Raw genomic sequence first — 45714 nt, 5'->3', positions numbered from 1 at the left:
AAGCGGTTCGCCGCACCGTCGACCGCGGCCTTCTCGACATCTGCGTCGTTGAATACGAGGACGGGCCCGTGGCCGCCCAGCTCCAGCGTGATGGGTTTGACGCCTTCGGCGGCACGCGCCGACAGCAGGCGGCCGATCGGTACCGAGCCCGTGAACGTCACTTTCCGGATGACCGGGGAAGCGATCAGATGCTTCGACACCTGGTCGGGCACGCCGAATACGACTTGAAGCACGCCCTTCGGCAAACCGGCGTCATCCAGTGCGCGTGCCAGCGCGAGCGCCGTTGCGGGGCTTTCCTCGCCGGGTTTGATGATGACGCTGCATCCGGCGGCGAGTGCGGCGGAGAGCTTGCGCGCCGGGGTGATCGCGGGGAAATTCCACGGCGTGAATGCGGCGACCGGCCCGATCGCCTGTTTCTTCACGAGCTGTTGCACGCCCGGGCGATTGGATGGCACCACGCGGCCGTCGATACGGCGAGCCTCTTCGGCGAACCATTCGAAATAGTCGGCGGCACGCAGGACTTCGTCTCGGCTTTCCGCCAGGGGTTTGCCTTCCTCGAGCGTCATGACGGTAGCGATGTGCTCGGCGCGCTCGCGCATCAGTTCCGCCGCACGCTTCAGAATGCGCGCGCGTTCGGCTGGCACGGTGTTGCGCCAGACGTCAAAGGCCGGTGCGGTGGCCTGCAGCGCGCGATCCAGATCGGCTGCCGTCGCCAGCGGGACGTGCCCGATCTCGATTTGCGTGGCCGGGTTGATCACCGACGCCGTTTCGCGTTCGCTCGCACCGATCCATTCGCCGTCGATGAAAAGATGAAGTGCGTCGTAACTGATGTCCATGGTAGTACCTTTTGTGGTTAGGATTGCGATTCAATGTGCGTTCGCCACGAGCCGGGCAGGGGAACCTGCGCCACGCCGCGTCTGGATGATTCGCCGTGGCGGGCCGGGCTCGGGTTTGATGCTTCCGTGTTCTGATTGCCTGACTTCGGGACCCAGTCTAGGCGTGAAGCGGGCGGCAACTTAGAGGCGCCGGAAAGAATGAATCTTGTCTCGGGAAGGAAAATCCCCTGCCAATATGAAAGCGTGTTGAAAGGATGTGCAAAAACGACAGGGATTGCGCGCTGACTGCGGGAAACAGGCGCGCGCCCTATGATCGACAGGCTCGCGCGGGCCGAAACGCAGCGATTCGGCGATCCATTCAAAACAGGGTGCGTTATGGACAAGGTTCACACCATGTCGGTGTTTGCGAAGGTGGTCGAGATGGGCAGCTTCACGGCTGTCGCAAACCACCTCGATACGACAGTCGGCAACATTTCCCGAGCGGTCTCGGTACTCGAGGACAATCTCAACACGCGGTTGCTGCAGCGCTCGACGCGACGGCTCGTCGTTACCGATGCGGGGCGACGTTTTTACGAGCGCAGCGTTGCGATCCTCTCGGACATCGAACGGGCAGAAGCGGAAGCGCGCGATGCGCTGCTGGAGCCGCGTGGTGTATTGCGCGTGCATGCGGTGCCGGGATTAGGCCGTCAACTCGTTTCGCAAGCCGTGCTTGCCTATCGGAACGCATACCCGGAAGTATCGGTCGATCTCATGCTGTCGCAGCGGATGCCGAACCTGCTCGAAGAGCAACTCGACGTGGCGATCGTGATTGCGCGCACGCTGCCGGACTCGGCGTATGTGAGCCAGAAGATCGGCGTCAGCCATTGCATTCTGGCGGCGTCGCCCGATTATCTGGCACGTCGTCCGGCGCCCGCGTGCGTGGATGACCTCGTCGATCACACCTGTGTGCTCCTCAGCACGGTCGACTACGCGCCCGACGAATGGCGTCTGCAAGGCACGGCCGGCGAGGCGGTGTATCGTCCGGCGGGATCGCACTTCAGCGTCAACGACATGGATGCGATGTCCACGGTACTGCGCGAGGGCGCGGGGATCGGGCTGATCGCCGCCTTTTCGGCAATCGACGATTTGCGTAAAGGCGCGCTCGTTCGCGTTCTGCCCGAATTCCACACCGCTCAGCGCAACGTCTATGCGGTGTATTCGTCCCGTCAGTTCGTCGACGCGAAGATCAAGCGGTTCATCGATGTCCTGAAGTTGCGGGTGGGCGACCAGTTGGACGCGTATGCGGAGGAGCTCGCCATCACGGTCGTATGACCCGCGTCACGGTCGGGAAGTCGAGGGAGGGGCCGGGCGCGTTCCTGGCGTCGAACGTGCTGCCGCGTGAGCGGACCTTCGTGCAGGGCCGTGCGGAGGCGGCGGGGCGGGGGTGAGGTGATCGCAACTAACGGTCAAGTCATCTTGCGCTGGCGGACGGTGCGGCGATTTCGTCGCCGCACCGCTCAACGCTTGCTGTTTTCAGCCGGCAGCGCCCGCACGAGTTCCCCCGCCGCCTTGCCGAGCCCCGTATGTTGCGGCCGCCGCACATACACCGGCAACGGCAGCCCGTTTCGAATGTTCGCGAACACGAGCGGCGCGAGTGCGCCGGCGGCCACATACCGGCCGACGACCGACTCCGGCAAATTCGCCCAGCCATGACCGGCCTTCACGAGCGCGATCGCGGTCGCCGTGTCGGTCACCTTCCACGTGCGGTTGCCGATCAGCGGACGCACGTCGGTGAGCGGACGCTCCGGATCGGCGATCGCGATCTGCCGAAACTCCGACAGTCGCTCGATCGCCGCCGGATGCGCGGCGCAACGAGCGGGCTGCTCGGCGTGATGATCTCGACGACGGGCGTCGCCGTCAATTTTCTGTACAACCTCGGGTTCGAGGCGTGGGAGCGGCGGCGCACCGAAACGACGCACACCGTCGGGCGACGTGTCGGGCATGCGAGCGGGTTTCAGGTCGCGCTCGTGACGTTCCTGATTCCGCTGATCGCGTGGTGGCTCGACGTGTCGTTATGGCAGGCGTTCCTGTACGACGCGGTGCTGATCGTGTTCCTCCCGATCTTCACGCTTACATACAACTGGGCGTTCGACAGCGTGTTCGGGTTGCCGGATGCGGTGACGCGCAAGGCGGCGCCGGTGGCGTGATGCAGATGGATGCAGCGGGGCGCGAAACGATGCGGACTGCCCGCGCCGTTTCGCTTCTGCAAGAGAAAGGAAGACGGGCGGCGCGCATGCCGCCCGCCCACGTTACGCGGCGACGAACTCGTGCACGTAACGGTTGAACACCGTGGGGCTCGCCGCATTCATCCCGTGCGACGCACCGGCGACGGTCTGCCGTTGCGCGTTGCCGATCCACTGCGACAGCGTGTCGACGTTGTGGCGGAACATCTTCGGGCTGCGCTGGCCGTCGATCAGCAGCGTGCGGCATGCGATATCGCCGGCCGTGTGCAGCGAATACGCGGGCAGCGGGTCGCGCAGTTGCTTCGGCAGCGTGCTCGCATTGTCGATCGCCATCGTGCGAAAGCGCGACGTGCTCTTCTTCCACGCGCCGGGCAGGCTCACGGAATCGACGAACATTTCGAGGCCGGCTTCGACGTCACCTTGATCGATCAGGTTCACGGCCTTCGTGCGCAGCGCGATCGCGGTGGCCGGCATGGCGGCTTCGCGCACGCCCGGCTGCTGGAGCGGGCCGCCCGGATCGGCGAGCGTCAGCGATTCGACGAGGTGCGGATGCTGGCGCGCGACGTTGAATGCGACGCTGCCGCCGCGCGAATGGCCGACCAGATGCACGGGGCCGAGATCGAGCGCGTCGATGAATTCGGCGAGCTCGTCGACGTGGTTCTGCCAGCTGAACTCGTCCTGGATGCCCGCTTCGACGGCCGGCCAGTAGTGGCTCAGGCTCGGCGCGATGCAGCGGTAGTGCGCCGACAGCGCCGCGAGTTGCGGATCCCAGTAGCGGTAGTCGCACAGCGAGCCGTGCACGAACACCATCGGCGCACCGCTGCCCCGCTCGACATACGGCAGGCTGATGCCTGACGAAAGCGTCGCAAATTGCAGGTCGGGGTTCGCGAGCACGGACGGCTCGATTCGCATGTTCATGACTGAAAGACTCAAAGGTGCGTCAACACGACGCAACTATGCATCACGGCGACCTGCAAGGAAAACGCATAATTTTCATCGTGGCGATCAATTTTATTGATGGCTCCCCGGGAAACCCTTGTCGCAGCGTGGTCATGCGTCCAAGTCTTCAATCGTCTGACGATTGATTGAGGTGCCGAAAGGGTGTGCGGGGGCATGCGCGCACGCGTCTTTGCGTCGGGAAAGGGAAGGTTTGCCGGTCAGCGCACCGTCAACGCCGGCGCGGTCCGAAGCTCGACCGGCAGATCGTTGTCGGCCGCGAACTGCATCGCGAACTCGAACGCATCCGCGCACACGGCGCGTAATTCGTCGGACACGAACAGGCATTTGACGCCGCCGTCGACGACCGGCATCGCGAGCCGCGACAGCGCGCACGGATAGCCGGGCCGCCGTTCGCCGACGAACAGCGTGATGACGCCCGCGAGCCGCTCGGGCCAGTCGCTCGGGCGGAAGGTTTTCTGCGCGCGCGTGACGCCGCGAATCAGGTGGCCGGCGAGTCGGCCGCGTTCGGTGATGTCGATGCGATCCATGCTGGTGTGCGTGCCCTCGTGCGCGTCATTCGCCGCCGTCGGCTGCCGCGTCGCCGCGCGCGGGAATCCGCAGGTGGCGCAGCTTGTGATAGAGCGTTTTCTTCGGCATGCCGAGCGCCTCGCTCGCGTCCGCGACGTTGCCGTTGTGACGCCGCAGCATGTCCTCGATCAGCATCCGCTCGAAATACGCGAGCTGTTCCGCGAGCGTGCTGCCCACGGCCGGCGCTTCGCCAGACGACAGCAGGCTGTCGCCGGTCAGCCCGAGCACGAAGCGGTCGGCCACGTTCTGCAGCTCGCGCACGTTGCCGGGCCACGCGTGCGTCATCAGTTCGGACACCTGCGCGGCGGTGACGACCGGCGCCGGCTGGCCGAAGCGTCGCGCGGCCGCGAGCACGAAATGCTCGAACAGCAGCGGCACGTCCTCGCGCCGCTCGCGCAGCGGCGGCAGTTCGATCTGCGCGACGTTCAGGCGATACAGCAAGTCCGCACGAAAGCGCCCGTCGGCCGCGAGTTCGGCGAGATCGGCCTTCGACGCGGCCACCACGCGGCAGTCGACCGGAATCAGGTCGTTCGCGCCGAGCCGTTCGACCACGCGCTCCTGGAGCACGCGCAGCATCTTGATCTGCAGCGCGATCGGCATCGTCTCGATCTCGTCGAGGAACAGCGTGCCGCCGTCCGCCCATTCGATCTTGCCGATGCGCTTCTTGATCGCGCCGGTGAACGCGCCGGCTTCATGGCCGAACAACTCGCTCTCGAACACCTGCTCGGGCAGGCCGCCGCAGTTCAGCGCGACGAAATGCGCGTCGCGACGGCCGCCGAAGTCGTGCAGGCTGCGCGCGATGAGCTCCTTGCCGGTGCCCGTCTCGCCGGTGATCAGCACCGACACCGACGTATCGGCGAGGCGCAGGATCTTCTTGCGCACGTCGGCCATCGCGGGCGACTTGCCGAGCACGAACGCCTCGATGCCCTGCCAGTTGTTCAGCGCGGCGCGCAAGCCCTGCACCTCGAGCGTCAGCCGGCGCTTCTCGATTGCACGCGCGACACGGCCGGCGATCACGTCCGACGAAAACGGCTTCTCGATGAAGTCGTACGCGCCGACCTGCATCGCGCCGACGGCCGTCGAGATGTCCGCATGGCCGCTGATCAGCACGACCGGAATCTGCGCGTCGATGGCCATCACGCGGTCGAGCAGCTGCAGCCCGTCGATGCCCGGCATCCGCACGTCCGACACGATCACCACCGGCGCGCCGGGCGCGACGTGCGCGAGCGCGTCGGCGGCCGACGCGAACGCGTCGACCGGGAACCCGGCGAGCGCGACGGCCTGCTCGACGCCGATCCGGACGTTTTCATCGTCCTCGACGACCAGCACGCGAATCTCATCTTCCATGCTCTGTCCTTTGTTGCGGCGTCGCCGCCGCGAATTCGATGGTGAACTGCGCGCCGCCTTCGTCGCGGTTCGTCGCGGTAATCCTCGCGCCGAACGCCTCGACGATGCGCGACGTGATCGCGAGGCCGAGCCCGAGGCCCTGGCCGCGCGGCTTGGTCGTGACGAACGGCTCGAACAGGTGCGGCAGCACGTCGGGCGCGATGCCGGCGCCGCTGTCGGCCACCGTGAAGCGCACGCGGCCGTCGTCGTCCGGCCCGGCCGCGTCGATGACGATGCGGCGCACCGGCGCGTCGTGCACCGCGTCGAGCGCGTTGCCGAGCAGGTTCACGATCACCTGCTGCAACTGGCTCGATTCGGCCGAGACCGTCGTGCCGGGCGCGATGTTCACGTCGAGCCGCACGCCTTCGTCGCGAATCCGCGCATCGTAGATGAGCCGCGCATGCGCGACGGCCTCGTTCAGCGACACCGCGACGCGCTCGACGTCGGGCTTGCGCGCGAAGGCCTTCAACTCGCCGGTGAGCACGGCCATGCCGTCGACCAGCTTGCCGACCCGTTCGAGGTTCGCGAGCGCCGGCGCCGGCTGCCCGCGCTCGAAGAACGTGCGTGCGTTGTCGCACAGCGTGCGGATCGCGACGAGCGGCTGGTTCAGCTCGTGCGTGAGGCCGGCGGCCATCTGTCCGAGCACCGCGAGCTTGCCCGCGTGCACGACTTCCTGCTGCGAATCGCGCAGCCGCTGCTCGGTGCGCTCGCGCTCGACGATCTCGCGCTGCATCCGCTCGTTCGCGGCCGTCAGCGCGGCGGTGCGTTGCGCGACGGTCAGTTCGAGCCGATCGTTCGCGCGGCGCAGCGCGTCCTGCGCGCTCAGCCGCGCGAGGATCGCCCGGCGGCGCTGGATCGCATAGCCGACCAGCAGCGCGACGATCAGGAACGCGCCGGTGACGAACACGAACGCCGTCTGCTGCTGGCGCCGCGCGCCCGCGATGTCGAGCAGCACCATCAGCGAATCGCCGGCCTGCGGCGCGGGGCGCGACATCACGAGATAGCGCGTGGTGCGGCCCGCGTGGCGCGGATCGGGGAAGGTGCCGAACCACGCGGCCGAGCTGCGGTCGCCGATGCGGCGATAGGGCAGCGCGTCGACGGTGCGGCCCGCGTACTGGCGCGACGCCTGGATGTCGCGCTGCTGCTGCGCGGTGATCGGGCGCAGCGCGGTGAATTTCCATGCGGGCTCGGTCGAGATCACGATCACGCCGTTACCGTCGACGACCATCGCGGCGACGCCCGGCGCGCGCCATGCCGATTCGAGCGGATCGACGCTGATCTTCACGGCGGCCACGCCGATCGGCACGCCGTCGCTGCGCACCGCGCTCGCGAAGTAGACGCCCGGCACGCCGGTGTTGGTGCCGATGCCGAAGAAGCGGCCGCTGCCGCGCGCGAGCGCGTCCTTGAAGTACGGCCGGTACGACACGTTGGTGCCGACGAAGCTGATCGTCTCGTTCCAGTTGCTCGCGGCGATCACGTCGCCTTGCAGATCGATCACGTCGACCGCGCCGCTGCCGGCGTCGCGGTTCACGGCTTCGAGGTAGGTGTTCACCGCATGCACGAGCTCGGGCGCCTCGTTCGGCGCGGCTTTCAGCATCGCGCGTACGCCGTCCTGCCGCGCGACCAGGCCGGGCAGGATCTCGAAGCGGCCGAGCTCGCTTTTGAGGCTCGACGCATACAGGTCGAGCCGGTGCGCGCCGGCTTCCTCGAGCGCGTCGATCGCGCGTTCCCACGCGAAATCGACGGCCGCGCCGGCCACGCCGACATACAGCACCGCGGCCGATGCCCACCCCCACCACGGGATTCCCTTGAAGCTCTTCTGCACGTTCGCCCTCATCGAAGCCCGCGATCGGTTGTCCGCGACCGGCCGCCCGCAACCGGCCGTCCGCAACCGGCCGTCCGGAACGACGCGCGCCGCACGCCGGCCAAGGCCGGCGGCGGCGCGTGCGAGGCAGTCGGCGCGACGGTGCGCGCGGCCGCGCGTTACCCGAAGTGCGCGACCAGGATCAGCGTCACCGTGACGACGATCGCGCCGCCGATGCGGGTGGCGATCTGCGCGAACGGCATCAGCTGCATCCGGTTCGCGGCGGTCAGGATCGCGACGTCGCCGGTGCCGCCTTGCCCGCTGTGGCAGGCGTTCACGATCGCGGTGTCGATAGGGTACATCTTCAGCAGGCGGCCGACCACGAAACCGGTGCCCATCAGCGTCGCGACGGTCGCCACGATCGTGATCACGTTGACGATCGTGAACGCGGCGGTCAGCTTGTCCCACGGCGTCATCGCGACGCCGATCGCGAACAGCAGCGGATACGTGACGGCGGTCGAGAAGAACTTGTAGACGACGAACGCGCCTTCCTGCAGCGGCGGCGACACCGCGCGCGCGAGCTTCACCAGCACCGCGAGGAACAGCATCGCGACCGGCGCGGGCAGGCCGAACAGCTTGTGCGCCATCAGGCCGACGAGGTACAGCGTGATCGCGGTGATGCCGGCGCCCGCGATGTGCGTGACGTCGACGTGGCCGCGGATTTCCTCGCTTTCCGGCGTCATGTCGCCGCTTTCGCCGACTTGCAGGCGGCCGTTGCCGGTCAGGTGCGGCAGGCGCTTGCCGAGCATGTCGAGCGCGCCCGACAGGATGATCGCGGTCAGGCTGCCGAGCATCACCGACGGCAGCACCATCGCGAACATCTCGCCCTGCGGCAGATGCATCAGTTCCGAATAGCCGATCGACAGCGGAATCGCGCCTTCGCCGACGCCGCCCGCCATGATCGGCACGACGATGTACAGCAGCGTGTGGCGCGCGCCGAGGCCGAGCGCGGTGCCGACCGCCGTGCCGACGATCGCCGCGGCGACCGAGCCGGCCGCGAGCGGAATGAAGATCTTCACGAAGCCCTGGATCAGCACGCGGCGATCCATGCTCAGGATGCTGCCGACGATGATCGATGCGATGAACAGGTACAGGAAGTTGGTCGACTTCGTGAATTCGACCGTCAGGTTCAGCACCGGCTTCGGCAGCACGTGGTAGTACGTGAGTGCCGACGGCACGAAGGTCGCGAAGATCGCGGCCGCGCCGATGTTGCGCAGGAGCGGCAGGCGCTTGCCGAGTTCCGCGCAGGTGAAGCCGAAGAACGCGAGCACGGCGATCGCCATCGAGATCTCGCCGGGCACCTTGCCCGTCACCGCGAAGCCGACGATCAGCCCGAACAGGATCACGTAGACGGGCAGCGGGATGATGCCGATGCGGATTTCCATCAGCTTCCACCAGCCTTCCGGCCAGAAGCGTTCGCGCGTGGCGGGGCCGGCTTCGGCAATCGGCTCGGGATGGGACGGGGTATGGATAGAGGTCTGCAAGACGTGTCTCCTGATGTTTGGAATGCCTGCATCGCTTCGCGGCATCGTGTGCCGTCTATTACGCAACCCCCATGCCAGAATTCCGGCCTGCCGGAATATTTTTAATCCATTGATTCGTAAGGGATTTATTTCGTCTGCGGAAAGGATTTTCCACGCGGGGTGGCCGAGATTTCGGAATTCCCGCGGCAGCGAGGCCGAGATTTCGGCCTGACCGCGGCCCGGGCGCCCGGCCATGCCAGCCGCCTGCCATGTCGCCCGCCATATCGCCCGCCATATCGCCCGCCATATCGCCGCGCGCGATTTTCTTCGCACAATCGCTTCGTAGACCGCCTTCCCGCCGCTCTCTATCATCGGCTGATCTTTTTTCCGACGTGACGACGACTGTCCGGAGAACGCCCGCGCGTTCGCCGCGGCGTCGCTCATCCGTCGACACCGTCTTTGGACAGGAGAGTGGTTCCCATGCTGCATCCCGTGTTTTCCGCCCGCTTTTCCGCCGGCCGCGTGGCCGGCCTGGCCCGCGTGCTGACGGCCGCGCTGCTCGGCGTCGCGCTGCTGAACGGTGCGCGCGCCGACACCGCGCCGCTGAAGGTCGGCATCTCGACCAGCCCGCAGATCGAGGCGCTGAAGATCGCCGCGAAGGAGGCGAAGGAGCAGGGCCTCGACGTGAAGATCGTCGAATTCACCGACTGGAATACGCCGAACGCGGCGCTCGCGAACAAGGACATCGACGTCAACTACTTCCAGCACATCCCGTTTCTCGAGAACGCGAAGAAGCAGGGCGGCTACAACTTCATCTCGATCGCGCCCGGCACGATCATGAAGATCGGCCTCTATTCGAAGAAGGTAAAAAGCTTCGCCGAACTGAAGGACGGCGCGCGCGTCGCGATCGCGAACGATCCGGTCAACGGCGGGCGCGGGCTGTTGCTGCTGCAGCGCGCGGGGCTCATCACGCTGAAGCCGGGCGCCGACTACCGCGCGACGACGCGCGACATCGTCGCCAACCCGAAGCACCTGAAGATCATCCCGCTCGAAGCGTCGCAGCTCGCGCGCTCGCTCGACGACGTCGATCTCGCGCAGGGTTATCCGAGCTTCATCAAGCTCGCCGGCACGACCGACCCGAACAGCGCGCTGCTGTTCGACGGCACCGAGAACAAGAACTTCGCGATCCAGTGGGTCGTGCGGCCCGAACGCGCGAACGATCCGCGCATCCGCAAGTTCATCTCGATCTACCAGCACTCGCCGGCGGTGCGCCGTGCGCTCGACAACGCGTTCGGCTCGCTGTACGCGATCGCGTGGTGACGGAGGCGGCATGACGACGGCGAACCGCAAGAAAATCCTGCTCAACGCGTTCAACATGAACTGCGTCGGGCACATCAACCACGGACTGTGGACGCATCCGCGCGACCGCTCCGCGCACTACACCGATCTCGACTACTGGGCCGATCTCGCGAAGACGCTCGAACGCGGCAAGTTCGACGGGATCTTTCTCGCGGACATCGTCGGCGTGTACGACGTGTTCGGCGGCGGCCCCGACGCCGCGCTGCGCGAATCGGTGCAAGTGCCCGTCAACGATCCGCTGCTGCTCGTGCCGGCGATGGCGCAGGTCACGCGGCATCTCGGCTTCGGCGTGACCGCGAACCTGACCTACGAGCCGCCTTATCTGTTCGCGCGCCGCATGTCGACGCTCGATCATCTGACGAAAGGGCGCGTGGGCTGGAACATCGTGACCGGCTACCTCGACAGCGCCGCGCGCGGGATGGGCCTCGCGCGGCAGATCGGCCATGACGACCGCTACGAGCGCGCGGACGACTACATGGACGTCGTCTACAAGCTGTGGGAACAGAGCTGGGACGACGACGCGGTGATCCGCGACGCGAAGGCGCGCGTGTTCGCGCAGCCGGGCAAGGTGCGGCGCGTGAAGCACGACGGGCCGTTCTATTCGATCGATGCGATTCATCTGAGCGAACCGTCGCTGCAACGCACGCCGGTGCTGTACCAGGCCGGCTCGTCCGCGCGCGGCGTCGAGTTCGCGGGGCGTCACGCGGAATGCGTGTTCGTGAACGGCCAGAGCAAGGCCGCGGCGCGCGCGGCGGCGCTCGATATCCGCGCGGCCGCCGCGCGGCACGGGCGCGACCCGGCGTCGATCAGGATCTTTGCAGGCGTGAGCGTCGTGACGGCCGAGACCGAATTGCTCGCCCGCGAGAAGTTCGACGAGTACCGGCGCTACGCAAGCCCCGAAGCCGGCCTCGCGCATTTCGCGAGCTCGACCGGCATCGATTTCGCGAAATACGGCCTCGACGAGCCGATCTCGTATGTGAAGACCGATTCGATCCAGTCGGCCGTCGACGCGATCTCGAAGAAGAGCACGACCGGCACGTGGACCGTGCGCCGCATGCTCGAACAGATGTCGCTCGGCGGCCGCTATGCGCCGATCGTCGGTTCGCCGTCGCAGGTCGCGGACGAACTGCAGGCGTGGATCGACGAGACCGGTATCGACGGTTTCAACCTGACGCGCACGGTGATGCCCGAGTCGTTCGAGGATTTCGTCGACTGGGTCGTGCCCGAGCTGCAGAACCGCGGCGTCTACAAGGAAGACTACGATCCCGCGCCGACGCTGCGCGACAAGCTGTTCGGCGCAGGTCCGCGCCTGCCCGCCTGGCATACCGGCGCGCAGCACCGGCCGGCGGCCGCAGCCGAACCCGCGCATCCCGCGCATGCGTGAACCTGACGGAGCGAAGCGATGACGCAATTGTTCGATACGCTGGGTTTCATCGAGACATCGGCCGTTCGCGCGGGCGCCGGCGTCGGTGCAACGGCGCATGAGGAACCGGCCGTGCTGGCCGGCGGCGCGGCCGTGTCGCTGGAGCAGGTCGGCAAGGTGTTCGCGACGCCGCGCGGCCAGGCCGCCGCGCTGCGCGACGTGACGCTCGACGTGCGGCGCAGCGAGGTGTTCGGCATCATCGGCCGCAGCGGCGCCGGCAAGTCGACGCTGCTGCGCCTCCTGAACGGCCTCGAACGGCCGAGTTCGGGCCGCGTGCGTGTGCAGGGCGTCGACGTCGGCGCGCTCGACGAGGATGGCCTCGTCGCGTTGCGGCGCCGCACCGGCATGGTGTTCCAGCATTTCAACCTGCTGTCCGCGAAGACGGTGTTCGAGAACGTCGCGCTGCCGCTGAAGATCGCCGGCGTGCCGAAGGCCGAGCGCGTGCGCAAGGTCGACGCGCTGCTCGAGCTCGTCGGGCTCGCCGCGAAGCGCGACGCGTATCCGGCGAGCCTGTCCGGCGGGCAGAAGCAGCGCGTCGGCATCGCGCGGGCGCTCGTGCACGATCCCGAGGTGCTGCTGTGCGACGAAGCGACGTCGGCGCTCGATCCGGAAACCACGCAATCGATCCTCGCGCTGCTCGCGGACATCAACCGCCGTCTCGGGCTCACGATCGTGCTGATCACGCACGAGATGGAGGTGATCCGCGCGGTGTGCGACACGGTCGCGGTGATCGAACAGGGCGAAGTCGTCGAAACCGGCCCCGTGTGGCGCGTGTTCGGCGATCCGCGCCACGGCGCGACGCGCGCGCTGCTGAGCACGCTGCAGCACGACCTGCCGGCCGAGCTGGCCGCGCGCGTGCGGCCGCTGCCGGAGCAGGCCGCGCTGCCCGACGGCGCGCAGATCGTGCTCGACGTGCGCTATACGGGCGAGAGCGGCGGCGCACCCGATGTTGGCGCGCTCGCGGCGGCGCTCGGCGGCGCCGTGCGGTTCCTGCACGGCGGCATCGAAAGCATCCAGGGGCATGCGCAGGGGCGGCTCGTGATCGCCGCGACGCCGCGTGCGGATGACGCCGGCCCGTCGGCGGCGCGCGGCGATGCGGTCGCCGCGCTGCTCGAACGTGCGCGCCGCCATGCGAACCATGCGGAGGTGCTCGGCTATGTTTGAGCTCTGGTGGCCCGAACTGCTCGACGCAATCCGCGACACGTTGTCGATGGTCGCCGCGTCGGCCGCGATCGCCGCGCTGATCGGCATCCCGCTCGCGGTGATCCTCGTGACCACCGCGCCCGGCGGCATTTACGCGCGGCGCGGCGCGAACACGGTGCTCGGTGCGCTCGTCAACGTGTTCCGCTCGACGCCGTTCATCATCCTGCTGGTCGCACTGCTGCCGTTTACGCGCATCCTGATCGGCACGACGATCGGCGTGTGGGCGGCCGTCGTGCCGCTGTCGATCGCCGCGATCCCGTTCTTCGCACGGATCGCCGAAGTGAGCCTGCGCGAAGTCGATCGCGGGCTGATCGAGGCCGCGCTCGCGATGGGCGCGAAGCGCCGCCACATCGTATGGCACGTGCTGCTGCCCGAAGCGCTGCCCGGCATGCTCGGCGGCTTCACGATCACCGTCGTCGCGCTGATCGGCTCGACCGCGATGGCGGGCGCCGTCGGCGCGGGCGGCCTCGGCGATCTCGCGATCCGCTACGGCTATCAACGTTTCGACACGACCGTCATGGCGACCGTGATCGTGATCCTGATCGCGCTCGTCTCGGCCGTGCAAATCACGGGCGACCGCCTGGTCCGACGCGTGACCCGGCGAACCTGAGCGACGCCACAAGCGTCCGCTCGCTTCATTCCTGATCCTGAGAGAAAACCATGACCTTGCCTATCGGCGCGCCGCGCGAATGGAACGGACAATTCGAGGAAACGCTGTTTCTGGAGGTGGCGCGACGCCATCGTCCGGGCTTCCTCGACAAGGTGGCCACGCCGCCGCGCGAGCCGCGCAACGGCGACGAACTGGCCGCCGTCGCCGACTACTACACGAAGATGGCGTCGCACGACCTGTTCATCGTGCAGGTCGTCGCGAAGGCGATCGACACGCTGTTTCGCGACGATCCGCATTTCCAGCTGATTCTGTCGCGCCAGCTCGGCGACGACGGCGCGCACGCGGTGATCGGCCGTGAGCGCGTGACCGAACTCACGGGGCGCGATCCGCTGCCGGAAGTCGACCGGCTCGTCGCCGCGCACTGGGCGCGCATCGGCGACATCGCGGTGCGCGACGTCGCGGGCTTTCTCGCGTTCGAATGGCATTATGAGCTGCACATCCTCGCGAAGCTGTGGATCCAGCGCAAGACCGGCCGCATCGGGGACAGCGCGATGCGCGAGCACGGCGAGAACCGGATTCGCCCGGACGAGGAATGGCATCGCGTGCAGATCGTCCAGTGGTGGTTCGACACGCTCCAGGCGCTGCCGGCGGCCGAGCGCGACGCGCTGATCGATCGCGTGATCGCGGCCGACGAGGAAACCCAGGCGCGGCTCGACGGCTATCTGCACGACGAATACGCGCATACCGCACTGGTATTCGGCGCGGATATCGCCGAATATCGTGCGATCTACGACGACTGGCGGCGCGAGATCCTGTCGCGGCTGACCGGCCGTCAGCTGGGTGCGCTCGCTCCACTGTCGGGCGAAACCGTTGAACAGGAAGCTGTCGCATGAACGATCCAAGCGGCCCGGCGACGCTCGCGCCGGCTACCGATACACCGGCCGTCGACCGCGCCGCGCTGGCGCGCGCGATCGATGCGCTGCATGTGAGCGCCGCCGAGCGCGACCGCGCCGGCGGTCATGCGGCACAGGAGAAGCAGTGGCTTGCCGATGCGGGCCTGCTGACGCTCGCGGTGCCGCGTGCGTTCGGCGGGCAGGAAGCGGCGTGGCCCGCGATCTACGACGTCATCCGGCAGGTCGCGCGAGTCGACAGCGCGCTCGCGCATCTGGTCGGCTTCCAGTGCCTGCAGGTGGTGAGCGTCGACGTGTGGGGCAGCGCCGCGCAGCGCGAGCGCTATTTGCGCGGCACGGTCGACGGGCGCTGGTGGTGGGGCAACGCGGTCAATCCGCTCGACACGCGGCTCGTCGCCACGGCGACGTCCGACGGCGGCTACCGGCTCGACGGCGTGAAGGGCTTCTGTTCCGGCACGCGCGGCTCGCAGCGGATGACGGTGTCCGCGCACGATCCGGCGATCGGCCGCACCGTGTTCGGCGTGGTGCCGACCGATCGGGCCGGCATCACGGTCAACGACGACTGGGATCCGGTCGGCCAGCGTCAGACCGACAGCGGCAGCGTGCGCTTCGACGGCGTGACGCTCGCGCCGGACGAGGTGCTGCACCGCTCCGAGGCCGCGCCGACGCCGCGCGCGACGCTGCGCACGCTCGTGTCGCAGCTCGTGCTGACGAACCTGTTCGTCGGCCTGGCGGAAGGCGCACTGGCCGAGGCGCGCGACTACGTGCGGCAGCATGGCCGCCCGTGGATCCATGCGGGCGTCGAGCGGGCCGAGGACGATCCGTACACGCTGCAGCGCTTCGGCGACATGCGCGTGCGCGCGATCGCCGCGGCGGCGCTGGCCGATCGCGCGGCCGGCGCGTTGCAGCACGCGTGGGCGCGGCAGGATGCGCTGACGGCCGACGAACGCGCCGAAGCCGCACTCGCGGTATCGGAAGCGAAGATCGTCGCGCAGCGCGCGGCGCTGGATAACGGCGAGGCGCTGTTCGACGCGTGCGGCGCGCGCGCGACGGCCGCGTCGCTGGGCCTCGACCGCTTCTGGCGGAACGCGCGCACGCATACGCTGCACGATCCGCTCGACTACCGGCTGCGCGACGTGGGCCGGTTCGCGCTGACGGGCGAGCTGCCGCCGGCGTCGCTCTATACGTAATCAGCAGCGGGACGGTGCCGGCACGCTTGCCGGCGTTACGCCGCCGGCAACGCCTCCGCCAACGCTCGCATCGCCTCCACCGTTTCCGGGTTCGCCGGGAAAAACGCCTCGATCGCGAGTTCCGCCAGCGTCACGTCGACCGGCGTGCCGAACACCGTCGTCGTACTGAAGAACGTCAGCTCGCCGCGCGTCGTGCGCAGCCGCACGGCGATATCCGCGAAATCGGTGCGCGCGTGCGAATCGTCGGGCTGCCTGGCCGGCGCCGGATACGCGGCGAGCTCGTCGCGCAGCGCATGCAGCGTGCTGTCGCCGCTCGCATCGATCTGCCGTTGCAGCCGATGCAGGATATGCGCGCGCCATTCGTGCCGGTTGACGATCTGGGACGCGAGACCGTCCGGATGCAGGCTCAGCCGCAGCACGTTGACGGGCGGCTGCAGCAGCGCGGGGTCCGCCTGCGCGACCAGCGCGCCGAGCATCCGGTTCGCCGCGAGCAGCGTCCAGTGGCGGTCCACCGCGAGCGCCGGATAAGGCTCGTGCCCGCGCAGCACGGCTTCGACCGCATGACGTGCGGCATCCAGTTGCGGGTCCGAAAACGGCCGTTCGCGAAACAGCGGCGCGAAGCCGGCCGCGACGAGCAGCGCATTGCGTTCGCGCAGCGGCACGTCGAGGCGTTCGGCGAGATGCAGCACCATCTCGCGGCTCGGCTGCGCGCGGCCCGATTCGACGAAGCTCAGGTGGCGGGCGGACACGTCCGCCTCGAGCGCGAGCGCCATCTGGCTCAGGCGCCGGCGTTGCCGCCACGTGCGCAGCAGCGGCCCGACGCCGGACGCACGGCCGGCGGACGGGGAAGGCGAATGGAAGGCGGCGGTCGAGTTCATGGAGGAGATGATAGGCAATCCCGCGCCGCTTCGGCATTACCTGCGAGGTAAGCATCGCGCCGCGCCCGGTCGCGTGCAGCCGCTGCGTTACCATAGCCCCCGTGCCACCTGAGAGGCGGCGCCGGACCCGCGACCACAACGCCTGGGCCGGCCGCCGCGCACATCGACAACAAGGCATTCCAGGGGAATCCAACAATGAAAAAACTTGCCGTCCGGCTCGCCTGCGTGGCGACGCTCGCACTCGCCGCGACCCGCGGCCACGCGCAGACCGAAGCTGCACAGGTAGAAATGAGGGCCGCCGCCGCGGCCGCCAACGAAGCGGTCGTGAAGGGGCCGACCGACATCGACGTCAAACACGAAGCCGTGCTGAAGCTGAAGGCCGGCGAATCGTTCGTGCCGGCCGCCGAAGCCGGCCGCTACCTGCGCTCGATGGGCAATTCGGTCGACGAATCGAAGCTGGTCGGCCTCGTGCTGCCCGACGATCCGGACGCCGACTGGCTCTCGGTCGTGTCGTTCGAGCCGAGCGGCTACATTCGCGACGACGACGCGAAGGACTGGAAGCCTGACGAACTGCTGAAAAGCCTGCAGGCCGGCACCGAGGAAAGCAATCCGGCGCGCAAGGAGCGCGGCTTGCCCGAAACCGAGGTGGTCGGCTGGGCGAAGGCGCCTGCGTACGACGCGGCCACGCACCGGCTCGTGTGGTCGGCGATCATCCGCGACAAGGGCGCGGCGCCGAATGCCGCGAACGACGGCGTGAACTACCGGACGCTCGTGCTCGGCCGCGACGGCTACCTGTCGCTGACGATGGCGTCGACGCTCGCCGATCTGCCGAAGTACAAGGCCTCGGCCGACGAACTGCTGTCGAACATCCGCTTCAACGACGGCAAGCGCTATGCCGACTTCAACCAGTCGACCGACCACGTCGCCGAGTACGGGCTCGCGGCGCTGATCGTCGGCGTCGGCGCGAAAAAGCTCGGGCTGCTCGCGCTGATCGGCGCGTTCGCGGTGAAGTTCTTCAAGGTCGGCGCGCTCGCGCTGCTGGCCGGGGGCGCGGCGCTCAAGCGCTTCTTCGGGCGCAAGCCGAAGGCGGCCGCGGTGCCGGCCGTCGCCGACGCATCCGACGGGGCCGCCACGGAGCGCAAGGAATGACGAAGCTGCTGCTGCTGATCTTCGGCGGCCTCAAGCTCGGCAAGGTGCTCGTATCGGCCGGCACGATGCTCGCGTCGATCGCGGTCTATGCGCTGTTTTACGGCTGGCGTTTCGCGGCCGGCTTCGTCGCGTTGCTGCTGGTGCACGAAGCCGGCCACTACGTCGCCGCGCAGCGGCGCGGGCTCGACGTCGGGCTGCCGACCTTCATCCCGTTCGTCGGCGCGTGGATCCAGTTGAAGGAGATGCCGCACGACGCGGAAACGGAAGCGTACGTCGGGCTCGCGGGGCCGTTCGTCGGCACGCTCGGCGCGCTGGCCTGCTACGCGGCCGCGCGGCACACCGACAGCAACCTGCTGCTCGCGTTGTCGTACACGGGCTTCTTCCTCAATCTGTTCAACATGATTCCGTTGTCGCCGTTCGACGGCGGGCGGATCACCGCGGTGCTGTCGCCGCGCATCTGGTTCGCGGGCGTGCCGGTGCTGATCGCGCTGTTCGCGTATCGGCCGAGCCCGCTGCTGATCGTGATGGCGATCCTCGCGCTGCCGCAACTGAAGCGCGCGTGGCGCTACGATCCCGACGCGCCGGAGAACCGCGTGTACTACGCGACGTCGATCGAGACGAAGACGACCTACGCGCTCTGTTACGTGGGCCTGCTCGCGTTTCTTGCGCTGATGACGTCCGGCGTGCACGACATGCTGCGCGTCGTGCACGCGTCGGTCTGACGTCGATCCGATGCAAAAAAACGGCGGCTGCGTAAAAAGCGGCCGCCGTTTTTCAAAGGTCGAACCTCACGCGGCGCGATGTCGCAGTTCGACGCGCTTGATGTCCTTCACGATCACGAGATAGCTGAACACGGTGACGAGCGCGTTCAGCCCGACGAACACCAGCGCGCCGTTGAACGAGCCGCTCGCGCCGACGAGGTAGCCGATCGTGCTCTGCAGCAGCGTGAACGCCGACTACAGGAAGATGCTCGCCGCATACACGCGCCGCGCGCGAAGCGGTCGAGCAGCCAGCCGCTCGGCAGTTGCGCGAGCACGTACGCCCAGTTGAACGCCGAGAGGACATAGCCCATCGTCACCGGGTCGATGCCGAATGCCTTGCGGATCGGCGTGCCGGTGATCGACAGCGTCGCGCGGTCCGCATAGTTGAGCGTCGTGACGACGAACAGCATCGCGAGGATCCAGTAGCGCACGGCGGTTCGGCGCGCGGTGTGCGCGAGGTCGAGCGGAATCGCGAGGGGAGGGCTAATCGGGCATTTTAAATGTACGTCGTCGTATGACATGGCCGAAAGTTTATGGACAATGCCGGAATTCAGAAACCGCGGGTTTTCCCTCTGAAGATCCTCGCCACAATATGGGAATGTCGTCATTTGCTGGCCGGACAACGCTTGGCGGTGTATCGTCCGCGCCCTCACAGGCGGCGAGCATGACGCAATGCCGTCGGCAGACATCGTATCTGTTGCGTTACAATGAGCTATTCATTCCCGAACCACGGAGCACACCCATGCAACTGACAGGAGAGATGCTGATCGGCGCCGAAGCGGTGGCCGGCTCGGCAGGCACCTTGCACGCGTTCGACCCGACGAAGGGCGCGCCGATCGAGGCCCCGGCGTTCGGCGTCGCGACGCAGGCCGACGTCGACCGCGCGTGCGAACTCGCACGCGATGCGTTCGATGCATACCGCACGCAGCCGCTCGCGGCCCGTGCGGCGTTTCTCGAAGCGATCGCCGATGAAATCGTCGCGCTCGGCGATGCGCTGATCGAGCGCGCGCATGCCGAAACGGGCTTGCCCGTCGCGCGGCTGCAGGGCGAGCGCGGCCGCACCGTCGGCCAGTTGCGGTTGTTCGCGCGCGTCGTGCGCGACGGGCGCTTCCTCGCCGCGTCGATCGATCCCGCGCAGCCGGCACGCACGCCGCTGCCGCGCTCGGACCTGCGGCTGCAGAAAATCGCGCTCGGGCCCGTCGCCGTGTTCGGCGCGAGCAATTTCCCGCTCGCGTTCTCGGTGGCCGGCGGCGATACCGCGTCGGCGCTCGCGGCCGGCTGCCCGGTGATCGTGAAGGCGCACGAGGCGCACCTCGGCACGTCCGAACTGGTCGGCCGCGCGATTCGCGCCGCGGTCGAGAAAACCGGCATGCCGGCCGGTGTGTTCTCGCTGCTGGTCGGCCCCGGCCGCGTGATCGGCGCGGCGCTGGTCGGCCATCCGGCGATCCAGGCCGTCGGTTTCACCGGGTCGCGGCAGGGCGGGATGGCGCTCGTGCAGATCGCGAACGCGCGCCCGCAGCCGATTCCCGTCTATGCGGAAATGAGCAGCATCAATCCGGTCGTGCTGTTCCCGGCCGCACTCGCCGCGCGCGGCGACGCGATCGCGACGGGCTTCGTCGATTCGCTGACGCTCGGTGTCGGCCAGTTCTGTACCAATCCGGGCCTCGTGCTCGCGATCGACGGCCCCGATCTCGACCGTTTCGAGGCGGTCGCCGCGCAGGCGCTCGCGAAGAAGGCGGCCGGCGTGATGCTCACGCGCGGCATCGCCGACGCATACCGCAATGGCCGCGGCAAGCTGGCCGAACTGCCGGGCGTGCGCGAAATCGGCGTGGGCGAGGCCGCGCAGACCGACTGCCAGGCAGGCGGCGCGCTGTATGAAGTCGGTGCGCAGGCATTCCTGGGCGAGCCGGCGTTCAGCCACGAGGTGTTCGGGCCGGCGTCGCTGATCGTGCGCTGCCGCGATCTCGACGAAGTCGCGCGCGTGCTCGACGCGCTCGAAGGCCAGTTGACGGCCACGCTGCAAATCGACGCCGACGACAAGCCGCTCGCGCGCCGGCTGCTGCCGATCCTCGAGCGCAAGGCCGGGCGCCTGCTGGTCAACGGCTATCCGACCGGCGTCGAGGTGTGCGATGCGATGGTGCACGGCGGCCCGTTCCCCGCGACGTCGAACCCGGCCGTCACGTCGGTCGGCGCGACCGCGATCGAGCGCTTCCTGCGGCCGGTGTGCTACCAGGACTTCCCGGACGATCTGCTGCCCGAAGGGCTGCGGGAAGGCAATCCGCTCGCGATTCCGCGGCTGCGGGACGGGAAGGCGGAGTGATGTGGCGGCGGCCCGGCGGCGAACGCCGGGCTGCTTGCCGGATGGATGAAAGCGGAGGCGGCCGATGGCCGTCTCCGCTTTTTTTCAGGGTGTCTTTCCTGTTGCCCGCGTTTCTCCTACAGTAGCGAAGCCTCGGGCCGTCCGGCCCGCAGGCGAGCCTGAGAGATCACAAGACCAACAAGGAACCATCCGATGAATATCAGCAAGCGTGGCGACCACCTGTTCGCGGCCGGGTTGTGGAAAACGATCGGCGACGTCGCGAAATCGGTCCGTACCCAGATCGGCGAAACCAGCGAAGGGCGCGTGCTGGCCGACGCGCTGTTCGCGCTGCAGCGTGAGCTGGGCGGCAGCGAATTCGACGTGACGATCAACCAGGGGCGGCCCGTCGCGGGCTCCGATCCGCATTCGTTGATCTTCGGCAGGGCCGTCGAGCGTTTCAAGTACGACATGGAGGCGGTGGTGTTCGCGCTCAAGCATCGCCGCAGCATCGACGAGCCGAACGGCGCAGAGCGCGCCGACGCGCTCACGCAGGCCAACACGCATCTCGCGACCGCGAAGCAGTACGCGATGTTCACGGTCGGGCGCTTCTTCGATGCGGTGGTCGACCGCGACGTGCTGGAACAGATCGTGGGCGCCGAGTCGCCCGCGCGCGGCCGGCCGCTCGCGGCGCGCAAGGGGATCGACGAGACGCAGCGCACGCTCGCGACCGTGCGCCAGCGGATCATCGGCGCGATCGCGCAGATGTAATGCAATGGCCGCGCCGGCTCGTCGAGCCGCGCGGCCATCGCGTGATACGGCTACGGAGGACTGCGGGCGCCGGCGCGCCGTGCCGATGAAGGCGCCGCGCCGCCTGCGAACCCGGCTTACTGCGGGCCCATCTTCTTGATCAGCACGTCGAGCTCGGCGGCTTCTTCGTCGGTCAGGTCGACGAGCGGCGCGCGCACGGGGCCCGCGTCGTGGCCGACGAGCTTCGCGCCCGCCTTCACGATGCTGACCGCGTAGCCGGCGCGGCGATTGCGGATCTTCAGGTACGGCAGGAAGAACTCGTCGATCAGGCGGCCGACCGTCGCGTGGTCGTCCTTCGCGATCGCTTCGTAGAACGCCATCGCCGTCTTCGGGATGAAGTTGAACACGGCCGACGAGTACACCGGCACGCCGAGCGCCTTGTACGCGGCCGCATAGACTTCGGCCGTCGGCAGGCCGCCGAGGTACGCGAAACGATCGCCGAGGCGGCGGCGGATCGTGACCATGCTTTCGATTTCGCCGACACCGTCCTTGAAGCCGATCAGGTTCGGGCAACGGTCGGCGAGGCGTTCCAGCATGTCCGCATTCAGCTTCGAATTCGCGCGGTTGTACACCACGACGCCGATCTTCAGCGCGCGGCACACTTGCTCGACGTGATCGGCGATTCCTTCCTGGCTCGCTTCGGTCAGGTAGTGCGGCATCAGCAGCACGCCGCTCGCGCCGAGGCGTTCGGCTTCCTGCGCGTATTCGATCGCGACGCGCGTCGCGCCGCCCGCGCCGGCGAGGATCGGCACCTTGCCCTTGCAGGTTTCCGTCGCGACGCGGATCACGTCCGAATACTCGCGCTGCGTGAGCGAGAAGAATTCGCCGGTGCCGCCGGCCGCGAACAATGCGCTCGCGCCATACGGCGCCAGCCATTCGAGGCGCTCGGCATAGGTGGTCGGACGGAAGCTGCCGTCGGCGTCGAAATCCGTCAGCGGAAACGACAGCAGGCCGTGGGAGATGATCTGTTTGAGTTCTTGCGGTGAAGTCATGGTGAGTGTCGTCCGTCTAGCGCGAGTGCTGGTTCGTCGGAAACGGCATACGAGCCGAATTGGCGATGTCGTTGTATGTCATCGTACAACGCAAGAAAGAGCGGCGCAAGCGGTTTGCTGGCGGGTCGAGGTTAGGGTCTTTCCGGATAAGGGTTTACGCAGCATCATCAATTGACGTTGAATGTCGTATGATGACTAACGATATCGCAGATAGGCTCCAGGAATTCCGATGACTGTTTCCCCTCTCTACATCCGCGTGCATCCGGACGACAACGTCGCGATCGTCGTCAACGACGGCGGTTTGCCCGCAGGCGCGACGTTCGCCGACGGGCTGACGCTGGGCGAAGGCGTGCCGCAAGGGCACAAGGTCGCGCTCGTCGACCTCGCGGCCGGCGAGCCGGTCATTCGCTACAACGTGGTGATCGGCTATGCGCTGACCGATCTGCGGCGCGGCAGCTGGGTCAACGAGCGCACGATGCGCATGCCCGAGCCGCCTGGGCTCGACGACCTGCCGCTCGCCACGCGCGCCGCGCCGCCGCTCGAGCCGCTCGAAGGCTATACGTTCGAGGGCTTCCGCAATGCGGACGGCTCGGTCGGCACGCGCAACATCCTCGCGATCACGACGACCGTGCAGTGCGTGTCGGGCGTCGTCGAGCACGCGGTGAAGCGGATCAAGGACGAACTGCTGCCGCGCTATCCGAACGTCGACGACGTGGTCGGGCTCGAACATACGTACGGTTGCGGCGTCGCGATCGATGCGCCCGACGCCGACATCCCGATCCGCACGCTGCGCAACATCAGCCTGAATCCGAATTTCGGCGGCGAGGTGATGACCGTGAGCCTCGGCTGCGAGAAGCTGCAGCCCGAGCGCCTGTTGCCGCCGGGCGCGATTCCGGTGGCGGCCGACGGCGCGACCGGCAACGGCGGCGTCGTGTGCCTGCAGGACGCCGCGCACGTCGGCTTCAACTCGATGATCGACTCGATCATGAAGATGGCCGAATCGCATCTGGAGCGGCTGAACCGCCGCCGCCGCGAGACGTGCCCCGCGTCGGATCTCGTCGTCGGCGTGCAGTGCGGCGGCAGCGACGCGTTCTCGGGGCTCACCGCGAACCCGGCCGTCGGTTTCGCGGCCGACCTGCTCGTGCGCGCGGGCGCGACGATCATGTTCTCCGAGGTGACGGAAGTGCGCGACGGCGTCGCACAGCTCACGTCGCGTGCGGCGAACGAAGACGTGGCCCGCGAGATCATCCGCGAGATGGACTGGTACGACCGCTATCTGGAGCGCGGCCGCGTCGACCGCAGCGCGAACACGACGCCCGGCAACAAGAAGGGCGGCCTGTCGAACATCGTCGAGAAGGCGATGGGCTCGATCGTGAAGTCGGGCAGCGCGCCGATCGCCGGCGTCGTGCGCCCCGGCGATCGGGCGAAGCAGAAGGGGCTGCTGTACGCGGCGACGCCCGCGAGCGACTTCATCTGCGGCACGCTGCAGCTCGCGGCCGGGATGAACCTGCACATCTTCACGACCGGTCGCGGCACGCCGTACGGGCTCGCGCAGGTGCCGGTGATCAAGGTCGCGACGCGCAGCGATCTCGCGCGCCGCTGGCACGACCTGATGGATCTCGACGCGGGGCAGATCGCGACCGGCGCGGCGACGATCGAGGACACGGGCTGGGCACTGTTCCGGCTGATGCTCGACGTCGCGAGCGGCAAGCGCCGCACGTGGGCCGAGCAATGGAAGCTCGCGAATGCGCTGACGCTGTTCAATCCGGCGCCGGTGACCTGACGCCTGACGCGTGCGCTGGTTGCGGCAAGACGATGCGGGCGCCTTCGGGCGCCCGTTTTCATTGCGGCGGCGCATTCCCGATTCGGCGGCGCAGGCGTGCCGCGCGTGGTCGGTGCGATTTCCTTACCTCGTACGTAATCGACCACCGTCACGCGCCCGGCGACGATAGCGGCACGCGGACCCGAAACGTCCGCGACATCGTCCACCCATACAAGGAGCCTCGCCATGAACACCGCTCAATCCGCTTCGTCCGTCCACGCCGACCTGATCGACCGCTACTTCGACGCGTGGAACGAACCCGACGCCGCGCGCCGCCGCGACCTGATCGACGCGACCTACGCGAGCGATGCGGCCTATCGCGATCCGCTGATGGCCGGCGACGGCCACGCGGGCATCGACACGATGATCGTCGCCGTGCAGCAACGCTTCCCTGCCTGCCGCTTTCGGCGCACGACCGACGTCGACGCGTTCGGCCAGCATCTGCGGTTCTCGTGGGCGCTCGTGTCGTCCGACGGTGCGGCGATCGTGAAAGGCTCGGACTTCGGCATCGTCGACGCGTCGGGCCGCCTCGCGTCGGTCACGGGTTTCATCGACGAAATGCCGGCCGCCGCGTCGTAACGCGAACGATGCCTGCACCACGGCCGCCGGGATCGGGTAACGTTATGCGATTCGTTACCCACCCCGGAGACCAACCCACATGCTGAAGAATCTCGACCCGCTGCTGCACGCCGACATCCTGCACACGCTGCGCGCGATGGGCCACGGTGACGAAATCGCGATCTGCGACGCGAATTTCCCGGCGGAATCCGTTGCCGAGCACACGGTGGTCGGCCGCGCGCTGCGCGTCGACGGCGCCGATTCGGCGCGCGTCGTGCGCGCGGTGCTGTCGGTGCTGCCGCTCGACACGTTCGTCGACACGCCCGCGTGGCGGATGGAAGTCGTCGGCGACGCAGCCGCGGTGCCGCCCGTGCAGCGCGAAGTGCAGGCCGAGATCGACCGCGCGGAAGGGCGCGCGGTGCCGCTCACCGGCGTCGAACGTTTCGCGTTCTACGAGCGCGCGCAGCAGGCGTATGCGGTGATCGTCACCGGCGAAACGCGCGGCTACGGCTGCTTCATCTTCAAGAAAGGCGTGCTGTTGAGCGACGCGGGCTAAACGCGTTTTTCAGCGCGCCGGGCCGCCGGCGCGGCCGCCGCAGTGTAAAGATTTGCTACAACCTCTTGGACACGGCGGAAAGACCCTCTATGCTGGCCCATTTGCCGCGCGCCCTCCCGGGCCGCGCGGCGCCGAACCGCCCGGGCACGCCCGGCGCGGGCGGTCGAATTGCATACGAGGAGAGAGGCATGACGCGTACCGTCGATTCCGGCGTCATTTTTTTCGCACGCCTGGCGCTGGCGGCGTTGTTCTTGTGGGGCGGCATCATGAAGCTGCTCGGCTACAGCGATTTCGTCGCGTATCTGCACGGGATGAACGTGCCCTATCAACAGGTCGTCGCGCCGATCGTCGTCGCGATCGAGGGGCTGGGCGGCCTGCTGCTGATCGTCGGCTACAAGGTCCGGCCGCTCGCGTTGCTGATGGCGGTCTACACGATCGCGACCGCGATGGTCGGACACAATTTCTGGGACGCGACGAATGCCGCCGTCCAGCACGACATGGTGATTCACTTCTGGAAGAACGTCGCGATCGCCGGCGGGTTCCTGCTGCTGTTCGTCACGGGCGCCGGCGGCGCGAGCATCGACGCGCTGCGCCGGCCGAGTTCGTCGTACGGCGTGCTGCGTTGAACTGATCCGCGTCGCGGCGCCAAGCCGACGCAAGACAAAAGGGCCGAATCCCGCACGCCGCGGGATTCGGCCCTTCGTTCATCCGGCCGGCGCGTGCGCGCCGACGGTTCAGCGTGCGTCCTTCACGTCCTTCGCATCCTTCGAGAACTGCACGGCGATCGCGCCGAGCACGCAGATCGTCGCGACGTACACGACCGGTGCGAGCGGATTCGACTTCATCATCAGCGACACGATCACCGGCGTGAGTCCGCCGAAGATCGCATACGCGACGTTGTACGAGAACGAGATGCCCGAGAAGCGCACGACGGCCGGGAAGCTCTTGACCATCACGAACGGCACCGCGCCGATCGTGCCGACCATGAAGCCCGCGATCCCGTAGTAGAGCGGCAGTGTCGACGCGTCGGCCGCGACCTGCGCGAACAGCAGGTAGTAGCACGCGGCCAGCCCGATGCCGCCGATGGCGAGCACGCGCTTCGCGCCGATCCAGCCGGCGAGCGAACCCGCGGTGATGCAGCCGGCCGTCAGGCACAGCGTCGCGACGCTGTTCGCGAACAGCGTGGTGGCGGGCGTCAGGTGGAACTGTTTCTGCAGCAGCGCGGGCGTCATCAGGATCACGACGACGATCGCGGCCGACAGCATCCACGTGAGCAGCATCGACACGATCACCGCGCGGCCGTGGTCGCGCAGCACGGCCTTCAGCGGAATCTCGGCGGCGAGCGCCTTCTTCGCCTTCATCTCGGCGAACACCGGCGTTTCATGCAGCCAGCGGCGCAGGTACACGGAGAACAGCCCGAACACGCCGCCGAGCAGGAACGGGATGCGCCACGCGAACGCGCCGACTTCGGCCGCGGAGTAGCGGCTGTTGATGCCGGCCGCGACGAGCGAGCCGAGCAGGATGCCGGCCGTGAGGCCCGCGGTCAGCGTGCCGCAGGCGTAGCCGATGTGGCGCGACGGCACGTGCTCGGACACGAACACCCACGCGCCCGGCACTTCGCCGCCGACCGCCGCGCCTTGCAGCACGCGGAACAGCAGCAGCAGCATCGGCGCGAGGATGCCGATCGTGTCGTAGGTCGGCAGCAGGCCCATCAGCAGCGTCGGCACCGACATCATCAGCACGCTCAGCGTGAACATCCGCTTGCGGCCGAACAGGTCGCCGAAGTGCGCCATGATCACGCCGCCGAGCGGGCGCGCGAGATAGCCGGCCGCGAAGATGCCGAACGTCTGCAACTGGCGCAGCCAGTCGGGAATGTCGTGCGGGAAGAAAAGTTGCCCTATCGCCGGCGCGAAGAACACGAAGATGATGAAGTCGTAGAACTCGAGGGCGCCGCCGAGTGCGGCGAGGCCAAGGGTCTTGTAGTCGCTGCGCGTGAGCGCGCGTTCGGCGGCGCGAGGCGCGCCGCTCAATTCGGAAGCTTGCATGGTCAGGACGATCGGTTTTCGAATGTAGTTGTCGGTGCTGCGTCTCCAGGGCCCGCTTTTCGGCATGGACTGACAAGGCGCGGCTTGCGTCGTCGAAGCGCCGCGTGCCGGGTGAGGCACGCAACACGCGCCGCCGCACCGGGATGGGGCACGGCGGAGACGAAGCGTCAAAGCGGGTGGGGGGATTCTACAGGAGCGCGAAATGCCTGCGCGCGAGCGCGTGTCGGGAGCGGCTTCGGACCATGCAGCCGAAGCGCGCGCGGCGCGGGCGGCCGGGGAGCCGTGCACGCGCCGCGCGGGGCGAGGGGGCCAATCGGTTGTCAGTTGCCGGCGATCGTGTCGACCGGCTTGAACGCGCCGCGCTCGACCTTGTAGATCGTCACCGGTGCATCCTTCAGATCGCCCTTCGCGTCGTACGCGATGCTGGGCGCGGACACGCCCTTGATCGACACCTTGCCGAGATACGGCGTATATACCTTCGGATCGGTCGAGTTCGCGTCCTTCATCGCGGTGAGCAGCGCGATCGTGCCGTCGTACGAATAAGGCGAGTACGTGATCACGTCTTCGTTGAAGCGCGCCTTGTAGCGTGCCGCGTAGCCGGAGAAGCCCGGCATCTTTTCCTTCGGCAGCCCGCCCATGTAGACGATCGCGCCTTCGGCCGCGTCGCCGCCGACCTTCAGGAACGTCGGCGAGCGCGACATCTCGCCCGTCACGAACGCCGACTTCATCCCGAGTTGCCGCATCTTGCGGATCATCGGCGACGATTGCGCGTCGCCGCCGCCGTAGAAGACCGCGTCCGGATTCACGCCCTTCAGGTTGGTCAGGATCGCGGAGAAATCGAGCGCCTTGTCGTTGGTGAAGTCGCGCTTGACGATCGTGCCGCCGGCCGCTTCGACGGCCTTCGCGAATTCGTCGGCGATGCCCTGGCCGTAGGCCGTGCGGTCGTCGATGATCGCGATGCGCTTGAAGCGCAGCGTCTTCACCGCGTACGTGCCGACGATGCGGCCCGCCTGCGCGTCGCTCGTCAGCAACCGGTAGGTCGTCTTGTAGCCGCGCGCCGTGTATTGCGGCGACGTCGCCATCGAGATCTGCGGCAGCCCCGCGCGATCGTACAGGTCGGACGCGGGAATGCTCGTGCCCGAGTTGAAGTGGCCGATGATCCCGCGGACGTTGTCGTCGATCAGCCGCTGCGCGACGGTCGTGCCGGTGCGCGGGTCGGCCTGGTCGTCCTGCGCGTCGAGCTGGAACGTGACGGGCTTGCCGCCGATCGTCGGATGCGTCGCGTTGAAATCGGCGATCGCGAGTTGCACGCCCTTCTGCATGTCCGTGCCGTAATTCGACTGCGGGCCGGTCAGCGGTGCGGCGAAACCGATCTTGACGACGTCGGCGGCGATGGCGTGCGCGCCCGACAGTGCGCAGGCGGCGGCCAGCGCGACGTGCGATACCTTCAGCTTCACTTTCACTTCCCCTTGATGGCGTGGTTGGGCTGCCGCCCGCATGCGGGCGACGCCGGTAAACCGGGCGAGACGGTTCGGTCGGCAGGCCGATGCGCGGGCCATGCAGGCGCGCCGCACGCCGCACGCGCTGTGCCGGGATCGGCGTGCGCGACAGCGGAGGCGGTGGCCCGTGCATGCCGATTGCGGCAGCGGCGGGAGGTCGTCTCGTGACCGTGAAGCGAAGTCTAGACAGCGAAAATGCGTGCGTCTTGCGCGTTCGATGCGTGGCCGGCGACGATATCGGCATATCGTCGATTACCCTGATATATGCCGAAATCGTCATGACGAATGCGCAAACCCGCCAAGACGCGGGTGGTCGGCATTTTTAGGATGATGGTTTCGGGCGCGGGGTGCCGGCGTGTCGATGCGCTGCGCCGGCTGCGAAGAAGGCGGAACGTTCGCCGGCCCGCGCGCCATGTACGTTGGTTGCGTGCACAACGAGCGTCGCCCACCGGCGACCGTCTTGCCCGCCCTGCATTCGAAGCGACGCGATCGAAGGGGCGCTCCTATAATCGACGCCATCTGCCACTCGCTTCGCGGTTGCCGGGATGACGACCTTGCTTGCCGTACCGCCCATGAGCCTGTCCGACACGTTGCGCTACCAGCCCGACAACGCCGATTTCGGCGCGATGCTCGCGCATTTTCGCCTGCTCGAACCGGTGTTCGATGCGCTGCCGGACGTCGCGTTCTTCGTGAAGGATGCAAGTGGCCGCTACGCGATCGTCAATCGCACGCTGGCGATGCGCTGCGGCTACAAGGACAAGCGCGACCTGCTCGGCAAGACGGCCGACGAGGTGTTTCCGCGCCGCTTCGGCCGCAGCTATTTCGAGCAGGACATGGCGACGATCAACGCCGGCCAGCAGTTGATGGACCAGCTCGAGCTGCACCTGTATCCGGGCCGCCAGCCGGGCTGGTGCCTGACCTGCAAGGAGCCGCTGCGCGACGCCGCGGGCGGGGTGGTCGGCCTCGCGGGCATCTCGCGCGACCTGAAGGCGCACGAAGGCTCGCACCCGGCGTACAGCCGGCTCGCCGACGTGGTCCAGCACATCCAGGATCACTACGTGCAGCCGCTGAACCTGAAGCACCTCGCGCAGATGGCCGGGATGTCGGTCGCGCAGCTCGAGCGCTACTTCCACAAGGTGTTCCACCTGACGCCGCGCCAGGTGCTGCTGAAGACGCGGCTCGACGCGGCCACCGCGCTGCTCGTCACGCACGACAAGGTGACCGACGTCGCCGCGCTATGCGGCTACACGGATCACAGCGCGTTCACGCGCCAGTTCAAGGCGACGGTCGGCGTGACGCCGACGGAATACCGGTTGATGCTGCAGGAGCGGGCAGGGTGACGCGACTCGCCGGCGTGGCCGGCGCGTCGCAGGGGGCGGGGTAAGGCGGGGAAACGGGAAAGGGTGAAGCGTCGGGAAACGGTGGCTCAGCGGTAGCCGAGCCCTTTCAGGATGGCCGTGCCGTCTTCGGTCAGCCGGAAGCTCGGGGCCGTATCGGGGTCGAGCTTGACCATTTCGACGAGGCCGGCTTCCTGCAACGCGGGCAATTCGGGTTTGGCGTTCGCGCCGATCGGTGCATGCAGCAGCACGAGCAACGTCGCGATTTCATGATGACTGAGCAGGCGGCGCAGCATCGTCTTCTTTGCAGGGGGCGCGGCCGGGCGGCCCGCGGGTGCTTCTACGGCGCTCATCGCTGTCCTCCTTTTCGAGATAACCATCGGGTACTGGTTGCGGATGGTGCCGTCGAAGACTTAAGCGGTTCTTAAAATCATAGTGCGCGGCCCAATGCTGCACCGCGGTACGGGTTACGGGATGTAACGCCGGACGGCGTGCGGGTTCCTGGCGCGAGCTCGATCGGCCGCGCGGCCGGTATCTGGCGGTGCGATTTACCGCGATGGCGTACGCGAGATGGGCCCTGTTGCGTGATAGCCGAATCGCGCGATGCGATCCGGCCCCAACAGGTTGATTCGCCCGTTTTCCTTATTTCCGCCGCTGCGCCTGCGCGGCGAGCCGCACGGCCGCATTCGCCGCGCCATAGCCGTCGTACCCGCCGCGCCGCTCGACGATCTCGAGCGAGAAGCGGTTGTCGACCAGTTCCGTATACGCATGCAGGAATTCGCCGCCTTGTTCGTCGCGGTCGTAGAGCAGGTGGTGCGCGCTCAGCGTGTCGATCAGTTCGTCCGGCAGCGCGTAGCGCGCGGCGAGATCGTCGTAGTAGTTGGCCGGAATGCGCAGGAACGGGACGCCATCGGCCGCGAACGCGGCGACCGTCTTCACGATGTCGTCGGTGCGGAACGCGACGTGGTTCAGCCCGGTGCCGTGGTAGCGGTCGAGCGATTCGGCGACGGCCGTGTGACGGTCGACCGACGCGTTCAGCGCGATCCGCACCGAGCCGTCGGCGCTGCGCACCGCGCGGCTGCGCATCAGCCCGTACGGGTCGGGCACGAGCCAGCTGCGCTCGGCCTCGAACCCGAACGCCGTCTTGAAGAACAGGATCCACGTGTCGAGCGCGTCGGCCGGCAGCGCGAGGCACACATGATCGATGCCCGTCAGCGGGCCGACTTCGGTCGGGCCGTCGATGTCGGTCAGCACGAAGTCCGATTCGTACAGCGTCGGCGCATTCGGCGCTTCGTCGACGAAATATTCGAGGCTGCCGTCCGGCGCCTTCACGCTCGGCAGCACGCGCTCGTTCGGCCCGACGCGGCCGGAGAACGGCGCGTAGCCGAAGCCGGCCGCGCGCTCGAACGCCACTTTGGCGTCGTCGACGCGGAACGCCGACGCGCACAGCGACAGCCCGTGCTGCTGGAAGAACGCATCGGCGAACGAGTCGCGCTCGGCGTTCAGCACGATCGATGCGGCGCCGTGCTGGAACAGCGTCACGTCCTTCGAGCGATGCCGGCCGGCGAGCCGGAAGCGCATCCGGCCGAGCCATTCGCCGACGGTCGCCGCCGCCTGCGCGTCGACCGCGAATTCGATGAACTGGAACCCGACGTGCGCGGGCGGCGCGGGCGGCGCGAACAGCGGCTGGCTGGCGGCCGGCGCGCGGCCCTCCTGGGCGAGCCGCGCGCGCGTCAGGTCTTCGAGATAGAGCAGCGAGCGGTGGCCGTCGGCGGCCGTGAGCGCGGTCGGCGCCGCGCGGAAGCCGTCGTTGAAGATCTCGAGCGACAGCGGCCCCGTGTAACCCGACTCGATCACGCGCGCGGTGAAGCGCGCCAGGTCGAAGTCGCCCTGGCCCGGGAACGAGCGGTAGTGGCGGCTCCATTCGAGCACGTCCATCACGAGCTTCGGCGCGTCGGCGATCTGCACGAAGGCGATCCGGTCGCCGGGGATGTCGGCGATCCCGTCCGGCGAATCGTCGAGCGACAGCGTGTGGAAGCTGTCGAGCGCGAGGCCGAGGTGCGGGCTGTTCACCGCATTGACGAGCTTCCACGCGTGGCCGTACCGCTTCACGACGCGGCCCCATGCGAGCGCTTCGTACGCGGCCACCACGCCGGCCTGCCGCGCGGCTTCGGCCAGCACGCCGAGCTGGTCGACGAGCAAGCCGTCGTCGGCGATCGTGTCGGCCGCCACGCTGCTGCACACGAGGATGCGGTCGGTGCCGAGCGCATGCATCACGTCGAACTTGCGCTTGATCCGGTCGAGATTGCGCGCGAGCTGGGCCGCGCTCACGCCCTCGAAGTCGCGAAACGGCTGGAACAGCACGATGTCGAGGCCGAGATCGGCGGCCATGCGCCGGACGTCGGCCGGCGATCCGTCGAAGTAGACGAGGTCGTTTTCGAAGATTTCGACGCCGTCGAAGCCTGCGGCCTGGACGGCGGCGAGCTTCTCGGCGAGCGTGCCGGACAGGGACACGGTGGCGATCGAGCGCTGCATGGGGCGATTCCTGCGGATGAGCGGGGCATGACGCCGGTCTGACCGACCGTGTCTAACCGACCGTGTCTAACCGACCGTGTCTAACCGACCGTGTCGAACCGACCCTGAATGAACCAGTCGTTGAGTTCGATGCACGCGCCATATCCCGAATTTACTAGGCTAGTCATCCGTATTGTACAAACTAACTAGATGGTACAAATTAGCGAAAACCCGGAAAGACAGCCCGCTTGCGCGGGCGCACACTAGCGCCAAATTCCGATGTCTTCGGGGCGGCGCCGATCGTGGTCCGCCCCTGTTTCAGGAGCAGAAACACGATGAGCAAGCACAAGGTACTGGTGCTGAACGGCCCGAACCTGAATCTGTTGGGCACGCGCGAGCCCCATATCTACGGCGCGGAAACGCTCGCCGACCTCGAGCAGCGCTGCCGCACGGCGGGGGAAGGGCTCGGGCTGGAAATCGACTTTCGCCAGTCGAATGCCGAGCACCAGCTGATCGACTGGCTGCACGCCGCGCGTCACGACACGCACGGCATCGTGATCAACCCGGCCGCCTATACGCATACGTCGGTGGCGCTGGCCGACGCGCTGTCCGCGATCGCGAAGCCGGTGATCGAAGTGCATATCTCGAACGTCCATCGCCGCGAGGCGTTCCGTCACCATTCGTATGTGTCGGCGCTCGCCGAAGCCGTGATCTGCGGCTGCGGCACCGAAGGCTACGTGTTCGCGCTGCAGCGCCTGGCGACGGTGTTCGCGAAGGGAGCCGCACGATGAGCCGTCCGTCGTTCCTGATCGGCCTGATCGGCCAGGGCATCGGCGGTTCGCTGTCGCCCGCGATGCACGAGGAAGAGGGGTTCCGCCAGGGCTTCGGCTACGTGTACCGGCGCATCGATCTCGACGTGCTCGGCGTGACCGCCGACGCACTGCCGCAACTGCTCGACGCCGCGCAGCGGATGGGCTACAACGGGCTGAACATCACGCACCCGTGCAAGCAGCGCGTGATCGAGCACCTGGACGCGCTGTCGGACGACGCGCGTGCGCTCGGCGCGGTGAATACCGTGCTGTTCAAGGACGGCAAGCGGATCGGTCACAACACCGACTGGTCGGGCTTCGCGAAATCGTTCAGCCGCGGGCTGCCCGGCGCGTCGCTCGCACGCGTCGTCCAGCTCGGCGCGGGCGGCGCGGGCGCGGCCGTCGCGCACGCGGCGCTGCAGATGGGCGCGGCCGAACTGACGATTTTCGACGTCGACGGCACGCGCGCGACTGCGCTGGCGGGCGAATTGCAGCAGCGCTTCCCCGCCGCCCGGGTCACGCCGGGCAGCGATCTCGCGGCCGCGATGCGCGTGGCGACCGGCCTGATCCACTGCACGCCGACCGGCATGGCCAAGCATCCGGGCCTGCCGCTGCCGGCCGAGTTGCTGCATGCGGGCATGTGGGTGGCCGACATCGTGTATTTCCCGCTTGAAACCGAACTGATCCACGCCGCCCGCGCGGCCGGCTGCGCGACGCTGCCGGGCGGCGGGATGGCCGTGTACCAGGCCGTCGACGCGTTCGAGCTCTTCACCGGGCGCACGCCCGACGCCGAGCGGATGTTCGATCACTTTCAGTCGCTCGTCGCGCGCTGACCCCTTACAGACACAGAAAGAGACCAGGAGACGACCATGCAGCACACCACCCACACGAGCGCCGCGCCGGCGCAGGCGGCCGGCACGGTCCGGCGCACGTCGGCGCGCTACAAGATCCTCGCGCTGCTCGCGATCGGCACGATGATCAACTATCTCGACCGCACCGTGCTGGGCGTGGCTGCGCCGCAGCTCACCAAGGAGCTCGGCATCAACGCGGCCGTGATGGGCATCATGTTCTCCGCGTTTTCGTGGACGTACGTGGCGATGCAGGTGCCCGGCGGCCTGTTCCTCGACCGCTTCGGCAGCAAGGTCACCTATTACTGGTCGATGACGCTGTGGTCGCTGTGCACGCTCCTGCAAGGCTTCGTGCCAGGCATCGCGACGCTGCTCGCGTGCCGGCTCGGTCTCGGCGTGACGGAAGCGCCGTGCTTCCCGACCAACAGCCGCGTCGTCGCGACGTGGTTTCCGCAGAACGAGCGCGCGATGGCGACCGGCACCTATACCGTCGGCGAATACATCGGCCTCGCGTTCTTCAGCCCGGTGCTGTTCGCGCTGATGGGCGCGTTCGGCTGGCGCTCGCTGTTCTGGGTCGTGGGCGGGGTCGGCATCGCGTTCGGCCTCGTCTGGTGGAAGTTCTACCACGAGCCGCGCAACCATCCGGGCGCGAACTCGGAGGAACTCGCGTACATCGAAGCGGGCGGCGGCCTCGTTCACGGTGCGCGCAAGAGCGGCGACAAGCCGGCGCAGGCCAAGTTCAGCTGGTCGATGGTCGGCAAGCTGGTGAAGAAGCGCCAGCTCGCGGGCATCTGCCTCGGCCAGTTCGCCGGTAACTCGACGCTCGTGTTCTTCCTGACCTGGTTCCCGACCTATCTGGCGACCGAACGCCACATGGGCTGGCTGAAGATCGGCTTCTTCGCGGTGATGCCGTTCATCGCCGCGTCGGTCGGCGTGATGTTCGGCGGGATCTTCTCCGATTGGCTGCTGCGCCGCGGCAAGTCCGCGAACCTCGCGCGCAAGCTGCCGATCATCGCCGGCCTGCTGCTCGCGTCGACGATCATTCTCGCGAACTACGTGCAGAGCAACGAGGCGGTGATCGCCATCATGTCGGTCGCGTTCTTCGCGCAGGGGATGGCCGCGCTCGGCTGGACGCTCGTGTCGGACATCGCGCCGGACGGCCTGCTCGGCGTGACGGGCGGCATCTTCAACTTCGCGGCGAACCTTGCCGGCATCATCACGCCGCTCGTCGTCGGCTTCATCGTCGCGTCCACCGGCTCGTTCGTCGGCGCGCTCGTGTTCATCGGCGTGATCGCGCTGATCGGTGCGCTGTCGTACATCTTCGTCGTCGGCGATATCAAGCGGATCGAGCTGTAAGCGCTGGTTCCCCGCACACAGGGTGCGTTCGCCCGGCGGCCGATCGGCCGCCGGGCTTTTTTGTTTGCGGGCGCCGGCGGGCGGGCCCGCATGTCCGCCACCTCATGCGTGCTGCATCGCGATGCCGAGCGATTCGACCGCGGCCGCGATGGCGGCGACCGCACGCCGGATGTCGTTCGCGTCGATCGCGCCGATGCAGCCGACGCGGAACGTCTCGCGCCGCGTGAGCTTGCCCGGATACAGGATGAAGCCCGCGTCGCGCACCGCGTCGTAGAAGCGGCGGAAATCGTAGGCCGGATGGTCGGGCGCGTGAAACGTGACGATCACCGGCGCCTGCACGTTCGCGTCGAGGAACGGCACGAAGCCGAGCGCGCGCATCGATTCGACGAGCGTCCGGCAGTTCTCCGCATAGCGTGCCCCGCGCGCCGGCTGGCCGCCTTCGGCGAGGTACTGGTCGAGCGCGGCGCGCAGCGCGGCAAGCACGTGCGTCGGTGGCGTGAAGCGCCATTGCCCCGTCTTGCGCAGATACGCGTACTGATCGTGGAGATCGAGCGCGAGCGACCGCGAGTGGCCTTCGCTCGCATCGAGCGCGTCGCGCCGCACGATCGCGAACCCCATTCCCGGCACGCCTTCCAGGCATTTGCCGCTGGCCGAGATCAGCGCGTCGATGCCGCTGTCCGCCAGCGCGATCGGCAGCGCGCCGAACGAACTCATCGCATCGACGATCAGCCGCTTGCCGTGCCGCCGGCATGCGGCCGCGATCGCATCGAGCGGATTCAGGATTCCCGCGCTCGTTTCCAGGTGCACGAGCGCGACGTGCGTGATGCGCGGCTCCCGCGCGAACGCGGCCTCGACGGCCGCCGCGTCGACGGCCGCGTCCTCGCCGAATGGCAACGCGATCGCGTCGATGCCGAGCCGGCCGAGGATCTTCAGGATGCGCGCGCAATACGCGCCGTTGTCGGGCACCAGCACGACGCCGTCGCGCGGCACCAGCGTGCCGAGCGCCGCTTCGACCGAGAACGTGCCGCTGCCCTGCATCGGCACGCACACATATGCGTCGCCGCCCTGCGCGATGGCGACGAGATCCGCGCAGACGCTGGCCGTCAGTTGATTGAAAGCGGCGTCCCACGACCCCCAGTCATGTTGCATTGCGTGGCGTGTCGTGGCGGACGTGGTGAGCGGGCCGGGCGTGAGCAGGATCGGGGCGGGCATGGCTTTTGTCTCCAGCAAAGGGCGAACGAAACGCCGGGCGGCATTTCCGGATGACGTGCATGATAGTGGCAAAATGTGTCATTTTTTGGAAATTGTGGCATTCGTCACGGCTTTGTCATCGAACGCTGTGATCCTTCGGTTGCCGCGCGATACCCAGCCCGAGCGCGGCGGCGCGGCGGCCGTTCAGCGCCCTGCCCGGAGATGACAGGAGAGCCGGATCGTGCCCCGGCCGTTTGGTGTTCCGCCTACGGAGAAGTGAGATGACACTGCAGAAACCCTCGCGCGCCGCCGCCGGCGCATTCCGCAAGCTCGCGCTGGCCGCCTGCGCCGCCGGCCTGCTGCAAGGCGTCGCGATGCCGGCGCATGCGGCAAATGCGGTCGTGCTGTACACGGCGGACGGCCTCGAGAACCTCTATCGCGATGTGCTGCCGGCTTTCGAGAAGAAGGAAGGCGTGAAGGTCAACATCGTGACGGCGGGCAGCGGCGAGGTGGTGAACCGCGCGAACATCGAGAAGAATTCCCCGAAGGCCGACGTGATCGTCACGCTGCCGCCGTTCATCCAGCAAGCCGGCCAGATGGGCCTGCTGCAGCCGTACCAGAGCGTGAACTACAAGAACGTGCCGGCTATCGCGAAGGCCGAGGACGGCACGTGGGCGACCTTCGTCAACAACTACTTCTCGTTCGCGATCAACCCGGACGTCGTGAAGAACCAGCCGAAGACGTTCGCCGACCTGCTCGCGCCGGCCTACGCCGGCAAGGTCGCGTACTCGAACCCGGCCACGGCCGGCGACGGGATGGCCGTGCTGATCCTGACGACGTCGCTGATGGGCGAGGACAAGGCGTTCGACTACCTCGCGAAGCTGTCGCAGAGCGTGAAGTTCCACACGAAGGGCACGGGCTATCTGAACGTGCTGCTGTCGCGTAACGAGATAAGCGTCGCGAACGGCGACCTGCAGATGGATCTCGACGACGCCGAACACGGCGCGTTGTCGGTCAAGCCGATCTTCCTGGCCGCGAAGGACGGCGACCGGCCGACCACGTTCCAGCTGCCGTACGGCATCGGCCTGATCAAGAGCGGCCCGAACCAGGACGCCGGCCGGAAGCTGATCGACTACCTGATGTCGACGGAAGTGCAGTCGAAGGTGCCGGACATGTACGGCATCCCGGGCCGCACGGACGTGCCGCTGGCCGGCAAGAACGGCGAAGCGGTCAAGAAGGCGATCGCGGGCGTGAACCTGATCCCGGTCGACTGGACTCACGTGATGGCGAAGAAGCCGGAATGGATCGAGCGCTGGAAGAAGGATGTGATCGGCAGCTCGGGCAAGCAGCTCGACGTCGTCAAGCCGAAGTGAGCGGCGCACGCCGCCTGTATCAGCGAGCAAGAGGATGAACCCGGTGGATACCACCCTGACCCATCCCGGCGCATTCGGCGCCGTCGAACCGCACGCGGCGCTGCGGTCCGGCGCGCCGGGCGGCGTGCAGATCGAACACCTGAGCGTGCGCTACGGCGCCCGCACGGTGCTCGAGGATCTGTCGCTGTCGATCGGCGCCGGCGAATTACTGACCGTGCTCGGCAAGAGCGGCTGCGGCAAGACCACGCTGCTGCGCTTCATCGCCGGGTTCGTGAAGGCCGATGGCCTGACCGGCACGCTGACCGTGGCCGGACGCGACCTGACCCATGCGCCGCCGCACAAGCGCAACCTCGGTCTACTGTTCCAGAATTACGCGCTGTTCCCGCACCTGTCGGTGTTCGAGAACGTCGCATTCGGGCTGCGTGCACGCGGGATGGCGTCGTCGGAAGTGACGCGCCGCGTCGCCGATGCGCTGAAGCTCGTGCAACTCGGCGATGCGGGCCACCATCTGCCCGCGCAATTGTCGGGCGGGATGCAGCAGCGCGTCGCGCTGGCGCGCGCGCTCGTGATCGAACCCGACGTGCTGCTGCTCGACGAGCCGCTGTCGGCGCTCGACGCCAACCTGCGCGCGTCGGTGCGCAGCGAACTGAAGGCGCTGCACGAGCGCCTGCCGAACCTGACCGTCGTCTGCGTGACGCACGACCGCGACGACGCGCTCGTGCTGTCCGACCGCGCGCTGCTGATGCGCGACGGCCGCATCGCGCAGCTCGGTACGCCGCAGCAACTGTACGACGCACCGCGCGACGGTTACGTCGCGCGCTATCTCGGCCCGGCGAACCTGTTGCCGCCGCACGTGATCTTCCCGCTCGGCGATCCGCGTCACGAGGTGCGCGACAAGGTCGCATGCGTGCGCCCCGAGCGTCTCACCGTGATGCCGCCCGCGGCCGGCGGCCTGCATGGCACCGTGTCGGCCGTCGAATGGCAGGGCGCGGACCTGTCGATCGCGGTCGTGATCGACGCGGCGCCCGACGAGCCCGTGCGCGTGACGATGCAGCGCGGCCGCGGCGCGGCGCCCGAGCGCGGTGCGCGCGTGTCCCTGCATTGCGAGGCAGACGATGTCGTCCTTATCGAGCCCTGAAGCCGGCCTGCCGCCGCACGTGCTCGCGTCGGCCGCCGCGCATGCCGCCGCCGCGCGACGCCGCAGGCGCATGGGCGACCTGCACCTGGCCGCGCTCGCGATCGTCGTGCTCGGCCCGCTCGTCGTCTATCCGCTGGTGCGGCTCGTGCTGCTGAGCGTGACCGGCGATCACGGGCTGAGTTTCGCCGCGTACCGGATCTTCTTCGGCAGTCCCGACACGCGCAACGTGCTGCTGACGACGCTCGGCGTGCTGTTCGCGAGCGCCGGCACCGCGTCGGTGCTCGGCGTGCTGCTGGCCGCGCTGCTGTTCTTCAGGCCGTTCCCGGGCGCGTCGCTCGTCACGCGCTTCCTGGAGCTGTACGTCGCGTTTCCGTCGTTCCTCGTCGCGTTCACGCTGATCTTCCTGTACGGCTCGCAAGGCTCGATCGGCATTGCACTGCAGCACCTGTTCCATCTCGAGAATCCGCCGCTCGACTTCCTGTTCGGCATCGGCGGCGTGATTCTCGCGCAGACCGTGTTCTACACGCCGTTCGTCGTCCGGCCGACGCTTGCGTCGTTCGCGACGCTCGACTTGCGGCTGATCGAAGCCGCGCGCAGCCTCGGCGCGCCCGGCTGGATGCTCGCGCGCCGCGTCGTGCTGCCGATCGCATGGCCGGGCATCGCCGCGGGCACCGTGCTGTGCTTTCTGCTGACGCTGAACGAGTTCGGCATCCTGCTCGTGCTCGGCAGCGCGCGGCTCGTCACGCTGCCGGTCGCGATCTATAGCAGCGCGACCGTCGATCTCGACCTGCCGACCGCGTCGGCCGGCGCGGTCGTGATGTTGTCGCTGTCGCTGGCGTTGTATGCGGTTTATCGCTGGGTGAACCGGCGTGCGACGGGAGGAAACGATGACCGCTGAATTCCGTATCGGGCAGGCCGTGCCGCGCCACCAGATCGGCTGGACCGACGCGCTGCTCAAGCATGCGTCGCGCGCCGCGCTCGCGCTGGCCGCGTTCGCGTGTTTCTGGCTGTTCGTGCTGCCGGTGATCGTCGTCGCGTTGTCGAGCGTGTCGACGCAATGGTCGGGCACGATCTTGCCGGCCGGCTACAGCCTGCGCTGGTTCGCGCGGCTGGGCTCACCGGAATACGACGCGCTGCTGACGAGCCTCGAAATCGGCTTCGGCGTATCGGCGCTCGGCACGATTCTCGGGCTGTGGCTGGCGCTCGCGCTCGAAGGGCGTGATCGGCGCGGCCTCGGCGCGGTCGTCGACGCGCTCGTGATGGTGCCGAACGGCGTGCCGAGCGTCGTGCTCGGGCTCGCGGTGCTGATCGCGTATCACCAGAAGCCGCTCGACCTGTCGAGCTCGGCCGCGATCGTCGTGCTGGTGCAGCTCGCGCTGATTCTGCCGTTCTGCTATCGCTGCGCGGCCGCCGCGCTGCGCCCGGAGCTGACCGTGCTGCGAGAAGCCGCCGCGAGCCTCGGTGCGCCGCCCGCGATGGTGTTGCGCCGCGTGCTGTTGCCGCAACTCGTGCCGGCGCTGCGCGCGACCCTCGCGCTCGGCTTCGCGCTGTCGCTCGGCGAGCTCGGCGCGACGCTGACGGTGTATCCGCCCGGCTTCGCGACCGTGCCGATCGTCGTGATCGGCCAGGTCGAGCGCGGTTATTACCTGCCGGCATCGGCGCTGTCGCTGCTGATGCTCGGCGCGTCGCTCGCGGCGCTGCTGCTGATCGCCGCGCGCGTGCCGCGTGGCAAGCGAGTGGCATCATGAACGCCGCGTTCGCATTGCGGCGCCCCGGCGAGCAGCCGGCCGCCGGCAACGGGTCGACGAAGCTCGCGGGACGCTCGATCGACGTCAACGGCCGACGCTACCGGCTGCCGGTCGAGCCGACCGTCGTCGTCTGTGTCGACGGCTGCGAGTACGCCTATCTCGAACGCGCGGTGGAAGCGGGCGTCGCGCCGTTCATCGGCCGGATGATTGCGGAAGGCACTGCGTGGCGCGCCGATTGCGTCGTGCCGACCTTCACCAACCCGAACAACCTGTCGATCGTCTGCGGCGTGCCGCCGGCGGTCCACGGCATCTGCGGCAATTATTTCTGGGATCCGGCCGCCGACGGCGGGCGCGGCGCCGAAGTCATGATGAACGATCCGGCCTACCTGCGCGCCGGCACACTGCTCGCGGCGGTGGCCGACGCCGGCGCGCGGGTGGCCGTCGTCACCGCGAAGGACAAGCTGCGCCGGCTGCTCGGCTGGCAGTTGAAGGGCATCTGCTTTTCGGCCGAGAAGGCTGCCCAGGCCAATCTCGCGGAAAACGGGATCGTCGACGTGCTCGACTGGGTCGGCCTGCCGTCGCCGGACGTGTACAGCGCGGCGTTGTCGGAATTCGTGTTCGCGGCCGGCGTACGGCTCGCGCAGACGCGGCAGGTCGACCTGATGTACCTGTCGACCACCGACTACGTGCAGCACAAGTGCGCGCCGGGCAGTGCCGGCGCGAACGCGTTCTACGCGATGATGGACGGCTACCTCGCGCAGCTCGACGCGCTCGGCTGGGCGATCGGCCTCACGGCCGACCACGGGATGAACGCGAAGCACGATCCGGCGACGGGCCGGCCGAACGTGATCTATCTGCAGGATGCGTTCGACGGCTGGTACGGCGCGCGGGCTGCGCGCGTGATCCTGCCGATTACCGATCCGTACGTCGTGCATCACGGTGCGCTCGGTTCGTTCGCGACGATCTACCTGGCGCCCGGCGTCGACCGGGCCGAGGCGATGTGGCGCGTCGGCGGCCTCGACGGCATCGAACTCGTGCTCGACAACGCGGAAGCCGCCGCCCGTTTCGAACTGCCGGCCGACCGGATCGGCGATCTCGTCGTGATCGCCCGCCGCGACATGACGCTCGGCACCCGCGAGCGCGAACACGACCTGTCGGGCCTCACGGTGCCGTTGCGTTCGCATGGCGGCGTGTCCGAGCAGGAAGTGCCGCTGCTGTTCAATCGCCGTATCGAGCGCGACGATCCCGCCCGCCGCCCGCGCAACTTCGACGTGTTCGATTTCGTGTTGAACCGGATCGCGACATGATGGCTCATCCGCGGCAGGATCATCCGTCGTTTCGTGCCGAAGCATTGCGCTGGTGCGGCACGCGCGCGATGCGCGAGCGCACGCTCGACGTCACGGATCCGTACACCGGCACGCGCGTCGGCACCGTGCCGCTCGCCAGCGTCGACGACGTGCGCGCGGCGTTCGATTACGCGATGGCCTACCGGCCGACGCTCACGCGCTACGCGCGTTCGCAGATTCTCGAACGGGCGGCTGCGCTGCTGCGCGAGCGCACCGAGGAAGCGTCCGACCTGATCACGCTCGAGTCGGGGCTGTCGAAACAGGATTCGCGCCACGAGATCGGCCGCGTGGCCGACGTGCTGAAGTTCGCGGCGGTCGAGGCGCTGCGCGACGACGCGCAGAGCTTCTCGTGCGACCTGACGCCCCACGGCAAGGCGCGCCGCGTGTTCTCGCAGCGCCAGCCGCTCGACGGCGTGATCGTCGCGATCACGCCGTTCAATCATCCGATGAACCAGGTCGCGCACAAGATCGCGCCGGCGATCGCGACCAACAATCGTGTGATCGTGAAGCCGTCGGAGAAGGTGCCGCTGTCGGCGTTCTATCTGGCCGACCTGCTGTATGAAGCCGGGTTGCCGGAGCCGATGCTGCAGGTGCTGACCGGCAGCCCGGCCGAGATCGCGGACGAACTCGTCACGCATCCGCATGCGTCGCTGATCACGTTCACGGGCGGCGTCGCGATCGGCAAGGCGATCGCCGCGCGGGCCGGCTACCGGCGCATCGTGCTGGAATTGGGCGGCAACGATCCGCTGATCGTCCTCGCCGATGCCGATCTCGATCGCGCCGCATCGCTGGCGGTGCTCGGCTCGTACCGGAATTCGGGCCAGCGCTGCACGGCCGTCAAGCGGATGCTGGTGCAGCGCTCGATCGCACCGGCGTTCACCGAATTGCTTGTCGAGAAGACGCGCGCATGGAAATACGGCGATCCGTTCGATCCTGCCAACGAAATGGGCACGGTGATCGACGAGGCGGCGGCGCGGCTGTTCGAGGCGCGCGTGAACGAGGCGGTCGCGCAGGGCGCGCGTCTGCTGACGGGCAACGTGCGGCGCGGCGCGCTGTATGCGCCGACCGTGCTCGACAATGTCGATCCGTCGATGACGATCGTGCGCGAGGAGACCTTCGGCCCCGTGTCGCCCGTCATCGCGTTCGACACGATCGACGACGCGATCCGGATCAGCAACGGCACCGCATTCGGGTTGTCGTCGGGCGTCTGTACGGATAGCACGGCGGCGGTCGTGCGATTCGTGAACGAGCTGAACGTCGGCACGGTGAACGTGTGGGAAGTGCCGGGATACCGGATCGAGCTGTCGCCGTTCGGTGGAATCAAGGATTCGGGGCTCGGCTACAAGGAAGGCGTTCAGGAGGCGATGAGGAGCTTCACGAACCTGAAGACGTTTTCGCTGCCTTGGGAGTAAGCGCATGGCGTTGACGGTGGAAGAGATCCACGAGCTGTATCGCACGCATGGCCATGTGGCTTATAGCGGCGAACCGGTCACGCAGCTCGAACATGCATTGCAGAGCGGGTTGCTGGCGGAGGAATCCGGGGCGGACGAAGCGCTGGTCGCGGCCGCGTTCCTGCACGACTTCGGCCATTTGCTGAATCGCCAGGGCGACACGCCGAGCGCGCGCGGGATCGACGATCTGCATCAGTATTACGTGCTGCCGTTCCTGCGGCCGCTGTTTGCCGATGCGGTGCTGGAGCCGATCCGGCTGCACGTCGACGCGAAGCGCTGCCTGTGCCGTACGGTTCCCGGCTACTTCGAGAGTCTGTCGCCGGACTCCGTGCGCAGTCTGGCGTTGCAGGGCGGCATCTTCAGTGACGAGGAGGCGGTGGCGTTCCTGCGGCGGCCCTTCGCGGAGGACGCGTTGCGCCTGCGCCGCTGGGACGACACGGCGAAGGAGGAAGGCAAGATGACGCCGGATCTTGCTCACTATATGGAGATCGTCGCGCGCCAGGTGCGCGCGGCCTCCTGACGATTTCGGCTGCTTCTATATAAGGTGCCGCACGCGAGAGCGTGCGGCACCTTATTTTTTCGCGAAACCCCTTGCGCTCACGACGTGAGCTGCTTAGAATCACGCCTCTTTCGCGCTAACGCAAACGCGGCGCGAGAGGAAGGGAAGCGGTGCTGTCGGGGTTCGGGAAGTAGCGAACCTTGGCAGCGCAGGAAGTTGAGCCCCGCAGTCGCAACGAAGTCGTGTAGAAAGTTGTTGACGAGCTGCGAAACACGGTTCATAATCTCGCTTCTCTGCTGCTGAAAACGCAGCGCTGCCGGGAAACGCTAGGTTCCTCGCAGAAATGCTCTTTAAAAATTAACAGCCGATAAGTGTGGGCGCTTGATGGCAGCGAGCTGATCCTCGGATCAGATAGCGAAAGTATCAAGAGTCTCACACTAAAGTAAGTCAGGTTTATGAAGTGATTCATATTCCTGTCAGCTTTGAGTGAGCGACCGGTTCGCAAGAACCGAAAACAGTAACAGGTTTGAACTGAAGAGTTTGATCCTGGCTCAGATTGAACGCTGGCGGCATGCCTTACACATGCAAGTCGAACGGCAGCACGGGTGCTTGCACCTGGTGGCGAGTGGCGAACGGGTGAGTAATACATCGGAACATGTCCTGTAGTGGGGGATAGCCCGGCGAAAGCCGGATTAATACCGCATACGATCCACGGATGAAAGCGGGGGACCTTCGGGCCTCGCG

General features: G+C 67.7%; 40 protein-coding genes, 1 rRNA gene and 3 pseudogenes. 29 read left to right on the top strand and 15 right to left on the bottom strand.

Annotated elements, in window-relative coordinates:
• Positions 1-836: aldehyde dehydrogenase family protein (locus AC3IFE_RS22735; RefSeq protein ID WP_489192120.1), on the bottom strand; the 836-nt coding region annotated here is incomplete at its 3' end.
• Positions 837-1211: 375 nt separating this feature from the next.
• Between AC3IFE_RS22735 and AC3IFE_RS22730 the strand changes: the two genes are divergently transcribed.
• Positions 1212-2147: a LysR family transcriptional regulator gene (locus AC3IFE_RS22730; RefSeq protein ID WP_489192122.1), complete on the top strand. Its 936-nt coding sequence runs from the start codon at positions 1212-1214 to the stop codon at positions 2145-2147.
• A gap of 185 nt (positions 2148-2332) precedes the next feature.
• Here the strand turns inward: AC3IFE_RS22730 and AC3IFE_RS22725 are convergent.
• Positions 2333-2683, bottom strand: a pseudogene (locus AC3IFE_RS22725) (LysR substrate-binding domain-containing protein); the annotation flags it as partial.
• 3 nt (positions 2684-2686) lie between these two features.
• Between AC3IFE_RS22725 and AC3IFE_RS22720 the strand changes: the two are divergent.
• A pseudogene (locus AC3IFE_RS22720) lies at positions 2687-3022 on the top strand (PACE efflux transporter); the annotation flags it as partial.
• Positions 3023-3124: 102 nt separating this feature from the next.
• Here AC3IFE_RS22720 and AC3IFE_RS22715 read toward each other — a convergent pair.
• From AC3IFE_RS22715 to AC3IFE_RS22695, 5 genes are all read right to left on the bottom strand, one after another.
• Complete coding sequence (locus tag AC3IFE_RS22715; RefSeq protein WP_301737266.1) at positions 3125-3976, bottom strand: alpha/beta fold hydrolase; 852 nt, start codon at positions 3974-3976, stop codon at positions 3125-3127.
• A gap of 239 nt (positions 3977-4215) precedes the next feature.
• A complete protein-coding gene (locus AC3IFE_RS22710) occupies positions 4216-4545 on the bottom strand; it encodes a DUF3579 domain-containing protein (protein ID WP_489192118.1) in 330 nt (109 codons plus the stop codon).
• Positions 4546-4570: 25 nt separating this feature from the next.
• Entirely contained in the window at positions 4571-5932 is a 1362-nt protein-coding gene (locus tag AC3IFE_RS22705) for a sigma-54-dependent transcriptional regulator (protein ID WP_489192116.1), read from the bottom strand.
• Positions 5922-7808 (bottom strand): sensor histidine kinase, encoded by a 1887-nt coding sequence (locus AC3IFE_RS22700; RefSeq protein WP_489192114.1) that lies wholly within the window; start codon positions 7806-7808, stop codon positions 5922-5924. The genes AC3IFE_RS22705 and AC3IFE_RS22700 overlap by 11 nt, the downstream gene beginning before the upstream one ends.
• A gap of 146 nt (positions 7809-7954) precedes the next feature.
• Positions 7955-9319 (bottom strand): 2-hydroxycarboxylate transporter family protein, encoded by a 1365-nt coding sequence (locus tag AC3IFE_RS22695; protein WP_089470675.1) that lies wholly within the window; start codon positions 9317-9319, stop codon positions 7955-7957.
• Positions 9320-9778: 459 nt separating this feature from the next.
• Here AC3IFE_RS22695 and AC3IFE_RS22690 point away from each other — a divergent pair, with 459 nt between their 5' ends.
• From AC3IFE_RS22690 to AC3IFE_RS22665, 6 genes are read left to right on the top strand one after another with little or no spacing between them, the layout of a single operon-like run.
• The gene (locus tag AC3IFE_RS22690; RefSeq protein WP_489192112.1) at positions 9779-10618 is read left to right on the top strand and encodes a MetQ/NlpA family ABC transporter substrate-binding protein; all 840 of its coding nucleotides are present in this window, start codon (positions 9779-9781) and stop codon (positions 10616-10618) included.
• A 10-nt stretch (positions 10619-10628) separates the two neighbouring features.
• The gene (locus tag AC3IFE_RS22685; protein WP_489192110.1) at positions 10629-12041 is read left to right on the top strand and encodes an LLM class flavin-dependent oxidoreductase; all 1413 of its coding nucleotides are present in this window, start codon (positions 10629-10631) and stop codon (positions 12039-12041) included.
• 18 nt (positions 12042-12059) lie between these two features.
• Positions 12060-13244 carry a methionine ABC transporter ATP-binding protein gene (locus AC3IFE_RS22680; protein ID WP_489192108.1) on the top strand — a complete coding sequence of 395 codons (1185 nt, stop codon included), beginning with the start codon at positions 12060-12062 and terminating at the stop codon, positions 13242-13244.
• A complete protein-coding gene (locus AC3IFE_RS22675) occupies positions 13237-13893 on the top strand; it encodes a methionine ABC transporter permease (protein WP_489192106.1) in 657 nt (218 codons plus the stop codon). Before AC3IFE_RS22680 ends, AC3IFE_RS22675 begins: the two co-directional genes overlap by 8 nt.
• Positions 13894-13943: 50 nt before the next feature.
• On the top strand, positions 13944-14786 hold the full coding sequence (locus AC3IFE_RS22670) for a hypothetical protein (protein ID WP_089470670.1): 843 nt from the start codon (positions 13944-13946) through the stop codon (positions 14784-14786).
• Positions 14783-15994, top strand: coding sequence for an acyl-CoA dehydrogenase family protein (locus AC3IFE_RS22665; RefSeq protein WP_179233544.1), 1212 nt, complete (start codon positions 14783-14785; stop codon positions 15992-15994). The genes AC3IFE_RS22670 and AC3IFE_RS22665 overlap by 4 nt, the downstream gene beginning before the upstream one ends.
• Positions 15995-16029: 35 nt before the next feature.
• Here the strand turns inward: AC3IFE_RS22665 and AC3IFE_RS22660 are convergent, their stop codons facing one another.
• Complete coding sequence (locus tag AC3IFE_RS22660; protein WP_489192104.1) at positions 16030-16872, bottom strand: helix-turn-helix domain-containing protein; 843 nt, start codon at positions 16870-16872, stop codon at positions 16030-16032.
• Between the two features lie 195 nt (positions 16873-17067).
• Between AC3IFE_RS22660 and AC3IFE_RS22655 the strand changes: the two genes are divergently transcribed.
• Together AC3IFE_RS22655 and AC3IFE_RS22650 are read left to right on the top strand one after the other, a co-directional pair.
• Complete coding sequence (locus AC3IFE_RS22655; RefSeq protein WP_489192102.1) at positions 17068-18021, top strand: DUF2167 domain-containing protein; 954 nt, start codon at positions 17068-17070, stop codon at positions 18019-18021.
• On the top strand, positions 18018-18743 hold the full coding sequence (locus AC3IFE_RS22650; RefSeq protein ID WP_489192100.1) for a site-2 protease family protein: 726 nt from the start codon (positions 18018-18020) through the stop codon (positions 18741-18743). The genes AC3IFE_RS22655 and AC3IFE_RS22650 overlap by 4 nt, the downstream gene beginning before the upstream one ends.
• 156 nt (positions 18744-18899) lie before the next feature.
• On the opposite strand, the pseudogene AC3IFE_RS22645 reads toward AC3IFE_RS22650, so the two are convergent.
• Positions 18900-19332, bottom strand: a pseudogene (locus AC3IFE_RS22645) (MFS transporter); the annotation flags it as partial.
• A 192-nt stretch (positions 19333-19524) separates the two neighbouring features.
• On the opposite strand from AC3IFE_RS22645, the gene AC3IFE_RS22640 reads away from it, so the two are divergent.
• The gene (locus AC3IFE_RS22640) at positions 19525-21102 is read left to right on the top strand and encodes an aldehyde dehydrogenase (NADP(+)) (protein WP_489192098.1); all 1578 of its coding nucleotides are present in this window, start codon (positions 19525-19527) and stop codon (positions 21100-21102) included.
• Positions 21103-21294: 192 nt separating this feature from the next.
• Positions 21295-21849 (top strand): hypothetical protein, encoded by a 555-nt coding sequence (locus AC3IFE_RS22635; RefSeq protein ID WP_089470664.1) that lies wholly within the window; start codon positions 21295-21297, stop codon positions 21847-21849.
• A gap of 116 nt (positions 21850-21965) precedes the next feature.
• Here the strand turns inward: AC3IFE_RS22635 and kdgD are convergent, their stop codons facing one another.
• The gene (kdgD, locus tag AC3IFE_RS22630) at positions 21966-22880 is read right to left on the bottom strand and encodes a 5-dehydro-4-deoxyglucarate dehydratase (protein WP_089470663.1); all 915 of its coding nucleotides are present in this window, start codon (positions 22878-22880) and stop codon (positions 21966-21968) included.
• Positions 22881-23109: 229 nt separating this feature from the next.
• Here kdgD and garD point away from each other — a divergent pair, with 229 nt between their 5' ends.
• The 4 genes from garD (at position 23110) to AC3IFE_RS22610 (ending at position 26442) form a co-directional block, all read left to right on the top strand.
• Positions 23110-24663: a galactarate dehydratase gene (garD, locus tag AC3IFE_RS22625; protein ID WP_489192096.1), complete on the top strand. Its 1554-nt coding sequence runs from the start codon at positions 23110-23112 to the stop codon at positions 24661-24663.
• Positions 24664-24888: 225 nt separating this feature from the next.
• Positions 24889-25281, top strand: a complete 393-nt coding sequence (locus AC3IFE_RS22620) for a nuclear transport factor 2 family protein (RefSeq protein ID WP_489192094.1) — start codon at positions 24889-24891, stop codon at positions 25279-25281.
• Positions 25282-25360: 79 nt separating this feature from the next.
• Complete coding sequence (locus tag AC3IFE_RS22615) at positions 25361-25816, top strand: RbsD/FucU family protein (protein ID WP_041489346.1); 456 nt, start codon at positions 25361-25363, stop codon at positions 25814-25816.
• Between the two features lie 188 nt (positions 25817-26004).
• Complete coding sequence (locus tag AC3IFE_RS22610) at positions 26005-26442, top strand: DoxX family protein (RefSeq protein WP_006491342.1); 438 nt, start codon at positions 26005-26007, stop codon at positions 26440-26442.
• A gap of 108 nt (positions 26443-26550) precedes the next feature.
• Here the strand turns inward: AC3IFE_RS22610 and AC3IFE_RS22605 are convergent, their stop codons facing one another.
• Together AC3IFE_RS22605 and AC3IFE_RS22600 are read right to left on the bottom strand one after the other, a co-directional pair.
• Positions 26551-27861 carry an MFS transporter gene (locus tag AC3IFE_RS22605; protein ID WP_489192090.1) on the bottom strand — a complete coding sequence of 437 codons (1311 nt, stop codon included), beginning with the start codon at positions 27859-27861 and terminating at the stop codon, positions 26551-26553.
• Positions 27862-28181: 320 nt separating this feature from the next.
• Positions 28182-29360, bottom strand: a complete 1179-nt coding sequence (locus AC3IFE_RS22600; protein WP_373559879.1) for a branched-chain amino acid ABC transporter substrate-binding protein — start codon at positions 29358-29360, stop codon at positions 28182-28184.
• Between the two features lie 545 nt (positions 29361-29905).
• On the opposite strand from AC3IFE_RS22600, the gene AC3IFE_RS22595 reads away from it, so the two are divergent.
• Positions 29906-30700, top strand: coding sequence for an AraC family transcriptional regulator (locus AC3IFE_RS22595; protein ID WP_089470657.1), 795 nt, complete (start codon positions 29906-29908; stop codon positions 30698-30700).
• Positions 30701-30786: 86 nt separating this feature from the next.
• Here AC3IFE_RS22595 and AC3IFE_RS22590 read toward each other — a convergent pair whose 3' ends face one another.
• Positions 30787-31050, bottom strand: a complete 264-nt coding sequence (locus tag AC3IFE_RS22590; protein ID WP_089470656.1) for a hypothetical protein — start codon at positions 31048-31050, stop codon at positions 30787-30789.
• Positions 31051-31339: 289 nt separating this feature from the next.
• Complete coding sequence (locus AC3IFE_RS22585; protein ID WP_301737248.1) at positions 31340-33232, bottom strand: bifunctional sugar phosphate isomerase/epimerase/4-hydroxyphenylpyruvate dioxygenase family protein; 1893 nt, start codon at positions 33230-33232, stop codon at positions 31340-31342.
• Positions 33233-33546: 314 nt separating this feature from the next.
• Between AC3IFE_RS22585 and aroQ the strand changes: the two genes are divergently transcribed.
• The 3 genes from aroQ to AC3IFE_RS22570 are packed head-to-tail and all read left to right on the top strand — an operon-like array spanning position 33547 to position 36224.
• On the top strand, positions 33547-34002 hold the full coding sequence (gene aroQ / locus AC3IFE_RS22580) for a type II 3-dehydroquinate dehydratase (protein ID WP_050017300.1): 456 nt from the start codon (positions 33547-33549) through the stop codon (positions 34000-34002).
• The gene (locus tag AC3IFE_RS22575) at positions 33999-34853 is read left to right on the top strand and encodes a shikimate dehydrogenase (RefSeq protein WP_089470654.1); all 855 of its coding nucleotides are present in this window, start codon (positions 33999-34001) and stop codon (positions 34851-34853) included. Before aroQ ends, AC3IFE_RS22575 begins: the two co-directional genes overlap by 4 nt.
• Positions 34854-34889: 36 nt before the next feature.
• Complete coding sequence (locus AC3IFE_RS22570; protein WP_089470653.1) at positions 34890-36224, top strand: MFS transporter; 1335 nt, start codon at positions 34890-34892, stop codon at positions 36222-36224.
• Between the two features lie 102 nt (positions 36225-36326).
• Here the strand turns inward: AC3IFE_RS22570 and AC3IFE_RS22565 are convergent, their stop codons facing one another.
• The gene (locus AC3IFE_RS22565) at positions 36327-37436 is read right to left on the bottom strand and encodes a 2-aminoethylphosphonate--pyruvate transaminase (protein ID WP_489192085.1); all 1110 of its coding nucleotides are present in this window, start codon (positions 37434-37436) and stop codon (positions 36327-36329) included.
• Between AC3IFE_RS22565 and AC3IFE_RS22560 the strand changes: the two genes are divergently transcribed.
• The 9 genes from AC3IFE_RS22560 to AC3IFE_RS22520 all read left to right on the top strand — a co-directional run.
• On the top strand, positions 37435-37641 hold the full coding sequence (locus AC3IFE_RS22560; protein ID WP_301737245.1) for a hypothetical protein: 207 nt from the start codon (positions 37435-37437) through the stop codon (positions 37639-37641). The genes AC3IFE_RS22565 and AC3IFE_RS22560 overlap by 2 nt on opposite strands.
• A 55-nt stretch (positions 37642-37696) precedes the next feature.
• Positions 37697-38788 carry a 2-aminoethylphosphonate ABC transporter substrate-binding protein gene (gene phnS, locus AC3IFE_RS22555; protein WP_089470651.1) on the top strand — a complete coding sequence of 364 codons (1092 nt, stop codon included), beginning with the start codon at positions 37697-37699 and terminating at the stop codon, positions 38786-38788.
• 34 nt (positions 38789-38822) lie between these two features.
• On the top strand, positions 38823-39926 hold the full coding sequence (gene phnT, locus AC3IFE_RS22550) for a 2-aminoethylphosphonate ABC transport system ATP-binding subunit PhnT (RefSeq protein WP_489192082.1): 1104 nt from the start codon (positions 38823-38825) through the stop codon (positions 39924-39926).
• Entirely contained in the window at positions 39904-40824 is a 921-nt protein-coding gene (gene phnU / locus AC3IFE_RS22545) for a 2-aminoethylphosphonate ABC transporter permease subunit (RefSeq protein WP_489192080.1), read from the top strand. Before phnT ends, phnU begins: the two co-directional genes overlap by 23 nt.
• Positions 40814-41674, top strand: a complete 861-nt coding sequence (gene phnV, locus AC3IFE_RS22540; protein WP_489192078.1) for a 2-aminoethylphosphonate ABC transport system, membrane component PhnV — start codon at positions 40814-40816, stop codon at positions 41672-41674. The genes phnU and phnV overlap by 11 nt, the downstream gene beginning before the upstream one ends.
• A complete protein-coding gene (gene phnA, locus AC3IFE_RS22535; RefSeq protein ID WP_489192076.1) occupies positions 41671-42981 on the top strand; it encodes a phosphonoacetate hydrolase in 1311 nt (436 codons plus the stop codon). Before phnV ends, phnA begins: the two co-directional genes overlap by 4 nt.
• Complete coding sequence (phnY, locus tag AC3IFE_RS22530; RefSeq protein WP_489192074.1) at positions 42978-44432, top strand: phosphonoacetaldehyde dehydrogenase; 1455 nt, start codon at positions 42978-42980, stop codon at positions 44430-44432. The genes phnA and phnY overlap by 4 nt, the downstream gene beginning before the upstream one ends.
• A 4-nt stretch (positions 44433-44436) precedes the next feature.
• Positions 44437-44991, top strand: a complete 555-nt coding sequence (locus tag AC3IFE_RS22525) for a phosphonate degradation HD-domain oxygenase (RefSeq protein WP_489192072.1) — start codon at positions 44437-44439, stop codon at positions 44989-44991.
• 507 nt (positions 44992-45498) lie between these two features.
• Positions 45499-45714: ribosomal RNA gene (locus tag AC3IFE_RS22520) — 16S ribosomal RNA — on the top strand; the annotation flags it as partial.

This window comes from Burkholderia sp. APQ4-4ca, assembly GCF_057837105.1.
Note: the sequence above shows the minus strand (reverse complement) of the source record. Positions and strands in the feature narration are given on the sequence as shown.

Coding starts and splice junctions, on each gene's coding strand:
- AC3IFE_RS22730 (WP_489192122.1), top strand. CDS start 1,212: ATGGACAAGGTTCACACCATGTCGGTGTTTGCGAAGGTGGTCGAGATG.
- AC3IFE_RS22715 (WP_301737266.1), bottom strand. CDS start 3,976: ATGAACATGCGAATCGAGCCGTCCGTGCTCGCGAACCCCGACCTGCAA.
- AC3IFE_RS22710 (WP_489192118.1), bottom strand. CDS start 4,545: ATGGATCGCATCGACATCACCGAACGCGGCCGACTCGCCGGCCACCTG.
- AC3IFE_RS22705 (WP_489192116.1), bottom strand. CDS start 5,932: ATGGAAGATGAGATTCGCGTGCTGGTCGTCGAGGACGATGAAAACGTC.
- AC3IFE_RS22700 (WP_489192114.1), bottom strand. CDS start 7,808: ATGAGGGCGAACGTGCAGAAGAGCTTCAAGGGAATCCCGTGGTGGGGG.
- AC3IFE_RS22690 (WP_489192112.1), top strand. CDS start 9,779: ATGCTGCATCCCGTGTTTTCCGCCCGCTTTTCCGCCGGCCGCGTGGCC.
- AC3IFE_RS22685 (WP_489192110.1), top strand. CDS start 10,629: ATGACGACGGCGAACCGCAAGAAAATCCTGCTCAACGCGTTCAACATG.
- AC3IFE_RS22680 (WP_489192108.1), top strand. CDS start 12,060: ATGACGCAATTGTTCGATACGCTGGGTTTCATCGAGACATCGGCCGTT.
- AC3IFE_RS22675 (WP_489192106.1), top strand. CDS start 13,237: ATGTTTGAGCTCTGGTGGCCCGAACTGCTCGACGCAATCCGCGACACG.
- AC3IFE_RS22670 (WP_089470670.1), top strand. CDS start 13,944: ATGACCTTGCCTATCGGCGCGCCGCGCGAATGGAACGGACAATTCGAG.
- AC3IFE_RS22665 (WP_179233544.1), top strand. CDS start 14,783: ATGAACGATCCAAGCGGCCCGGCGACGCTCGCGCCGGCTACCGATACA.
- AC3IFE_RS22660 (WP_489192104.1), bottom strand. CDS start 16,872: ATGAACTCGACCGCCGCCTTCCATTCGCCTTCCCCGTCCGCCGGCCGT.
- AC3IFE_RS22655 (WP_489192102.1), top strand. CDS start 17,068: ATGAAAAAACTTGCCGTCCGGCTCGCCTGCGTGGCGACGCTCGCACTC.
- AC3IFE_RS22650 (WP_489192100.1), top strand. CDS start 18,018: ATGACGAAGCTGCTGCTGCTGATCTTCGGCGGCCTCAAGCTCGGCAAG.
- AC3IFE_RS22640 (WP_489192098.1), top strand. CDS start 19,525: ATGCAACTGACAGGAGAGATGCTGATCGGCGCCGAAGCGGTGGCCGGC.
- AC3IFE_RS22635 (WP_089470664.1), top strand. CDS start 21,295: ATGAATATCAGCAAGCGTGGCGACCACCTGTTCGCGGCCGGGTTGTGG.
- kdgD (WP_089470663.1), bottom strand. CDS start 22,880: ATGACTTCACCGCAAGAACTCAAACAGATCATCTCCCACGGCCTGCTG.
- garD (WP_489192096.1), top strand. CDS start 23,110: ATGACTGTTTCCCCTCTCTACATCCGCGTGCATCCGGACGACAACGTC.
- AC3IFE_RS22620 (WP_489192094.1), top strand. CDS start 24,889: ATGAACACCGCTCAATCCGCTTCGTCCGTCCACGCCGACCTGATCGAC.
- AC3IFE_RS22615 (WP_041489346.1), top strand. CDS start 25,361: ATGCTGAAGAATCTCGACCCGCTGCTGCACGCCGACATCCTGCACACG.
- AC3IFE_RS22610 (WP_006491342.1), top strand. CDS start 26,005: ATGACGCGTACCGTCGATTCCGGCGTCATTTTTTTCGCACGCCTGGCG.
- AC3IFE_RS22605 (WP_489192090.1), bottom strand. CDS start 27,861: ATGCAAGCTTCCGAATTGAGCGGCGCGCCTCGCGCCGCCGAACGCGCG.
- AC3IFE_RS22600 (WP_373559879.1), bottom strand. CDS start 29,360: ATGCGGGCGGCAGCCCAACCACGCCATCAAGGGGAAGTGAAAGTGAAG.
- AC3IFE_RS22595 (WP_089470657.1), top strand. CDS start 29,906: ATGACGACCTTGCTTGCCGTACCGCCCATGAGCCTGTCCGACACGTTG.
- AC3IFE_RS22590 (WP_089470656.1), bottom strand. CDS start 31,050: ATGAGCGCCGTAGAAGCACCCGCGGGCCGCCCGGCCGCGCCCCCTGCA.
- AC3IFE_RS22585 (WP_301737248.1), bottom strand. CDS start 33,232: ATGCAGCGCTCGATCGCCACCGTGTCCCTGTCCGGCACGCTCGCCGAG.
- aroQ (WP_050017300.1), top strand. CDS start 33,547: ATGAGCAAGCACAAGGTACTGGTGCTGAACGGCCCGAACCTGAATCTG.
- AC3IFE_RS22575 (WP_089470654.1), top strand. CDS start 33,999: ATGAGCCGTCCGTCGTTCCTGATCGGCCTGATCGGCCAGGGCATCGGC.
- AC3IFE_RS22570 (WP_089470653.1), top strand. CDS start 34,890: ATGCAGCACACCACCCACACGAGCGCCGCGCCGGCGCAGGCGGCCGGC.
- AC3IFE_RS22560 (WP_301737245.1), top strand. CDS start 37,435: ATGGCTTTTGTCTCCAGCAAAGGGCGAACGAAACGCCGGGCGGCATTT.
- AC3IFE_RS22565 (WP_489192085.1), bottom strand. CDS start 37,436: ATGCCCGCCCCGATCCTGCTCACGCCCGGCCCGCTCACCACGTCCGCC.
- phnS (WP_089470651.1), top strand. CDS start 37,697: ATGACACTGCAGAAACCCTCGCGCGCCGCCGCCGGCGCATTCCGCAAG.
- phnT (WP_489192082.1), top strand. CDS start 38,823: ATGAACCCGGTGGATACCACCCTGACCCATCCCGGCGCATTCGGCGCC.
- phnU (WP_489192080.1), top strand. CDS start 39,904: ATGTCGTCCTTATCGAGCCCTGAAGCCGGCCTGCCGCCGCACGTGCTC.
- phnV (WP_489192078.1), top strand. CDS start 40,814: ATGACCGCTGAATTCCGTATCGGGCAGGCCGTGCCGCGCCACCAGATC.
- phnA (WP_489192076.1), top strand. CDS start 41,671: ATGAACGCCGCGTTCGCATTGCGGCGCCCCGGCGAGCAGCCGGCCGCC.
- phnY (WP_489192074.1), top strand. CDS start 42,978: ATGATGGCTCATCCGCGGCAGGATCATCCGTCGTTTCGTGCCGAAGCA.
- AC3IFE_RS22525 (WP_489192072.1), top strand. CDS start 44,437: ATGGCGTTGACGGTGGAAGAGATCCACGAGCTGTATCGCACGCATGGC.